The organism is Pseudomonas pisciculturae (genome assembly GCF_015461805.1).
Taxonomy (GTDB): Bacteria; Pseudomonadota; Gammaproteobacteria; order Pseudomonadales; family Pseudomonadaceae; genus Aquipseudomonas; species Aquipseudomonas pisciculturae.
The window spans coordinates 859,580-915,674 of sequence record NZ_JACVZE010000001.1 but is presented as its reverse complement, the minus strand read 5'-3'; the positions used below and the strand labels follow the sequence as shown (position 1 = coordinate 915,674).

Below are 56,095 nucleotides of genomic sequence, written 5' to 3'. Positions count from 1 at the left end.
TTGCGTTTACTGGGTTTCAAGATCGCCACACGCCAGAGCAAAGCCCTGCCAGAGAGCGCCGGCGAGCTGTTCGAGATGGTCAATGACAGCGCCTGGTTGAACTTCACGTTAAATGCATCGCCTACCTTGCGCGCCGAGGGCTGGGAGTTGCAGATCGATGAAGACTTCGGCTTTGACCTCAGCGCCGTCGATGACTGGTACGCCACCGTCGATGAAGGACCGGAGCGTGATTGGTTTGATCTGGAGCTGGGGATTATCGTCAACGGTGAGCGGCTGAGCTTGCTGCCGATCCTGTTGAACCTTATGCGCTCCCACACCGAGATTCTCAACCCGGAGAAACTTGCGCGGCGTCGCGATGATGAACTGATCCTGGTGAATATTCCGGGCCTGCCCAATGGCCACGGCCCGCTGCAAGTGGCGCTGCCCTACGGCCGCTTGAAACCCGTGCTGGCAACCCTCGGTGAGTTTTACCTACAGGAATCCGGCACCACGACATTGCGCCTCGCCAAGGCCGATGCAATCCGCCTCAACCCGCTGGAAGACCTGCCCCTGCAATGGGAGGGCGGCGAGAAAATCCGCAACTTCGCCCAGCGCCTGCGGGACATCAAGGACTTCACCAGCGTGGCGCCCGAAGGGTTGAACGCGACCTTGCGCCCCTATCAGCTCGAAGGCTTGAGCTGGATGCAGTCGCTGCGCCAACTCGACGTCGGTGGGATTCTTGCCGATGACATGGGCCTGGGCAAAACCCTACAGACCCTAGCGCATATTCTCACCGAGAAAGCCGCCGGGCGCCTGGATCGACCGTGCATGGTGGTAATGCCCACCAGTTTGATTCCCAACTGGCTGGATGAAGCGGCGCACTTCACCCCACAGCTCAAGGTGCTGGCGCTGTATGGTGCTGGTCGCAAGAAACATTTCGCAAACCTGGCGGACTATGACCTGCTGCTGACCACCTATGCCCTGCTGCCCAAGGACATCGAACGGCTCGCCGCCCAGCCTTTGCATGTGCTGATCCTCGATGAAGCCCAGTACATCAAGAACCCGTCCAGCAAGGCCGCCCAAGCAGCGCGCGAGCTAAATGCACGACAACGCCTGTGCCTGAGCGGTACACCACTGGAGAACCACCTGGGCGAGTTATGGTCGCTGTTTCACTTCCTGCTGCCGGGCTGGCTGGGGGACGTGAAGAGTTTTAATCGTGATTACCGTGTGCCTATCGAAAAGCGCGCCAGTGATGTGCGATTGCAGCACCTTAATGGTCGGATCAAACCGTTTCTGCTACGCCGCACCAAAGAGCAAGTGGCTACTGAGCTGCCGCCCAAGACCGAAATCATCCATTGGGTCGACCTCAACGAAGCCCAGCGCGACGTATACGAAACCATGCGCCTGGCGATGGACAAGAAGGTCCGCGACGAAATCACCCGCAAGGGCGTGGCGCGCAGCCAAATCATTATTCTTGAGGCACTGCTCAAACTGCGCCAGGTGTGCTGCGATTTGCGCCTGATCAACGATGCCGCCCTGCCCGCCCGTGGCAGCAGCTCGGGCAAGCTCGACAGCCTGATGGAAATGCTCGATGAGTTGTTTGCCGAGGGACGGCGGATTTTGCTGTTTTCCCAGTTCACCTCGATGTTGAGCCTGATCGAAATCGAGCTGAAAAAACGTGATATTGCCTACGCCCTGCTGACCGGCCAGACCCGCGACCGGCGTACGCCCGTGAAGGACTTCCAGAGCGGCAAGCTACAGATCTTTCTGATTAGCCTGAAGGCTGGTGGCGTGGGCCTGAACCTGACTGAAGCCGATACCGTGATCCACTACGACCCGTGGTGGAACCCAGCCACGGAAAACCAGGCGACTGACCGTGCGTATCGCATAGGGCAAGAGAAGCCGGTGTTCGTTTACAAGATGATTGCCCGAGGCACGGTGGAGGAAAAAATCCAACACCTGCAGAAGGAAAAATCCGACCTGGCGGCGGGTGTATTGGACGGGCGTACGACGGGGGATTGGCAGTTGGGCAATGAAGATATCGAGGCGTTGTTTGCGCCGCTGCCCAACAAGCAAGAGAAGCGCTGACTGTTAGATCGCTATCGCGGGCAAGCCCGCTCCCACATTTGACTGCATTCCAAAGTTGGAACTCGGTCGAATGTGGGAGCTGGCTTGCCTGCGATGGCCGCGGCGCGGTCTTCAGCCGATCAACTGAGCATCACGCAACGCAGTCAGCGCTGCCAACCACCGGGGATCCTGCTTATAGTCCGTCGAAGCAATCGCCTGCCCACGCATCCGCGCAATCCGCGCCGACGGCGTAACCTTCATCCGCTGCGCAGCGCTCAGCGCCAGTTCAGCCGCCGCACGATCGTTGCACACCAGGCCCATGTCGCAACCAGCGGTCAGTGCAGCCTCAATCCGACTGGCCGCATCACCCACCACATGGGCACCGGCCATGGACAGGTCATCGCTGAAAATCACCCCATCGAACTGCAACTCGCCACGCAGGATGTCCTGCAACCAACGGCGCGAAAAACCGGCCGGCTGGGCATCAACCTGCGGGTAAATCACGTGGGCCGGCATCACAGCCGCCAGTTGCTTGCTCAGGCGTGCGAAAGGCACCAGGTCATTGGCACGAATCTGCTCCAGGCTGCGCTCATCATTGGGAATCGCAACGTGGGAATCCGCCTCAGCCCAACCGTGCCCTGGGAAGTGCTTGCCCGTGGCGGCCATGCCAGCGCTGTTCATGCCGCGAATGAAAGCGCCAGCGAGCACAGCAGCACGCTCAGGATCACCTTCGAAGGAACGGGTGCCCACCACGGCGCTGCGCTGGTAGTCCAGATCCAGCACCGGGGCGAAGCTCAGGTCCAGGCCTACGGCCAGCACTTCGGTGGCCATGATCCAGCCGCACTGCTCGGCCAGGTACTCGGCGTTGGGGTTGTCCGCCAGTGCACGCATAGCCGGGAGGCGCACAAAGCCTTGGCGTAGGCGCTGCACACGCCCGCCTTCCTGGTCGACCGCCAACAGCAAGTCCGGACGCACCGCCCGGATCGCGGCGCTCAATTCCCGCACCTGCCGCGGATGCTCGATATTGCGCGCAAAAATGATCAAGCCACCCACTTCAGGCTGGCGCAACAGGTGGCGATCCTCGGCCGTCAGCCAGGTGCCGGCAACGTCGACCATCAAAGAGCCTTGTAGGGCAGCAGTCATAAACCTTCCTTAAATAACGCACGCAACCCGTTGCCCTCACACGACGCAAATGGCGCGATGAGCACAACGGGTTGTGAGTAAATAGCTGAAATGGGCATGGCGGCTAGCTTAGCGGATGCAAGCGGCCGCGCACACCCGGGGCGGTCACACCTTGGCGACAGCCGGAGCGGTTTTACTGCGTGGGCGCAATTGAGCGGCGGCCATGGCCGGGTCGGTCACGCCGGTTTCGGCGCGCATGCCGGCAGCGAGGAAAGGCACCATCAGGCGCATCACCTGTTCAATGGAAGTGTTCACGCCGAAATCGGTCTCGGCAATGGCACGCAACGCCTTGATCCCAGACATGCTGAACGCGGCAGCACCGAGCATGAAGTGCACGCGCCAGAACAGTTCGATCGGCGGAATACGTGGGGCCGCCTCGTTGACCAACAGCATATAACGGCGGAATACCTTGCCGTACATGTCTTCCAGGTAACGTCGTAGGTGACCCTGGCTCTGGCTGAATGCCAGGCCCAGAAGGCGCATAAAGATGGACAGGTCGTTGCCGCTGCGGGGCTGCACCACCAGCGCCTGCTCTACCAGCATTTCCAGCAGGTCTTCCAGGGTTGGCTTGTTGTCGGCCTTGGCCTGGCGACGCTCCAGCTCACGGTCGAGACTGGCGCAGAACGGCCCCAGGAAGCGTGAGAACACTGCCTGGATCAGGGCCTTCTTCGAGCCGAAATGGTAGTTCACTGCCGCGAGGTTAACCCCGGCCTTGCTGGTAATCAGCCGCAATGAAGTTTCAGCAAATCCTTTTTCCGCGAACAATTGCTCGGCAGCATCGAGAATGCGTTCAACGGTTTCCGACTGGGCCATGGCTACTCCGCCTGACAAACACTTGTTTGAAACATACGTTTCAGGTTGTGTCTTGTCAAGCCTGCGGGTTCGCATTCCGGCCGGGCAGTCATGTATTTCATCGCTATTTAATCACATCCACCTCCGTCTGTAGGCCCGCTATCTATGCCCTGTAGGGCGAATGCCTGATGACCGTCCAGCGGAGTCGCTAAAAAGGATGATTGCCAAGCGCAATTCACTGTATATAATCCCAGTCACTGTATAAAAAGACAGAGCGATCAACATGCTAAAACTGACGCCACGCCAAGCTGAGATTCTGGCTTTTATCAAGCGCTGCCTCGATGACAACGGCTACCCGCCGACTCGGGCAGAAATTGCGCTGGAACTGGGGTTCAAGTCCCCCAACGCCGCCGAAGAACACCTCAAGGCCCTCGCTCGCAAAGGCGCGATCGAGATGACCCCCGGTGCTTCCCGCGGCATTCGCATCCCTGGCTTCGAAGCCAAGGCCGACGAATCGACACTGCCCATTATCGGCCGCGTTGCTGCGGGTGCGCCGATCCTGGCACAGCAGCATGTCGAGGAGTCCTGCAACATAAACCCGACCTTCTTCCACCCTCGTGCCGACTATCTGTTGCGGGTACATGGCATGAGCATGAAGGACGTGGGCATCTTCGATGGCGACCTGCTGGCCGTCCACACCACCCGCGAAGCCCGTAATGGCCAGATCGTCGTCGCCCGTATCGGCGATGAAGTCACCGTCAAACGCTTCAAACGCGAAGGCAGCAAGGTCTGGCTCCTGGCCGAGAACCCTGAGTTCGCCCCGATTGAAGTGAACCTGAAAGATCAGGACCTGGTGATCGAAGGCCTGAGCGTCGGCGTTATTCGCCGCTAAAGGAGGCATCATGCAGCTCGTGCACACCCCACAACACACACAACTGTCGCTGTTCGAGGCCTTTATGGCCCAACCCCTTGCGCCCATCCTCAAGGAAACGGTCGAGGCGCCCTGGAGCGCCGAGCCTGAGGCGTTCAGTGAATTGTCGTTGCGCGGTGCTGCTGGCAGCTGCCTAAGCCTGCTGGCGCCGATCCTGCGTGAACTCAGCGAGGAGCAGGACGCTCGTTGGCTGACACTGATCGCCCCACCCGCCAGCCTGACCCAGGCCTGGCTGCGGGACGCCGGCCTCAACCGCGAGCGTATCCTGTTGCTACAGCCACGCGGTGCGCAAAGTGCCCAGCAACTGACCTGCGAAGCGTTGCGACTGGGCCGTAGCCACACGGTGGTGAGTTGGTTGAATCCGTTAAATGCGAGTGCCAAGCAGCAACTGATCAGTGCCGCACGGACGGGCGATGCTCAGAGCTTGAATATTCGATTGGGCTGAAGTGAAAGGCCTACCTGCGGGTGGGTGGGCTTTTTGTGGCGAGCGAGCTTGCTCGCGCTGGGCTGCGAAGCAGCCCCAAAGCAGGCACCGTGGAATGCCTGATGTACCGCATCACTCTATTTGGGGCCGCTACGCAGCCCAGCGCGAGCAAGCTCGCTCGCCACAGAAGCACGCGCAACTACAAAAAATCACGCAACCACAGACCTCAGTGAAGCACCCGCGGCCCCTCATCCTTCTCCGGCTCGCCTTCCGCCAAGCGACCGGCCATTTGTACACCCACGCTCAACATGGCCTTGGCCACCTCTACGTGCTGGCCTTGCAGGAACGCTTTAGCGTCCTCGGAAAAATCCAACGTTACCAGAGAACCCTCGTCCTCAGCCCGGCGCAGCTCGATTCGGCCGTCAGGCAATTCAACAATTTCCAGAAAGGACGTTGGCATAAAAATCTGTTCTCCACGAAAGGCCGGGATTATATCAGTCATCCACCCGGCATCGCTGAGGATCTGAAGAGGTTTCTTTACAGCTTGATGAACGGTGGCTTGTGCTGTGTAACAGAACAATGGGGGTGCCTCAGCACTCGTTCAAGCCTTCGCGAAAGCGTAGCGCCATCTTTTTGAGTTCCTGGCGCCAGCTTTCCAACTCTACTCGACTCAGCGGCTTAGGCTCGTCGTCTTCCAGCGAAACCGCCACGATAAGCGGCTGAGTCACATCACCCTTGGGCACATGGGGAACGCGCGGCGGCTGGAACATATCGGCATGCGCCTTAAGCAAACGCGCCACCCAACTGTCTGGGCTTTGAGCCATTTCGACCAATTCAGCCAGCTCAGGGATCGCCATCGTGTCCAGCACCTCACGATTCATGATCATTTCTGCACGAGGCGAGCCGGCCTGGGGCAAGCGATAGAACCCGGCAATTTCATGACACAGACCCAGCAAAGCACCGTAGAGGTGGAACAACGCCGCTTCACGCCCCGCCTGAACCAGCCCGATGGCATTTATCTCCTTCCCCTCCTCGGCACGGCCAAGGGCTTCCAGGGACAAACCCGAGAAGTAAATTTTCTGATTGGTACGGGTATAGAGTTCGTTGGCCATAACGGCAGTCTCCACAACGAAAAGAGGCGTGATGCTGGCCCAACAGTGTCACGGATCAACCGAGCGCACTGCAAGCGTAAAAAAAGGCCGCCCTTTCAGGCGGCCTTTGCATTTGCAGCTTAGTCGATCAAGCGCCTTGGCGCTTGTCCTCGACCTTCCACTTGCCACCGTCATAGAACGCTTTCCAGCCGGTAGGCTTGCCGTCCACTTCGGTCTGCACGTACTGCTCCTTGGTCTTGCGGCTGTAGCGGATCACGGCTGGGCGACCATCCGGGTCCTTCTTCGGCGCTTCACACAGGAAGTGGTACTTGGGATCAATCTCATCCTTGTGCGGCACGATCTCCAGCACCAAAGGCGCTCGGGTCTCGCGGTTTTTCGGGAACTGGCTGGCGGCCAGGAACAGCCCAGAAGCACCGTCACGCAGGATGTAGGTGTCGTTAACCTTCTCGCACTTAAGCTCAGGCATCTTCACCGGGTCCATCTTCGGCGGCGCCGCATCACCGCTTTTAAGCAGCTTGCGGGTGTTCTTGCACGTCGGGTTGGTGCAACCGAAGAACTTGCCGAAACGGCCAGTCTTGAGCTGCATCTCGCTGCCGCACTTGTCGCACTCCAGGCTCGGGCCTTCATAACCCTTGATGCGATAGGTGCCTTCTTCAATCTCATAGCCGTTGCAATCCGGGTTGTTACCGCAGATGTGCAACTTGTGCTTCTCGTCCAGCAGGTAGGCGTCCATCGCCGTGCTGCAGATCGGGCAACGGTGCTTGCCACGCAGTACCAACGACTCGGATTCACCCTCGTCATCGGCCGCGATTTCATCACCCGGTACCAGGTTAACGGTGGCCTTGCAGCGCTCTTTCGGCGGCAGGCTGTAGCCCGAGCAACCGAGGAACACACCAGTGGATGCAGTACGGATCTGCATCGGCCGGCCACAGGTCTGGCACGGGATGTCGGTCATCACCGGCTGGTTGGCACGCATGCCGTTTTCTGGGCTTTCGGCTACTTCGAGCTTCTTCTTGAAGTCGCCGTAGAACTCGTCCAGCACATTTTTCCAGTCGCGCTCGCCCTGGGCGACGTCATCGAGGTTCTCCTCCATACCGGCGGTGAAGCCGTAGTCCATCAGGTTGGAGAAGCTCTCGGAGAGGCGTTCGGTAACGATGTCGCCCATCTTTTCCGAATAGAAACGACGGTTATGCAGCGCAACGTAGCCACGATCCTGGATGGTCGAGATGATCGCCGCGTAGGTCGACGGACGACCGATACCGCGTTTTTCCATCTCTTTTACCAGGCTGGCTTCCGAATAACGGGCCGGCGGCTTGGTGAAGTGCTGGGACGGGTCGAGCTTGATCAGCTTCAGTGTGTCGCCTTGAGCCATGTCCGGCAGCACGTCGTCATCGCCAGGCTTGGCGATTTGCGGCATGACGCGGGTATAGCCGTCGAACTTGAGGATACGGCCCTTGGCACGCAGCTCGAAGTCGGACGCCGCCACGGTCACAGTGGTGGACAGGTATTGCGCCGGCAGCATCTGGCAGGCCAGGAACTGGCGCCAGATCAGCTCGTAGAGGCGCTCAGCGTCGCGCTCCATGCCAGTCAGCTTGGCTGGCGTGGTGTTGGCGTCGGAAGGACGAATCGCTTCGTGAGCCTCCTGTGCGCCTTCCTTGCTGCTGTAGACGTTAGGCTTCTCCGGCAGGTACTTCTCGCCGAACTCGCCTTCAATATAAGTACGCGCCATCGCCACTGCGTCTTGCGACAGGTTGGTGGAGTCAGTACGCATATACGTGATGTAGCCAGCTTCGTACAGACGCTGAGCCATCATCATGGTTTTCTTCACACCGAAGCCCAGGCGGTTACTCGCGGCCTGTTGCAGGGTGGACGTAATGAACGGTGCCGAAGGCTTGCTGCTGGTCGGCTTGTCTTCGCGCTTGACGATGCTGTAGCTGGAAGATTTGAGCTTCTCCAGCGCAGCCATGGCCTGGGCTTCGTTCAGCGGCTTGAAGGCCTCGCCCTTCTCGCGGGCCACTTCAAAGCGCACGTTGGCGCCCTTGGCAGTGCCGAGATCGGCGTGAACTTCCCAGTACTCTTCAGGGATGAACGCACGGATCTCACGCTCACGCTCCACCACCAGCTTTACCGCAACCGATTGCACACGGCCAGCGGACAAGCCACGGGCGATCTTGGCCCACAGCAGCGGCGAGACCATGTAGCCCACGACGCGATCGAGGAAGCGACGCGCCTGCTGGGCGTTAACGCGGTCAATGTCCAGCTCACCCGGCTTGGAGAAGGCTTCCTGGATGGCTTTCTTGGTAATTTCGTTGAACACCACACGCTTGTAGCGGCTGTCGTCACCGCCGATGGCTTCCCGCAGGTGCCAGGCAATGGCCTCCCCTTCGCGGTCCAAGTCCGTTGCGAGATAGATGGTGTCGGCATCTTTGGCGAGCCGGCGCAGCTCTTCGATGACCTTTTCCTTGCCCGGAAGGATCTCGTACTTGGCCTTCCAGCCATGATCCGGGTCTACACCCATGCGCGAGACCAGCTGCTTGCGCGCTTTCTCTTTAGGGCTGAGCACCGGACCTTCGCCCGCAGCCGCTTTGCCGCGCTTGGCGGCTGGCTCCTTGCTGGCGCTAGCCGAACCGCTGGTGGGCAGGTCTCGGATATGGCCGATACTCGACTTCACCACGTACTCGTTACCCAAGTACTTGTTGATGGTCTTGGCCTTAGCCGGGGATTCCACAATGACCAGCGATTTGCCCATGGATCGGAAAATTCCTGAATTCGAGAAGTGAAAGGCAGTTGGCGCCTGTCGCGGCAACGCTATATATAGTGGCAACAAGGTGAGGTCAAGCGCAGCAGTCTGCGCGGCCTGCCGTTATTGCCCTGAAAAAAGACTGGGTTCGACCTGCACCAAAGCAAAGCGCGGGACCTGCTTGCCGTCAACCTCGACGGTCTCCAGGAACATGCTCAACGGGCGCACCCAAAAGCCGTAATCGCCATACAGTGCTTGGTAGAACACCACTTCTTCTTCGGTCTCGGAGTGCCGCGCCACATTAAAAACGCGGTACTGCGGCCCCTTATAATGTTGATAGAGCCCTGGTTCGACTTGCATGCTCTGGCCCTCTTACAAAATTTGTTAAAAAAAAATTACGAAACTGCCAAAAAACAAAAACCGGGGCACTGGGCCCCGGCTTCCGTCAACTCAACGCTTAGACGCGTTCGAAGACGGTGGAGATGCCTTGGCCGAGACCAATGCACATGGTGGCTACCCCGAGGTTGCCGCCATTTTGCTTCATCACGTTGAGCAAAGTGCCGGAGATACGTGCACCGGAGCAACCGAATGGGTGGCCCAGGGCAATCGCACCGCCGTGCAGGTTAACCTTCTCGTTCATCTTGTCGAGTACTTTCAAATCTTTCAGCACTGGCAGGGCCTGTGCGGCGAAAGCTTCGTTGAGCTCGAAGAAGTCGATGTCGGAGATGGAAAGGCCTGCGCGCTTCAAGGCTTTTTGTGTGGCCGGTACTGGACCATAGCCCATGATCGCCGGGTCCACACCTGCCACTGCCATCGAGCGGATTACCGCGAGCGGCTGGATGCCCAGGTCTTGGGCACGCTGCGCCGACATCACGATCATGCACGAGGCACCATCGGTAATTTGCGACGAAGTGCCCGCTGTCACGGTGCCACCCTTTGGATTGAACGCCGGCTTCAAGGCCGCCAGGCTTTCCAGGGTAGTGTCCGGACGGATGGTTTCGTCGTAGTCGAACAGCTTCAGGAAACCGTTCTCGTCGTAACCGTTCATCGGGATGATTTCATCCTTGAACTTGCCTTCCACGGTCGCCTTGTGGGCGAGTTGGTGGGAGCGCAGGCCGAAGGCGTCCTGAGCTTCACGGGTAATGCCATGCATTTTGCCGAGCATTTCCGCAGTCAGGCCCATCATGCCCGAGGCTTTCGCCGCGTACAGCGACATGTGCGGGTTTGGATCGACGCCGTGCATCATGCTCACGTGGCCCATGTGCTCCACGCCGCCGACCACGAACACATCACCGTTGCCGGTCATGATCGCTTGCGCTGCGGTGTGCAGGGCGCTCATCGACGAGCCACACAGGCGGCTGACGGTCTGGCCGGCAGCCGTGTGCGGGATCTGCGTCATCAAGGAGGCCATGCGCGCGATGTTCCAGCCCTGCTCCAGGGTCTGGTTGACGCAGCCCCAGATCACGTCTTCGACTTCGTTCGGATCAACCTTGACGTTGCGCTCCAGCAGCTTGCTGATCAGGTGCGCCGACATATCTTCGGCACGGGTGTTGCGGTGCATGCCGCCCTTGGAGCGGCCCATTGGCGTGCGACCGAAGTCGACAATCACCACGTCTCTTGGATTCAAGCTCATAAATATTCTCGCTCTATTCGTCTGGGCGCTTAACCGAAGAAGCTCTGGCCATTCTTGGCCATTTCACGCAGCTTCGCGGTCGGGTGGTACAGCGGGCCCAGATCAGCGTATTGATCAGCCAGGGCAACGAATTCGGCCACACCGATCGAGTCGATGTAACGCAGCGCACCGCCACGGAATGGAGGGAAACCAATACCGTATACCAGGCCCATATCGGCTTCGGCGGCGGTTTCCACGATGCCGTCTTCCAGGCAACGCACGGTCTCAAGGCACAGGGCGATCATCATCCAGTTGATGATGTCTTCGTCCGACACCTCACGCTGCTCGTAGATGACCGGCGCAAGCACTTCATGTACCGACGGGTCGGCGACTTTCTTCTGCTTGCCCTTCTTGTCGGCCTCGTAGGCGTAGAAGCCTTTGCCATTCTTCTGGCCCAGGCGCTTGGCTTCGTAGAGCGCGTCGATCGCCGAGCGGCGGTCGTCTTTCATGCGGTCCGGGAAGCCTTCAGCCATAACGTCGCGACCGTGGTGGCCGGTGTCGATACCGACCACGTCCATCAGGTACGCCGGGCCCATTGGCCAGCCGAATTTTTCCATCACTTTGTCGATACGCACGAAGTCCACACCCGCGCTGACCAACTTGGCGAAACCGCCAAAGTACGGGAACAGCACGCGGTTGACCAAAAAGCCCGGGCAATCATTGACCACGATCGGGTTCTTGCCCATTTTCTTGGCGTAGGCAACGGTGGTGGCAACAGCCAACTCGCTGGACTTCTCGCCACGGATCACTTCCACCAGCGGCATCATGTGCACTGGGTTGAAGAAGTGCATGCCGACGAAGTTTTCCGGACGCTTGAGGGCTTTGGCCAGCAGCGAGATGGAAATGGTCGAGGTGTTCGAGGCCAGGATGGTGTCGTCTTTGACATGGCCTTCAACTTCAGCCAGTACCGCCTGCTTGACCTTCGGGTTCTCGACAACCGCTTCGACCACCAGGTCGACGTGGCCGAAATCGCCGTAGGACAGCGTAGGACGAATACCGTTAAGCACTTCAGCCATTTTCGCAGCGGTCATGCGACCTTTATCAACGCGACCGACCAGCAGCTTGGCGGCTTCGGCCAGACCTTGCTCGATACCGTGCTCGTTGATGTCTTTCATCAGGATCGGCGTGCCTTTAGACGCCGACTGATAGGCGATACCGCCACCCATGATGCCGGCGCCGAGTACGGCAGCCTGCTTCACGTCACGGGCGATCTCGTCGTAGGCCTTGGCCTTTTTCTTCAGTTCCTGATCGTTCAGGAACAAGCCGATCAGGCTTTGTGCAGCCGAGGTTTTCGCCAGTTTGACGAAGCCAGCGGCTTCAATTTCCAGGGCTTTGTCGCGACCGAAGTTCGCCGCTTTCTGGATAGTCTTGATCGCTTCGACCGGCGCCGGGTAGTTCGGGCCAGCCTGGCCAGCAACGAAACCTTTGGCAGTTTCGAACGACATCATTTGTTCGATGGCGTTGAGCTTGAGTTTTTCGAGCTTCGGCTGACGCTTGGCCTTGTAGTCAAATTCGCCGCTGATGGCGCCCTTGATCAGGTTCAGTGCGGCTTCGGCCAGTTTATCCGGTGCAACCACAGCGTCGACGGCACCGACTTTCAGGGCGTCTTCAGCACGGTTTTCTTTACCGGCGGCGATCCACTCAATAGCGTTGTCGGCACCGATCAGGCGCGGCAGGCGCACGGTGCCGCCAAACCCTGGGTAGATGCCCAGTTTGACTTCTGGCAGGCCGATTTTTGCGGTCGCGGCCATGACACGGAAGTCTGCCGCCAGGCACATTTCCAAGCCACCGCCCAACGCGATGCCATTGATCGCGGCAACGGTCGGTACGTTGAGGTCTTCAAAATCGCTGAAAATCTTGTTGGCTTCGAGGTTGCCAGCCACCAGCTCGGCATCGGGCAGCTTGAAGTTGTCGACGAATTCGGTGATGTCAGCGCCGACGATAAACACGTCCTTGCCGCTGGAAACGATCACGCCCTTGATCGAAGCATCTGCTTTGATGGTGTCTACAGCCTGACGCAATTCATTCAGGGTTAGACGGTTGAACTTGTTGACGGACTCACCCTTGAGGTCGAACTTCAGTTCGACGATGCCACTTTCAAGAGCCTTAACCGTGATGGCTTTACCTTCGTAAATCATCAACTGATCTCCACGATATGGAAGCTGAACAGTACACATTGGACGCTGGCCCAGGGTTGGACATTGATGATTGAGTCAATGTTCACGCCCTTTTGCCAGGCACACCCGCCAATGCGCTAGTCGGGATTCTGTATGAGCCGTCTGACAGACAAACGCTCAATTCATACGCCCGTTTGATTTGGGTACGCCACCTTCATCCAATTCCGGGCAATTGTCAATCGCTCCAAAGGCTAGTAAAAACGCGACTTTCCAGTCATTTCAGAACCCCGACCATAGGCCTTCGCTCCGTCAATATTCAAATATTCACGAAATCAATAATGGAAAATATGCGGAAAAAGGCTGTACACAACGGGATATACGGCTAGGCTAGCCGCAACTGTAAGGCGCCTGGATGAACATCCGACGCGAGTAACACGAAATTACCGGCCTGCCTGGCCAACTCCAGCCCGATGATGATGTCGGGCTTTTTATTGCTCTGCGTTTATCAAGCCAGCGCCCTGAGTAACGTATCGATGGCTTTCAATACGCTCATCTCGCCCTTTTCACCCCAATACAGCGCAATCATCTGCTTGTCGGCCTCAACTTTGTAGACGTTGTCCGGCAGCGTCGCAAAATGCGGCAACAACTTCTCATCGACGCACACTTCGCGCCACTGATTGACCCACACCCCGGGCTCCAGCTGCCAATAACTCCAGAGGGCTGGCGTGCTGCCACGCCGTGGCCGGCAGTACTGCGCGCAAGGGCTCGGCGGCTCCTGCTTGAGCCAATGCGGCCATTCCTGGGGGGCCAGTTGCATGGCCAAGCCGATGCGGCGCGCCTCCATGCGCAGGGCCATGCGCCCGCTCTGATGGCGCGACGGGCGCAGCCACGCAAGGGGGCTCAGAACCACCACAAGGATTGACACCACTATCCAGACCGTCATATGTGTACTCCCGAATTTCTAGATGAGCGGATTTGACCTGACGCAACCCCATCCGCTTGAAAGCAGCCATACTGAATTTATTGCAGTCCCTTGGAGGAACGCCTCATGCCCTACGTACATATTCTGGTCGCCGTAGACCTGACCGAAGAGTGCGATCCAGTGATCAAGCGCGCACAAGAATCTGCATTGGCCAATGGCGCCATACTGTCGCTGGTGCATATCGTCGAGCCCATGGCCATGGCCTTTGGCGGTGACGTGCCGATGGATCTTTCCCAGTTGCAGCAACAACAATTTGACCAGGCCAAGGAGCGCCTGGACCGCTTGATTCTCAAGTACCCGCACCTGAAAAAGGAAGACTGCCACCTGACTTACGGCCAGCCGCGCCAGGAAATCCACCACCTGGCCAAAGAAAAGGCTTGTGACCTGATCGTGGTCGGTAGCCATGGTCGACATGGTTTGGCGTTGTTGCTGGGTTCGACTGCCAATGATGTGCTGCACGGTGCGCCGTGCGATGTGCTGGCCGTCAAGCTGGTCAAAGCCCCTTAAGCCCTACCGAGATCAACATGTGGGAGCGGGCTTGCCCGCGATAGCGATCTGTCAGTCGATGCACTCGGCGACTGATACACCGCTATCGCAGGCAAGCCAGCTCCCACATTTTTTTGATCGCATTTCATATAAAAAGCCCGGCGTTCATACGAATGAACGCCGGGCTTTTTTAATGCGCCGAGATCACTCAGGCATCCAACTCAGCCCAACGCTCCACCAGCACTTCCAACTCCTGGTTCAACGTTTCCAGCGAAGCAATGACCTTGGCAGTTTCTACCGCCGGACGCAGGTAAAAACCTGCGTCAGCCATTTCCGCTTCAACCGCGGCGATCTGCTGTTCCTTGGCGTCGATATCACCCGGCAAGGCTTCCAGCTCGCGTTGCAGCTTGTAGCTCAGTTTTTTCTTGGCAGCCGGTGCAGCGTCTTGAACCGGCTCAGCAGCAGCGGCCACTGGAGTCACCACTGCCGAATTCAAGTCGGCCTTGCCAGACTTGCTCTCGGTCACGCCCAGCAAGCGCGGCGAGCCGCCCTGGCGCAACCAGTCCTGATAACCACCGACGTACTCGCGCACCTTGCCCTCACCTTCGAAGACCAGGGTGCTGGTGACCACGTTGTCGAGGAATGCCCGGTCGTGACTGACCATCAGTACGGTGCCGTTGAAGGTCAGCAGCACTTCTTCCAGCAATTCGAGGGTTTCTACGTCCAGGTCGTTGGTCGGTTCGTCGAGCACCAGCAGGTTCGCCGGTTTACTGAACAACTTGGCCAGCAGCAGGCGCGCACGCTCACCACCGGACAAGGCTTTGACCGGCGTACGTGCACGCTGCGGGCTGAACAGGAAGTCGCCCAAGTAGCTGAGCACGTGGCGGCTCTGGCCGTCGATGTCGATAAAGTCGCGACCTTCGGCCACGTTGTCGATCACGGTCTTTTCCAGGTCCAACTGGTGGCGCAATTGGTCGAAGTACGCCACGTCTATGCGTGTGCCCTCTTCCACGGTGCCGCTGGTCGGTTGCAGACCGTTGAGCATCAGCTTGAGCAACGTGGTCTTGCCGGTACCGTTGGCGCCCAGCAAACCAATACGGTCGCCGCGCTGCAAGACCATGGAGAAGTCCTTGATCAGGAACGGGCCGTCCGGGTGGTGGAAGCTGACGTTCTCCAGCACCATCACTTGCTTGCCCGACTTGTCGGCGGTATCCAGTTGGATATTGGCCTTACCGGTGCGCTCGCGACGCTCGCTGCGCTCAACACGCAGGGCTTTCAAGGCACGCACACGGCCTTCGTTACGGGTACGGCGCGCCTTGATGCCCTGGCGAATCCAGACTTCTTCCTGGGCCAGTTTCTTGTCGAACAGCGCGTTGGCGGTTTCTTCGGCGGCCAGGGTGGCTTCCTTGTGCACCAGGAAGCTGGCGTAATCGCCGTTCCAGTCGATCAGGCCGCCACGGTCCAGCTCAAGGATGCGGGTCGCCAGGTTTTGCAGGAAGGAACGGTCGTGCGTGATAAACAGCACGGCGCCCTGGAAATCCTTGAGGGCTTCTTCCAGCCAGGCGATCGCTCCGATGTCCAGGTGGTTGGTTGGCTCATCGAGCAGCAGCAGGTCCGGCTCGGACACCAAGGCCTGGGCCAGCAACACGCGACGACGCCAGCCGCCGGACAACTCGGCGAGGGTCTTGTCGGCCGGCAGTTGCAGGCGGCTCAGGGTGCTGTCGACCAATTGCTGCAAGCGCCAGCCGTCACGGGCTTCGAGGTCTTGCTGGACATGCATCAGCTTGTCCAGGTCTTCCTCGGTGACGCAGTTTTGCGCCAGGTGGTGGTACTGGGCCAGCAACTCGCCGACGCCGTCGAGGCCTTCGGCAACCACGTCGAACACCGTCCGTCCGTCGGCCACCGGCAATTCTTGCGGCAATTCGCCAATCTTGAGGCCCGGGGCGCGCCACACGGAGCCGTCATCAGGCTTCTGATCGCCCTTGACCAGCTTCATCATGCTGGACTTGCCGGTGCCGTTGCGGCCGATGATGCACACCCGCTCACCACGGGCGATCTGCCAGGACACCTTGTCCAACAACGGCATGGCGCCGAAAGCAAGGGACACATCGCTGAATTTGAGCAGGGTCATACGCTTCTCCAAAAACTGGGCGCGCATTCTACCTGAGTTAGGGGTGGGATGCGGCCGGCATTTTCATTGCTGGTACGTTCTGTAGGACATTTCTCGCCAACCCATGCGAACCGGCCAGCAAAGCTTTCGCCGGCCGCTGGCAAAAGGCTAAGCTAGGGGCAATCAGTGTCGGCAATGCCGGTGCTAGTCGTGATTTCTCTGCACGGACGTCTCATGCGCAGTCGCCTTTTCAACTTTTTATCTTGTCTGCTTCTTTCCGCCACCGCCGTTCAATCCGCCCAGGCCGTGGACCTCACCACCCAACGCCAGTATTACGATGAAGCCAAACGCGCCCTGGCCAAGGGCGATAGCGGCCCGTATATGCAATACAGCCAGGCCCTGGCCGACTATCCGTTGACGCCCTACCTGGCCTACGACGAACTGACCGCGCGCCTGAAAACCGCCAGCAACGAGGAAATTGAACAATTCCTCGCCAAGAACGGCGATCTGCCCCAGGCCAACTGGATGAAACTGCGCTGGTTGCGCTGGCTGGCCGACCGTGGCGACTGGCAGACCTTTGAAAAGTACTACGACCCCAAGCTTAATTTCGTCGAGCTGGACTGCCTGCATGGCCAATACCAACTCACCCACAATCTAAAGGCCGAAGGTTACAAGACCACCGAAAAGCTGTGGATGACGGGTAAATCCCAACCAGCTGCCTGCGATGTCACCTTCGGGCAATGGGCGGCTGCCGGCCAACTCACCGAACAAAAAATCTGGGACCGCGCCAAAATGGCCGCCGAAGCGCGCAACTACGCGCTGGCCAACAGCCTGGTGAAAACCCTGCCCACCCTCGGCGCCCAAGGCCGCTTGATGGTGGACGTGGCACAAAAGCCAGACATGCTCAGCGACCCATCACGCTTTCAGCCGGCCAACGAAGCCATGTCGGACGCCGTGGGCCTCGGTCTGCGTCGCCTGGCGCGCCAAGACCCCGACAAGGCCATGGCCCTGCTCGACGGCTACGCCAGCAGCATGCGCTTCTCCCGTGACGAAAAAGTGGCCATTGCCCGCGAGATCGGCCTGACCCTGGCCAAGCGCTACGACCCGCGTGCCCTTGAGGTGATGACCAAGTACGACCCTGAACTGCGTGACAACACGGTATCGGAGTGGCGCCTGCGCTTGCTGTTGCGTCTGGCCCGCTGGGAAGATGCCTACCAGTTGACCCGTAAACTCCCACAAGACCTGGCGACCTCAAACCGCTGGCGTTACTGGCAAGCCCGCAGCCTGGAGCTCGCCGAGCCAAAAAACCCGCAAACCCTGGTCCTGTACAAACACCTGGCGCAAGAACGCGACTTTTACGGCTTTCTCGCCGCCGACCGCTCCAAGGCTCCCTACCAGTTGAAAAACAAACCCTTGGTGATGAGTCAGGCGCTGGTCAGCAAAGTGCGCAACACCCCCGGTGTACGTCGCGCCCTGGAGTTCTACGCCCGCGGCCAGATTGTCGATGGCCGTCGCGAGTGGTACCACGTCAGCCGTCACTTCAACCGCGATGAAATGGTCGCCCAGGCCAAGCTGGCCTACGACATGAAGTGGTACTTCCCGGCGATCCGCACCATTAGCCAAGCGCAGTATTGGGACGATTTGGACATCCGCTTCCCGATGGCCCACCGCGACACCCTGGTGCGCGAAGCCAAGGTACGTGGCCTGCATTCGAGCTGGGTGTTCGCCATCACCCGCCAGGAAAGCGCCTTCATGGACGACGCCCGCTCCGGCGTCGGCGCCAGCGGCCTGATGCAACTGATGCCCGGCACCGCCAAAGAGACTGCGCGCAAATTCAGCATCCCCCTGGCCTCCCCGGCCCAAGTGCTGGACCCGGACAAAAACATCCAGCTAGGCGCGGCTTACCTGAGCCAGGTGCACAGCCAGTTCAATGGCAACCGCGTGCTCGCCTCCGCCGCCTATAACGCCGGCCCTGGCCGCGTGCGCCAATGGCTACGCGGCGCCGATCACCTGAGCTTTGACGTGTGGGTAGAGAGCATTCCGTTCGACGAAACCCGTCAATATGTGCAGAACGTGTTGTCTTATTCGGTGATCTACGGGCAGAAGCTCAACTCGCCACAGCCGTTGGTGGATTGGCATGAGCGCTATTTTGATGATCAATGACACGTATCCCCTGTGGCGAGCGAGCTTGCTCGCTCGCCACAAAAGCCTCAATGACGCCTGATCAGTCTTGAACCTGCTCCATCCCATCACTGAACTGCAACGCCGCCAACCGCGCATACAGCGCATTACTCGCAATCAACTGCTGATGCGTGCCCACGGCCACAAGCTTGCCCAGGTCCATCACGGCAATGCGGTCGGCATTCTTCACCGTCGCCAATCGATGGGCGATCACCAGCGTGGTGCGCCCCTGCATCAGTTGCGGCAGGGCTTGCTGGATCAAATGCTCGCTCTGCGCATCCAGGGCGCTGGTGGCTTCGTCCAACAGCAGTATCGGCGCATCCACCAACAACGCACGGGCGATGGCCAGGCGTTGGCGTTGGCCGCCAGAGAGGCCCATGCCGCCGTCGCCGAGGTGCGTCTGGTAGCCGTCGGGCATTTGCAGGATGAAGTCGTGGGCATGGGCGATACGGGCGGCGGCTTCGACCTGCTCGAAGGTCGCGGCCGGGTTGCCGTAGCGGATGTTTTCTTCGACGCTGCCGTAAAACAGCGCCGGGCTTTGGGACACGAGGGCGAAGTGACGGCGCAGGTCCATCGGGTCGAGTTCAGTCAGCGGGTGACCGTCGAGCAGGATGCGGCCGTGCTGCGGGTCGTAGAAGCGCAGCAGCAGGTCGAAGATCGTCGATTTGCCGGCGCCTGACGGGCCAACCAAGGCCAGGGTTTCGCCGGGATTGATGGTCAGGTTCAGGCCGTCGATGGCGTAGCTGTCAGGCCGTGACGGGTAGGAAAAGCGCAGGTCCTGCAACGCCATGCTACCGCTGACACGCTGGGGCAATTGCACCGTGCCAGTGACTGGCGCCTGGATTTCATTGCTCGACTGCAACAATTCGCCGATGCGCTCGGCAGCACCGGCGGCGCGCTGTAACTCGCCGAGCACTTCACTCAGGGTGCCGACGGCGCTGCCGACGATCAGGCTGTAAAACACAAACGCTGCCAGCTCACCGCCAGAAATGCGCCCGCCGATCACGTCCATACCGCCGACCCACAGCATCACGCCCACGGCGCCCAGTACCAACATGATCACCAGGGTAATCAGCCAGGCGCGCTGCACGATGCGTTTGCGCGCGGTGGTGAAGGCCTCTTCCACCGTCACGGCGAAGCGCTGCTCGTCCTGTACCTGATGGTTATAGGCCTGCACGGTCTTGATCTGGCCGAGGGTCTCGGACACGTAGCTGCCCACATCGGCGATACGGTCCTGGCTTTGGCGTGACAGGCTGCGCACGCGGCGGCCGAAGATCAGGATCGGCGCCAGCACCAACGGCAGCGCCACCACCACGATGCTGGTGAGCTTGGGGTTGGTGACAAACAGCAGCACGATGCCGCCGATGACCATCAGGGCATTGCGTAGAAACAGCGACAGCGACGAGCCGATCACCGATTGCAGCAAGGTGGTGTCGGTGGTCAGCCGCGACTGTATTTCCGAGCTGCGGTTGTTCTCATAGAAACCGGGGTGCAGGTAGATCAAATGGTTGAACACCTGCCGCCGAATGTCCGCGACCACCCGCTCACCGATCCACGACACCAGGTAAAACCGCGCAAAGGTGCCCACGGCCAGGCCCAGCACCAGCAACATAAACAAGCCGATGGACTGGTTGAGCAGGTGCGGTGACTGGGTCATGAAACCCTGGTCTACCAGCAGCCGAATGCCCTGCCCCATGGATAAGGTGATGCCTGCGGTGACGATAAGCGCCACCAAAGCGCCCAGCGCTTGCCAGCGATAAGGCGCAATAAAACGGCTGGCCAAGCGAATTGCACGACGTTGACGGGCTGAGAACATGGAGGGCATCACCGATGAGGAACCAGTACCTCTACATGGGGGGAACTTGGGCCAATAGCAATGAGTCAGGTTAATTATGCCCGCCGATAAGGGCTCCTAGAGACTATCGGTCTAATGCGTGGCTGGAAATCCGTAGTGGTTTCTGGTGGACTGGGTGTTCGAACCGCTGATCATGTATGGAGTTGTAACAGCCCGGTCACGCGGGGGTATTAGAGTCGGTACACAACCTGATGAGGAGACAGGCCATGACCTTGCAAACCAGCAGCGATGCCAAGATTGAAGTGATCCGCCAGCCGCAGCAGTTGCCGTGCACGTACATCGATGCCAGCGGCCGCGAAGTGCAGATTACCGAAGAGATGATCCAGCAAGCGTGCAGCGAGCTGGAACAGCGACTGGTCAAACCTGCCCAGCGAGGCTGAAGCGCCCACGCTCTTTTAAACCCGGCCCTGGTGGCCGGGTTTTTTATGGCCGCTTAGATGGCCTCGGCGCCGAGTGCCAAGACTATCTGCGACAGCGCCGCGGACTCACCATTGATGTGCACCTTCAGTCCATCGATCTCGCGGCGCGCGGGGTAATGCTTGCGCAGCAGGTCGAAAGCCGTGCGTTGCTCTTCAACGGTTCCTACAAGGCTGCGACGAAAATCCGCATCGTCCCGGCGCGGGTCGTACACGCTGCGGCACAGGGTGGCCAGCGCCCAGGCCGGGTCCGTCTCAGCATTGAGGTGCACTTGCGCCAGCCACAGCGGCGGCAATAAATCACTCAGTTGAATGCTCGGCTCCTGCCCCAGATGAGCACAGAACGCCTGATAGATCTGCGCCGTGCCACGCTGGCGGCCTTCGAGGCTATAACCGGCGATATGCGGGGTGGCCAGCACGCACAGGTCGGCCAGGTCGACGTCCACTTGCGGCTCGCCTTCCCATACGTCCAGCACGGCTTGCAGGTCTTCGCGCTCCAACAGCACTTCGCGCAGCGCTGCGTTATCCACCACCGGGCCACGACTGGCGTTGATCAGCCAGGTGCCGGGCTTGAGCTGGTTGAGGCGCTGGCGGTCGAACAGGTGCCAGGTCGAGCCATTACCGGACTTGGTCAGTGGGGTATGCAGGCTGATCACATCGCACTGCTCGATGATCTGCGCCAGGCTGACATAATCACCGTCTTCGGCGATCTGGCGCGGCGGGTCGCACACCAGCACGTTCCAGCCCAGCCCCTTGAGCACCTTGACCAACCGGCCACCGACCTCCCCTGCGCCGACCACGCCGTAGGTGCGTTGGTTGAGGTCGACGCCTTCGATCTCGGCCAGGGTCTGCAGGCTACCCAGCACGTAGTCCACTACTCCACGGGCGTTACAGCCTGGGGCGCTGGACCACTGGATGCCGGCCTGCTTGAAGTAGTCGAGGTCCAGATGGTCGGTGCCGATGGTGCAGGTGCCGACAAAGCGCACCTTCGAGCCTTCCAGCAGCCCGCGATTGACGTTGGTCACCGAGCGCACCAACAACACATCGGCCTGCTCGACGGTGGCGCGGTCAATGGAACGGCCGGGCACCCGGCGAATCTCGCCAAACCCTTGGAAGAAAGCGTCGAGCAGCGGAATATTTTCGTCGGCAACAATCAGCATGGCAGGCTCCTTTGGCGGAGGGGCAGTGTACACAGATGCGCTTCGTGTAACAGCTCAGATCCCCTGTGGGAGGGGGCTTGCTCCCGATAGTAGTGGGCCAGTCAATATAGCCAGTGACTGATCCAATGCTATCGGGAGCAAGCCCCCTCCCACAGGGGATTTTCGGTGTTTGGAAGGGCGCTTACAAATCCCCAACACAGGTTTTTTCCTGACCATTGCGTCAAGGCGTAGAATCCGCCGGCCTTGCGTCTCCCTTATTCCTGGACACCCGTACGTGAACACTGCCATCGCCCCCCTCACCCGCCCCGCCCGCATCAGCCGGGAAGTGCGCGACCTGCTGACGCTGGCCTTGCCGATCATGATCGGCCAATTGGCCACCACCGCCATGAGCTTTGTCGATGCAGTAATGGCCGGGCGCGTCAGCCCCCAAGACCTGGCGGCAGTGGGCCTGGGTAATTCGATTTGGATTCCTGTGTACCTGCTGATGAGCGGCACCCTGTTGGCGACCACGCCAAAAGTCGCCCAACGCTACGGCGCCGGGCAGTTCAACGAGATCGGGCCGTTGGTGCGCCAATCGCTGTGGCTGGCCGTCGTGGTGGGGGTCATGGGTGCGCTCTTGCTGCTGTGCGCCGAACCGATCCTGCATGCGATGAAGGTTGAGCCCGACCTGATCAACCCGTCCATGGGCTACCTGCACGGCATCGCCGCCGGCATGCCAGCCATTGCGCTGTACTACGTGCTGCGCTGTTTCAGCGAGGGCCTGGGCCGCACCCGACCAAGCATGGTCATGGGCCTGTTTGGCCTGGCGCTGAATATTCCGCTCAACTACATCTTCATCTACGGTCACCTGGGCGTGCCGGCCATGGGCGGCGTGGGCTGCGGCTGGGCCACGGCCATTTCGATGTGGGCGATGCTGCTCGGGCTGGCCGTGTGGACACGCTATGGGGCGGCGTATCAAAGCAGCGAATTGTTCAAGCGTTTCGACTGGCCACAATGGGCAGTGATCAAGCGCGTACTGGGCATAGGCTTGCCCATCGGCATCGCGATCTTTGCCGAGTCGAGCATTTTCGCCGTGATCGCCCTGCTGATCGGCAGCCTGGGTGCCACGGTGGTCTCCGGGCATCAGATCGCTTTGAACGTCAGCTCCCTGGTGTTCATGATCCCCTACTCCCTGAGCATGGCCATCACCGTTCGCGTCGGCCAGGCCCTGGGCCGTGGCCAGCCACGTGAGGCGCGCTTCGCCGCCGGGGTAGGCATGGGCACGGCGCTGGCGTACGCCTGCCTGTCGTGCGGTCTGATGCTGGTGTTCCGCGAGCAGATTGCGGCGATCTACACCCCGGACCCGATCGTGATCCACCTGGCTTCGACGCTGATTGTGTTTTCTGCGCTGTTCCAGTTCTCCGACTCGATCCAGGTCACGGCCGCGGGTGCATTGCGTGGCTTCCAAGACACCCGGGTGACCATGGTGCTGACGCTGTTTGCCTATTGGGGCGTGGGGCTGCCGGTGGGTTACGCGCTGGGGCTGACCCATTGGCTCGGCGAACCCAGCGGCCCAAGCGGCTTGTGGCAAGGGCTGATCGTGGGCCTGAGTTGTGCGGCGGGGATGTTGGTGGTGCGCCTGACGCGCAGTGCACGCCGACGCATTCGCGCGGTTGAAGCCCAGGGTTAAACGGACTTCTTGCGAATCCAGTACAGGTAAGTGCCGGCCTGCTCTTGCTGATCCACCAGTTCGTGGTCCAGGAACACGCAGAACTTGGGAATGTCGCGGCGGGTGGACGGGTCGGTGGCGATCACCTTGAGCAGGCCGCCCGGCGCCAGGTCGCGGATGTGCTGGTGCAGCATCATCACGGGCTCGGGGCAGTTGAGGCCGGTGGCGTCCAAGGTGCCGTCGACGGGTAGATCCTGGGGTTGGCTCATCTCTCACTCCTTAAACCGGCCCGCTCTTGTGTGGGAGCGGGCTTGCCCGCGATGACCGGGGCACATTCAACATAGGTGTCGATAGTTATACCGCTATCGCAGGCAAGCCAGCTCCCACATTTTGAGCGGTGCTGGGCTTTCGATCAGCGGTTCTTGGGTTTCTTCGGGGTTTCCAGGCGACGCAAGTGGCACGTCACTTCCTCACGGTCGTGATACAGCTGCTTGCAGCCAATCTCAACCCGAATGCCTCGCGCCTTGAAGCCTTCCTCGATACGTTCGAGCAAACGCTTCACCTCGGCATACCGCTGCTTCATCGGCAACTTCAAGTTCACCACCGCCTCGCGGCAATGCCCTTCGCCAATCCAGGTTTCCAGCAGGGCTGCGTTGCGCGCCGGTTTCTCGACGATATCGCAGACCATCCAGTCCACCGGCTGCTTGGGCACGAAGGTGAAGCCGTCGGCCATCAAGTGTTGCACCAGGCCGGTGTCCATCAGGCTTTCGGCCATGGGGCCGTTGTCGATGGCGGTGACCAGCATGCCACGGTTGACCAGTTGCCAGGTCCAGCCGCCGGGGGCGGCGCCCAGGTCTACGCCGGTCATGTCGCCGTGCAGGCGCTCGTCCCACTGGTCACGGGGGATGAAGTGGTGCCAGGCCTCTTCCAGCTTGAGGGTCGAACGGCTTGGCGCGTCACGCGGGAACTTCAGGCGCGGGATGCCCATGGGCCACATCGCCGAGTTGTTCGACTCGGCCAGGCCCATGAACACCTCGCGGCCACTCTTGAAGGTCAGCAGCAGGCGCGGCTTGCTTGGGTCGTCCACCAGCTTGCCGGCGTTGAGCAGGGCTTTGCGCAGGTGCACTTCGAATTTCTTGCAGAAGTTCGACAGCTCTTTACCGTCATTGGTGTCGACCATTTCCAGCCACAGGCTGCCGCACACCGGGAATTCGCGCAGATGGGCAAGGATCACGCTGATGCGGTCGGTCTCTGGCAGGTCGATGAACACACCGCGCGCCCACTGCCTTGGGAAGATCAGCTCGGCAAACCGCTGGCCGTGCATCAGGCGCTGGGCGCCGTCTTCTTCGGTGCAGACAAATTCGGCGCAGGCGCTGCCGGTCTTGGCCTTGGCGTAGCCGGAAACGTTCAGGCGCGCGGCGAGGTCCGCGATCTCGGAACAGACTTCGCCTTCAAAACCCGGGCGGCAGTGCATAAAAAGGGTGTTCATCAACTCTCCTGGTGACTCAACCGGCATTGCGCTATCGCAATGTCTGTCATGAAAACGCGCGCATGATAGCCGAGTTCGGAACCTTGGACTTAACCATAGAGTCCAGTTATTAGCCTGCTAATGAAAACAGGGCTAAGTTGATAGCTCTGTTCGTCCCGTCAGGTCCGTAGCCGTGCGGACCATAAGGAGTCGTGTCATGTCATCGCTTGATAGCCTGAGAACCCTTAAGACCCTTGAAATAGACAGCAAAACCTACCACTACTTCAGCCTGCCCGAAGCCGCCAAGAGCCTGGGTGACCTGAGCAAGCTGCCGATGTCCCTCAAGGTGCTGCTGGAAAACCTGCTGCGCTGGGAAGACAGCAAGACAGTCACCGGCGCCGACCTCAAGGCCATTGCCGACTGGCTCAAAGAGCGCCAATCCGACCGCGAGATCCAATACCGCCCTGCCCGCGTGCTGATGCAGGACTTTACCGGCGTACCCGCCGTGGTCGACCTGGCCGCCATGCGTGCCGCCGTGGCCAAGGCCGGTGGCGACCCGCAGCGCATCAACCCGCTGTCGCCGGTAGACCTGGTGATCGACCACTCGGTGATGGTCGACAAGTTCGGCAACGCCGACGCCTTTGAGCAAAACGTCGATATCGAAATGCAGCGCAACGGCGAACGCTACGCCTTCCTGCGCTGGGGCCAGAGCGCCTTCGACAACTTCAGCGTAGTGCCACCGGGCACCGGCATCTGCCACCAGGTCAACCTCGAATACCTGGGCCGCACCGTGTGGACCAAGGATGAAGACGGCCGCACCTACGCTTTCCCGGACACGTTAGTGGGCACCGACTCCCACACCACCATGATCAATGGCCTGGGCGTACTCGGCTGGGGCGTGGGCGGTATCGAAGCCGAAGCGGCCATGCTCGGCCAACCGGTGTCGATGCTGATCCCGGAAGTGATCGGCTTCAAGCTCACCGGCAAGTTGAAGGAAGGCATCACCGCTACCGACTTGGTACTGACGGTCACCCAGATGCTGCGCAAAAAAGGCGTGGTGGGTAAATTCGTCGAATTCTACGGCGATGGCCTCGCCGACCTGCCCCTGGCCGACCGAGCCACCATTGCCAACATGGCCCCGGAATACGGCGCCACCTGCGGCTTCTTCCCGGTGGATGAGGTGACGCTGGACTACCTGCGCTTGTCGGGCCGCCCGTCAGAAACCGTGAAATTGGTAGAGGCCTACACCAAAGCCCAGGGCCTGTGGCGCATCGCAGGCCAAGAGCCGGTGTTCACCGACAGCCTGGCCCTGGACATGGGCAGCGTCGAAGCCAGCCTCGCCGGGCCGAAACGCCCGCAAGACCGCGTATCGCTGCCGAATGTGGCCCAGGCGTTCAGCGATTTTCTCGACCTGCAATTCAAACCCGCCAACAAAGAAGAAGGCCGCCTGGAAAGCGAAGGCGGTGGTGGCGTGGCCGTTGGCAATGCCGACCTGGTGGGAGAAGCCGATTACGAATACGAAGGTCAGACTTATCGCCTGAAAAACGGCGCCGTGGTCATCGCAGCGATCACCTCGTGCACCAATACCTCCAACCCCAGCGTGATGATGGCGGCCGGCCTGGTGGCCAAAAAGGCCGTGGAAAAGGGCCTGACCCGCAAGCCTTGGGTCAAGACTTCCCTGGCCCCGGGCTCCAAAGTGGTCACTGACTACTACAAGGCGGCAGGCCTCACCCAGTATCTGGACACACTCGGCTTCGACCTGGTGGGTTACGGCTGCACCACCTGCATCGGCAACTCCGGCCCCTTGCCCGAGCCGATTGAAAAAGCCATCCAAAAGGCCGACCTTGCCGTGGCCTCGGTGCTCTCCGGCAACCGCAACTTCGAAGGCCGTGTGCACCCGCTGGTGAAAACCAACTGGCTGGCCTCACCACCACTGGTGGTCGCCTATGCGTTGGCCGGCACCGTGCGTATCGATATCAGCAGCGAGCCGCTAGGTAACGATAAGAACGGCAAACCGGTGTACCTCAAGGACATCTGGCCCACCAGCCAGGAAATCGCCGACGCGGTGGCCCAGGTCAGCACCGGCATGTTTCACAAGGAATACGCCGAGGTGTTTGCCGGCGATGCGCAGTGGCAGGCCATTGAAGTACCGCAGGCCGCAACCTACGTGTGGCAGTCGGACTCTACCTACATTCAGCACCCGCCATTCTTCGACGACATTGCCGGGCCTTTGCCGGTGATCAAGGATGTGCAGGGCGCCAATGTACTGGCCCTGCTGGGCGACTCGGTGACCACCGACCACATCTCCCCCGCCGGCAATATCAAAACCGACAGCCCCGCCGGCCGCTACCTGCGCGAACAAGGCGTGGAACCGCGCGACTTCAACTCCTACGGCTCACGCCGCGGCAACCATGAAGTGATGATGCGCGGCACGTTTGCCAATATCCGTATCCGCAATGAAATGCTGGGTGGCGAGGAAGGCGGCAACACGCTGTATATCCCCACTGGCGAGAAAATGGCGATCTACGACGCGTCGATGAAATACCAGGCGTCGGGTACGCCGCTGGTGGTGATCGCCGGGCAGGAATACGGTACGGGCTCAAGCCGCGACTGGGCGGCCAAGGGCACGAACCTGCTGGGGGTGAAGGCGGTGATCGCTGAGAGCTTCGAACGGATTCACCGTTCCAACCTGGTGGGCATGGGCGTGCTGCCGTTGCAGTTCAAGCTGGACCAGAACCGCAAAAGCCTCAAGCTCAGTGGCAAGGAGAAGATCGATATCCTGGGGCTGACGGACGTGGAGATCGTGCCGCGCATGAACCTGACTTTGGTGATTACGCGGGAGGATGGGAGTACAGAGAAGGTCGATGTGTTGTGTCGGATTGATACGCTTAATGAAGTGGAGTACTTCAAGGCGGGGGGCATCTTGCACTACGTACTGCGCCAGCTGATCGCCAGCTAACCAACAGACAAAGAAGATCAAATGTGGGAGGGGGCTTGCCCCCGATGGCGGTGGATCAGGTACAGATGTCTAACCTGACACACCGCTATCGGGGGCAAGCCCCCTCCCACATGTTGACTGTATTGACAGCTTTAGATCAGCCGAACAGCCATTTCCACAGCAGCAGCAAAACCACCACCGCCAAAATCGGCCGCGCAACGCGGTAAGCCTTCGGATGCTTACGCTTCCACTGCTTCACCACCCCGCTGAACTTGTCGCTGAATGTCTTGCTCCAGGCATACGCCTGGTTGATCCCGCCCACACGCTCGTCATCCAGGTTCTGCGGCGCGGTAGCGCGGCCCAATTGCTTGCTGACCCAACGGTTGACGCGGGTCATGAAGCCGTTGCTCAGCGGCCGTTCGATGTCGCAGAACAGGATCACGCGGGTGGTTTCAGTCTCGTTCTTCACCCAGTGCACGTAAGTTTCATCGAACATCACGTCATCACCGTCGCGCCAGGCGTACTCCTCGCCATCGACAAAGATACGGCAGGCATCAGAGTTCGGCGTGGACAACCCCAAGTGATAACGCAGCGAGCCGGCAAACGGGTCGCGGTGCGGGTTGAGGTGGCTGCCACCCGGCAACAGCGCAAACATCGCGCCTTTGACGTTGGGAATGCTGCTCACCAGCGCCACGGTCTTCGGGCACAGGGCCTCGGCCGAGGGCAGCGGTTTGTCGTACCACTTGAGGTAGAAGCGCTTCCAGCCTTTCTTGAAGAACGAACCAAAACCGGCGTCGTTATTCTTTTCGGCCGCGCGAATGTAACCCTCGTCGAACAGGTGCATGGCCTCTTCGCGGATCACTTCCCAGTTGTCCTTGAGTACGTCCAGTTCGGGGAATTTGCTGCGGTCCAGGTAGGGCTTGGACGGCACCGCCGAAAACAGGTACATCAAGGCGTTATAGGGGGCGAACAGCGCCGAATGGTTGACGAACTGGCGCAACACCGGTAAGCGGGCCTTGCCGCGCAGGTGCACGTAAAGCGTGCTGCCGATAAACACCAGCAGCACCGACAGCTTGGCGGCCAAAGAAAAGGTCATGCAGCAACTCCTGAAAAAATGCGCCGGGCATCATAAACACTTGGGCCAGTATGCAGAAGGCCCAAGGTATCGGTGCTGACACACATCAAGCCTGGTTTTCCTGCTCGGTAAACAGATCGCTGAACAGCATGCTCGACAGGTAGCGCTCGCCGGAGTCCGGCAGAATCACCACAATAGTCTTGCCTTGCATCTCCGGCTTCTGCGCCAGGCGCACGGCCACGGCCATCGCCGCGCCACAGGAAATACCGCACAAAATCCCCTCCTCCTGCATCAGGCGCAGAGCCATAGCCTTGGACTCTTCATCGCTGGCCAACTCCACACGGTCAACCATCGACAGATCGAGGTTCTTCGGCACGAAACCGGCGCCGATACCCTGGATCTTATGGGGGCTGGGCTTGATCTCTTCACCGGCCAGGGCCTGGGTGATCACCGGCGACACGATAGGCTCCACGGCCACCGACAGAATCTGCTTGCCCGCGATGTTCTTGATGTAACGCGACACGCCCGTGATGGTGCCGCCTGTGCCCACGCCCGCCACCAGCACGTCCACGGCGCCATCGGTGTCGTTCCAAATCTCGGGGCCGGTGGTTTTCTCGTGGATCGCCGGGTTGGCCGGGTTTTCGAACTGGCCCGGCATAAAGTACTGGGCCGGGTCGCTGGCGACGATTTCAGCGGCTTTCTCAATGGCGCCCTTCATGCCCTTGGCCGGCTCAGTCAGCACCAGTTCAGCGCCCAGAGCCTTGAGGACCTTGCGCCGCTCGATGCTCATCGACGCCGGCATGGTCAGCAGCAGCTTGTAGCCACGGGCGGCGGCGACAAACGCCAGGCCGATGCCGGTATTGCCCGAAGTCGGTTCGACAATGGTCATGCCCGGTTTGAGTTTGCCGGTGCTTTCGGCGTCCCAGATCATGTTTGCGCCAATGCGGCACTTCACCGAATAACCGGGGTTACGCCCTTCGATTTTGGCCAGGATGGTCACGCCGCGTGGGGCGATGCGGTTGATCTGTACCAGGGGCGTGTTACCGATGGAGTGCGCGTTGTCTGCAAAAATGCGGCTCATGGCGGGTCCTATTTGGCGGTTTCAGGAAGCTCACAAGGGTATGCCTAGAGGTGCGAAGCGTCCAGTCAGAGGAACGTTGCGCGCCCGACGAGGGTCAACCACCTACTTGTAAGGAGAACGCCCCATGAAACGTCGCTTCAGTTGGCCAATCTGGACGGTCGCCGCGCTTGTAGTGGTGCTGGTCGCCCTGGATCTCGCCCTGCCCTACCTTGTGCGTAACTACTTGAATGACAAGCTTGCCGACATGGGTGACTACCGTGGCCGCATCAGCGACGTGGACCTGGCCCTGTGGCGCGGCGCGTACAAGATCAATGGCCTGGAGATCATCAAGGTCGATGGCAAGGTGCCAGTACCTTTCGTCAAGGTACCGTTGATCGACCTGTCGGTGAGTTGGCAGTCATTGATCAACGACCATGCCGTCGTCGCCAAGGTGCGCTTTATCAACCCTGAGGTGAACTTCGTCGATGGCGGCGCCAACAAGCAGGCGTCCCAGACCGGTAAAGGCACCGACTGGCGCGAGCAGTTAAGCAAGTTGGCGCCCATTACCCTCGATGAAGTACGCATCGAAGACGGCAAGATCACCTTTCGCAACTTCAACTCCAAACCGCCGGTGAACATCAACGCCACCGATGTGAATGCCAGCTTCTACAACCTGACCAACGTGGTCGACGTCCAAGGCAAGCGCGATGCACGCTTCGACGGCAAGGCCCTGCTGCAAGGCCAGGCCCCGCTTGAAGCCACCGCCACCTTTGACCCGCTGAGCAATTTCGAAAACTTCGAGTTCCGCTTTCGCGCCAAAGACCTGCAACTCAAGCGCATGAATGACTTTGCTTCAGCCTACGGCAAGTTCGACTTCAAGGCCGGCACCGGCGATGTGGTAATCGAGGCCCAAGCGGAAAAGGGCCAACTCACCGGCTATATCAAGCCGCTGCTGCGGGATGTGGAAGTGTTCGACTGGAAGCAGGACGTGGAAAACAAAGACAAGAACATCTTCCGTTCGATCTGGGAGGCGGTAGTCGGCGCTAGCGAGACCGTACTGAAAAACCAGCAAAAGAACCAATTCGCCACCCGGGTGGAGCTGAGTGGCAGCGTGCATCAGCAGGATGTCAGCGCGTTCTCGGCGTTTTTGGCGATTTTGCGTAATGGTTTCATTCAGGCCTTCAATGCACGCTACGAACAACCCAAGCCCAGCACGGACTAAACTGCGATAGCAGTGTGTCAGTCAACAAATCAATAACTGAACCACCGCTATCGGGGGCACGCCCCCTCCCACATTTTCCGGCGTACACCTTCAGATTGTGGCGTGACCGCCCATTCAGAGACTGAATAACCCGTCTGCGTTCACAGTCGCCGGGGCTGCGCGGTATAGTCCGGGCATTGATGAATGCGAGGAAACACCGATGAAGTTCGAAGGCACCCAGGCCTATGTGGCTACCGATGACCTGAAACTGGCCGTCAACGCCGCCATCACCCTGGAACGGCCATTGCTGGTCAAGGGCGAGCCCGGCACTGGCAAGACCATGCTCGCCGAGCAACTGGCCGAGTCCTTCGGCGCCAAGTTGATCACCTGGCACATCAAGTCCACCACTAAAGCCCACCAGGGTCTGTATGAGTACGACGCAGTGAGCCGCCTGCGCGACTCGCAGCTGGGCGTAGATAAGGTTCACGACGTACGCAACTACCTGAAAAAGGGCAAGCTTTGGGAAGCGTTCGAGTCCGAAGAGCGGGTGATTTTGCTGATCGATGAAATCGACAAGGCCGACATCGAGTTCCCCAACGACCTGCTGCAAGAACTCGACAAGATGGAGTTCTACGTCTACGAAATCGACGAGACCATCAAGGCCAAGAAGCGCCCGATCATCATCATTACCTCCAACAACGAAAAAGAACTGCCGGACGCCTTCCTGCGCCGCTGTTTCTTCCACTACATCGCCTTCCCCGACCGCACCACCCTGCAAAAAATCGTCGACGTGCACTACCCCGACATCAAGAAAGACCTGGTCAGCGAAGCACTGGACGTGTTCTTCGACGTGCGCAAAGTGCCAGGCCTGAAGAAAAAACCCTCTACCTCCGAACTGGTGGACTGGCTCAAGCTGCTGATGGCCGACAATATCGGCGAAGCCGTTTTGCGCGAGCGCGACCCCACCAAGGCCATCCCGCCTTTGGCCGGTGCCCTGGTGAAGAACGAGCAAGACGTGCAGTTGCTGGAGCGTCTGGCGTTCATGAGCCGTCGCGGTAATCGCTGATGCTGCTCAACCTGTTCAATGAGATGCGCGCCGCCAAGGTGCCGGTGTCGGTGCGCGAGCTGCTCGACCTGATCAACGCGCTGAAAATGCGCGTGACCTTCGCCGACATGGACGAGTTCTACTACTTGGCCCGGGCGATTCTGGTCAAGGACGAGCGGCATTTCGACAAGTTCGACCGGGCCTTCGGTGCGTATTTCAACGGCCTGGAAAAACTCGACGACCACCTGCAGGCGCTGATCCCCGAAGACTGGCTGCGCAAGGAGTTCGAACGTTCGCTGAGCGATGAAGAACGCGCGCAGATCCAATCCCTGGGCGGCCTCGACAAGTTGATCGAGGAATTCAAGAAGCGCCTGGAAGAACAGAAAGAACGCCACGCCGGCGGTAACAAATGGATCGGCACTGGTGGCACCAGCCCGTTCGGCTCCGGCGGCTACAACCCCGAAGGCATTCGGGTGGGTGACGCGGGCAAGCGCCAGGGTAAGGCCGTTAAAGTCTGGGACCAGCGCGAGTACAAGAACCTCGATGATCAGGTAGAGCTGGGAACGCGCAATATCAAAATCGCCCTGCGCCGCCTGCGCAAGTTTGCACGCCAGGGCGCGGCCGAAGAGCTGGATATCGACGGCACCATCGACCACACCGCCCGTGATGCCGGCTTGCTGAATATCCAGATGCGCCCCGAGCGCCGTAACACCATCAAGCTGCTGTTGCTGTTCGATATCGGCGGCTCGATGGACGCCCACGTCAAAATCTGCGAAGAGCTGTTCTCGGCCTGCAAGACCGAGTTCAAGCACCTGGAGTACTTTTACTTCCACAACTTCGTGTACGAGTCGGTGTGGAAGAACAACGCGCGCCGCACCTCGGAGCGCACGTCGACCCAAGACCTGCTGCACAGGTACGGCGCTGACTACAAAGTGATCTTTATCGGCGATGCGTCGATGGCACCGTATGAGATCACCCAGGCTGGCGGCAGCGTCGAGCATTGGAATGAAGAGCCGGGGTATGTGTGGATGCAGCGCTTCATGGCCAAGTACAAGAAGCTGATCTGGATTAACCCGTATCCGAAGGACACCTGGGGCTATACGGCATCGACGGGGATTGTGCGGGAGTTGGTAGAAGACCAGATGTACCCGCTGACACTGCGTGGTCTTGAGGAAGGGATGCGCTTTTTGTCAAAGTAACCAGCAACCTGTAGCCGCGTGCTGCGGCTACAGGCTTTTCATCAGCAGTTCGGGGCGTCAATCCAGCCGAACTTCAGGAACAACGCAGAGAACTGTTTAACCAGTTGGGCGTCCCGACTGTCGACCTTGCCGTCATTGTTGACGTCCTGGTTGATCGAAACCCCACCAAGGCCATTGCCATCCGCATAGATCGCCGCGGTGTAGGCAATGCTTTCATCGGTCGGTGCCCCCTCGCCTTGATGAAAATGCAGCCGCACCGTGTCTGGCACGCCATTACCATCAAAATCCCGGGCAAATACTTTCAAGTACTTATCGAAAGGCTCGTCGAGGCTGAACCAGTTGAACGCAAGAAACAGCTGGGCGAGTTCAATCGCCTGAGCACGATCAACTGCATCGATGACACCGTCCTGGTTCACATCATCGGCGATCACCCAGTCAAGTTTCCCGTCATCGGTGATATCGAAGGTCGTGGCTTGATGAACCAGCGTCGGCGTGCGGGTAGCGTCGTGAAACTCCAGATAGACCACATCCGGCACATCGTTTTCGAATACGTCGTGTGCGTAAATCTTCAAGTAGCGCATGGTAAAGCCTTAATGGGGAATGACCCGACCAAGGCTTTCATGGCGACCGCCAGGAAACAAAGACGACAAATAGGGCTACGTCGTAGGACTTATCCTTAAGCGCCCTTACGCCCTAAACCTGCGCAAATACTCCACCTGCTGCCGATGCGCCGTCTCCTGCACCACGGGCGCCAGCCGAACCGTTTCCCCCGGCAGGCATTGCGCCAGCCTCGCCAACGCCAACGGCGTCAGCGCACCCAGTCGCGGGTAACCGCCAATTGTCTGTCGATCATTAAGCAACACAATCGGCTGCCCATCCGGCGGCACCTGGATTGCCCCCAACGGTATCCCTTCGGAAATCAACGACGGCCCCTGATACTGCAACGGTGTGCCCAGCAGGCGCACGCCCATGCGGTCGGCGCGGCTGTCGAGGGCCCATTCAGTGTTAAAGGCATCGAACAGGCTTTGCCCGCTGAATTGGCCGATTTGGGCGCCGACAATCACGTCCAACGGTTTGCCAGATTGCACATCCGGCGCACTCAACACCTTCATCGCGCCGCCTGTACCGGAGTAGGCCAAGTGCCCGCCTTCGGCCAATGCCTTGCCGAAGCCGTCCACGCCACCTAATTCCTCACGCACAACCGTGGCGCAACTGCCGAGCACAGCGGGCGCATCAAACCCGCCAGGCGCCGCCAGGTAAGCCCGCGCGCCGTTGAACGGCTGGGTGAAACGCAAGCGTTGGCCCTTTTGCAGGATAAAACTGCGACCAGGGCTGATGGCACGTTCGTCGATATAGGCGCCCAAGTCCGCACCGGCCAAGGCCAGCAAGCAATACTCTTCAGCCAGCACGGTAAAACCGCCCAGGGTGATTTCCACCACCGGTGCATCCAGCGTATTGCCCAGCAGCCAGTTGGCCCAAGACATCGACACCCAATCCAGCGCTCCGCCCTGAGTTACGCCCAAATGCCTTACACCAAAACGGCCAGCGTCCTGCAACAGGCACAGCGGCGTGCTGGCCTCGATTAACAAGCGGCTCATGCCTGCGCCTCCAACGGCGTGTCATCGCCACCCAGTTTGATAAATTCGGCGTGATCGACGGGCTCAAAGCGCACCGTGTCGCCGGGCTGCATCAAGCTGTAGCCGTCACGCTCGCGGTCGAACAGTTTGGCCGGGGTGCGGCCGATCAGGTTCCAGCCGCCTGGCGAGACCACTGGGTAAGCGGCGGTTTGTCGTTCGGCGATGCCGACGCTGCCTGCCGCCACGCGCTTTCGCGGGGTGTTTAGGCGTGGCGTGGCAAGGACTTCATCCACCAACCCCATAAAGGCGAACCCTGGCGCAAAGCCGAGGGCGAACACTTGGTATTCGTGGGCGCTGTGGCAACGAATCACTTCGTCCACCGACAGGCCACTGCGCCGGCTGAGCAAAGTCAGCTCGGGGCCGACGCTCAGGTCGTACCACACCGGCAGCACATGGCATTGGCCACTGCCCTGGGCCTGGGGTTGCAGATCGGTGAGGGCGGTGTCGATCAATGCACGCGCCTGGGCCGGGCACAACGCGGTGAGGTCGTAATGCACCATCAAGGTGGTGTACGACGGCACCAGGTCTACCAATGCGGCGCCAAAACCTTCGCGTAAACGCCCCGTGGCGGCGAGCATCCACGGCATATTGGTTTCGGCGATTGCATCAAACAGACGCACCATCAGGCAGTCGATGGCGACTACTTCAATCCGTGGCTTCATGCGGGCTTCAACGCCTCGCGGATGCGCTGTACGGCGGCGATGGAGCTGGCGTTATCGCCGTGCACGCACAGGGTGTTGGCCTGCAATACCAGCGGGCTGCCATCGCTGGCGGTCAGCGCGTCGCCACGGGAAAGGGTCAGGGCTTGTTGGAGGATGGTCTCGGCATCGTGATGCACGGCGCCCGGCAGTTGGCGCGACACCAAGTGGCCCTTGTTGTCATAGGCGCGATCGGCGAAGGCTTCAAACCACAGGGTCACGCCGAACTCATCACCCAGCGCTTGGGCGGCGCTGTTGTCGCGGGTGGCCAGCAGCATCAGCGGCAGGTCGCCGTAGGCCGCAATAGCCTGAATCACGGCACGTAATTGCACCGGGTTGGCCATCATGTCGTTGTACATCGCACCGTGAGGTTTGACATAGCTGACGCGCGTGCCTTGAGCGCGGCAGATGCCGTCGAGCGCGCCAATCTGGTAGTGCAACAGGTCCTGGATTTCCTGCGGCGTGTAGGCCATGGAGCGGCGGCCGAAGCCTTGCAAGTCCTGGTAGGCGGGGTGCGCACCAATTTGCACGCCATGCTTGAGCGCCAGGCTGACCGTCTTGCGCATGATGCTCGGGTCGCCGGCATGGAAGCCGCAGGCCACGTTGGCGCAATCGATAAACGGCATGACCTCGGCGTCCAGACCCATGGTCCAGTTGCCAAAGCTTTCGCCAATATCGCAATTGAGTAGCAAACGGCTCACGGTTGGGGCGCTCCTGTAGGCTTTGTTTTTTTGTAGTGTGGGATTTTTAACGCAGAACTCGCAACTTGTCCTGAGCCCCCTACGACGCTTATCGTGGAATAACTCGATTTTTGGCGCCGGCACCCTGCGGCGTCCAACTAATAAAAACCGATCCATGCATAAGAAAAAGTTGATCCCATGAATTTGAAGTTCCTCGAAACCTTCGTCTGGGTGGCCAAGCTCAAGAGCTTTCGCCTGACCGCCGAGAAGTTGTTCACCACCCAGGCCTCGATTTCCAGCCGTATCGCGGTGCTGGAAAGCGAGTTGGGGGTGAAGCTGTTTCTGCGCGACTCGCGCGGCGTGAGCCTGACACCCGAAGGCTTGAAGGTGCTCGATTATGCCGAGCAGATGATGGTGACGATGCAGGGCTTGAAGCAGTCCCTGGAGACCACCAGCAGCAAGGTCGGGCGCATCCGCATCGGCGCCATGGATACAGTGATCCACACTTGGCTCAGCCCGTTGGTGGCCGAGCTGATGGACCATTTCCCCTTGGTAGAAATCGAGCTAGTCGCCGATACGGCACTGAACCTCAGCGATCAGCTGCAAAAAGGTTTCCTCGACCTGATCCTGCAAACCGACCTGCTGCGCCTCGAAACCGTGCGCAGCCTCGAATTGTGCAGCCACCCCATGGCCTGGATCGTCGCCAGCCAGTCGATTTACCACCGCGACTACGCCTCCCTCGCCGAACTGGCCCAGGAGCGCATCATCACTTACTCGAAAAACTCCCACCCGCACCAGGACGTACTCAGCCTGATGCAAGCCAACGGCGTGGCCGCGCCACGCATGAACTGTGTGAACTCGGTGTCGGCGATTACCCGGTTGCTGCGTGATGGGTTCGGGGTGGGCGCGCTGCCGCCGGTACTGGTGATGGAGGAACTGGCGCGGGGCGAGTTGGTGATGTTGCCGATGGAACAGCGTTTGCCGAATTTGCAGGTGGTGGTGTCGTGGCGGGTGGGGGTGGAATTGGTGGAGGAAATTGTGGGGTTGTGCCAGAAGGTGGTGGCGCGGTATGCGGTAGAAGTCGGCGAAGACAGAATGACCCTGACGAAACCCGATTAAACCTGTGGGAGCTGGCTTGCCTGCGATAGCGGTGGATCAGTAACAGATTTGCTGGCTGACCCACCGCTATCGCAGGCAAGCCAGCTCCCACATTTTACCGAGTTGGGCTTTAGAGACCTTTCAGGTCACGCTCTTCAATCGGCCGACTCTGGCGCAGGCGCTTGCCGCCCAACACCACCCAGTCGATCAGCCGGAACAGGCATTCCAGCCCAAACGACAACAACATCGCCCCGCCCAAGCCCCAGCCCATGGCCTCCGGCGTCAGCAAAATCTGATAGCTATAGCCGTTCCAGGTCTCCTGGCGAATATCCGGGTCTGCCGCCACCGCCACTTGCAGCACGCGGATGTACCACGGCCCTTGCATCGCCTGGAATTGCTTGTCCAACGCCACCTGGCGATCGAGCATCGCGCCCAGGCTGCTGGCATCGCTCTGGAACACCGGGTCGTCGCTGGCGCGGTAATGCGCCACCAGCGCCTGCATATCACCCTTGAAGAACTGCTGCGCGGTGGTCTCAAACCCGCGCAGGCCAGTCTGGGCCTCGATCAGGTGCGCTTCAACGCGCTTGGCGTAGTCGCTGATAAACCCCGGCACCTGCACACCGACCAACAACCCAATGGCAAACAACACCAACCGCAAGTAGCTCAGCAACATGGTCGATATCCTTACTCGGTAATGCCCTGGCTGACGCATTCACCGCGTCGCCACAGGCTCCATTGGCCCGGTTCGTAGCGGGTCCAGTTTTCGTTGTCGGTCAACGGCTCGGTGGCGATCACCGTGACCACGTCATTGGGCGTGGTTTCGGCCTGAAAATCGACGATCACGTCGACATCTTTCAAGCGCGCCGGGCCAAAGGGAGCGCGACGAGTGATCTGCGCCAATTTGGTCGAGCAATAGCAGAACAACCAATCACCATCGCTGAGCAGGCAGTTGAACACGCCTTTGCTGCGGTATTCGGCGCAGGCGGCGATCAGGTCCGGCAGCATCTGCTCGATGTCCACCGGCTCCGGGAAGGCTTCGCGTACACGGTTGAGCAGGTCACAGAACGCCGCTTCGCTGTCGGTATCGCCTACGGGTCGATAGAACGTGGCACGCGGGTTGAAGTCCGCCAGTTGGCCGTTGTGGGCGAAGCACCAGTTGCGGCCCCACAATTCGCGCACGAACGGGTGCGTGTTGGACAGGCACACCTTGCCCACATTGGCCTGGCGGATATGGCCGATCACCACTTCACTCTTGATGGGGTAACGCTGCACCAGCAGTGCAACTTCCGACTCGCTGCTGGCGGCCGGGTCCTGGAACAGGCGCAGGCCACGGCCTTCGTAGAAAGCGATGCCCCAACCGTCACGGTGGGGGCCGGTGCGCCCACCGCGCTGCATCAACCCGGTAAAGCTGAACACGATGTCGGTGGGGACGTTGGCACTCATGCCCAATAATTCACACATGCCAGGGCTCTCGCTGCAACGTTAAAGGCGCGGTTCGACGCGCATACCGCCCACAGGCGCCGGGCGGCGGAAAGGTTCGTCGTCTTCTGTTGGCTCTGCCGCCAGGGCCGCATCAGCAGCGGCCTTGCGCTCACGGCGGGCGTTGGCGGCGCGCTCGATGGGCCAGCGAATCAACACAATCACGATGTACACCGCAAAGGCGATCATCGCGTACATGAACAAATCGGAAATGGCCCGCCAGGCGTTATTGCCGACCTTGAGCAACAGGTCCAGGGCAGTGATGGCCACGGCCGGTGCGAACTGGGTCTTGACCGGGTCGACAATGGTCGGGCTGAACAGCAACACCGCCATCAACAATTGCAGCGGCTCGCGCAACCAACGCCAGATCCAGCGGGTCATGCGCCACCACACCAACAGGCAGCCCAAAGCGGCGAAGGCGTAGAGGCCCCAAGCGGTCAGATAGTCGTTCTCGGTCATGGTGTCCATGGCAAGGCTGGCAAAGAGGCGGCTATGATAACGGCTTTTGCGTGTCGCGGCTGCAAAGCCTGCCACCGTCCGCCAGTCAGAGAGTGATCCATGCCTATATCCACCGCCCCGATCGCCCGCAAAGCCCCAGGCCAAGACCCGTATGCCTGGCTGCAAGAGCGTGACACGCCCGAGGTGCTCGACTACCTCAAGGCTGAAAATGCCTGGCAGGAGGCGCAGCTCGCTGACCAACAGGCACTGCGCGAAACCCTGTTCGAAGAGATCAAGGGGCGCATCCTCGAAACCGACCTGTCCCTGCCCTCCCCATGGGGCCCGTACCTGTACTACACGCGCACCACCGCCGGCGACGAGTACGCCCGTCACTACCGCTGCCACCGCCCGGCCGATGACAGCAACCTGGTCGACGATAGCAGCGAAGAACTGCTGCTGGACCCGAACGTATTGGCCAATGGCGGCTTCTTCTCCCTGGGCGCGTTCAGCATCAGCCCCGACCACCAGCGCCTGGCCTACAGCCTCGATACCAGTGGTGAAGAGATCTACACCCTGTACGTGAAGGAATTAGCCAGCGGCAAAGTCAGCGAGCTGGAGTTCCAGGACTGCGACGGCAGCATGACCTGGGCCAATGACAGCCTGACCCTGTTTTTCGGCGAGCTGGACGACACCCACCGCCCGCACAAGCTGTACCGCTATCGCCTGGACGGCACGGCGGCGCAGCAAGTGTTCCACGAGCCCGACGGCCGTTTCTTCCTGCACTGCTACCGTTCCAGCTCGGAGCGCCAGTTGCTGCTGGCCCTGGGCAGCAAAACCACCAGCGAAATCTGGGCACTGGACGCCGACCAGCCACAGCTGGATTTCACCTGCCTGGCGCCGCGTGTCGAAGACCATGAATACGATGTCGACCATGGCCAACTCAATGGCGCGTGGACATGGTTTATCCGCAGCAACCGTGATGGCATCAACTACGCCCTGTTCACTGCCACCGACATTGGCGACGTGCCGACCGAGGATGAGTGGCAGAACCTGATCCCCCACAGCGACGAAGTGATGCTCGACGGCGTCAGCCTCAACACTGGCGCCATGACCCTGAGCCTGCGTATCGGCGGCTTGCCGGTAATCGAAGTGCACCCGCAGGGCGTGCCGGCGTATCGCGTGGAATTGCCCGACGCCGCCTATAGCCTCTACGTACAAAACAGCCTGGAATTTACCAGCGACAAAATCCGTCTGCGCTACGAAGCCCTGAACCGCCCAGCCCAGGTGCGTCAGTTGGACCTGGCCAGCGGCGCACAACAGGTGCTCAAGGAAACCCCGGTGCTCGGCACGTTTAACGCCGACGATTATGTGAGCCAGCGGCTGTGGGCGACGTCTGCCGATGGTACCCAGGTGCCCATCAGTCTGGTGGTCAAGCGCGACCAGCTCGGCAAGCCCACACCGCTGTACCTGTACGGCTACGGCGCCTACGGTTCGAGCCTCGACCCATGGTTCTCCCATGCACGCCTGAGCCTGCTGGACCGGGGCGTGGCGTTTGCCATCGCCCACGTGCGCGGCGGCGGTGAACTGGGCGAAGCCTGGTACCGCAATGGCAAGCAGGAGCACAAGCAGAACACCTTCAGCGACTTTATCGCCTGCGCCGAGCACTTGATCGCCGAGGGTTTGACCACCTCCCAGCAACTGGCGATCAGCGGCGGCAGTGCCGGCGGCCTGTTGATCGGCGCCGTGCTCAACCAGCGCCCGGAGCTGTTTCAGGCAGCGATTGCCGAAGTGCCGTTCGTCGATGTACTCAACACCATGCTCGACCCGGAGCTGCCGCTGACCATCACTGAGTACGACGAGTGGGGCAACCCCGAAGAGCCCGAGGTGTACGAACGCATCAAGGCCTACGCGCCGTACGAAAACGTGAGCGCCCAGGCTTATCCACACCTGCTGGTAATCGCCGGCTACAACGACAGCCGCGTGCAGTACTGGGAAGCGGCCAAGTGGGTAGCCAAATTGCGCGACACCAAGACCGACGACAACCTGCTGTTGCTCAAGACCGAACTGGGCGCCGGCCACGGCGGCATGAGCGGGCGTTACCAGGGATTACGTGACGTAGCGCTCGAATATGCATTTGTGTTCAAGGCACTGGGTTTGATTTAGGAACTTAGCGCGGCGGTTTTGTCTGAACACAAGACCGCCCTACAAGATTGACGGACCAAGATTGCCGCTATGTCAGAACCTACGTTGTTAAACAATGAAATCCGCGACATGCTGATGGACTGCGGCCTGTTCGACCCCTTGCTGCCGGAAGATTTTCACATCGCCGCCGGCTACTTCAATATCAGCAGCATTGCCCGAGACGAGGTGATTTTCCTGGAGGGCGATGCCGGCACCTTTATGTGCATCATCCATAGCGGCCAAGTGGCAGTACAGAAAACCCATCACGACGGCCAGCGCCTGACCATCGCTACCCTGCGCAGTGGCCGGGCGTTTGGTGAAATGGCTGTGCTCGACGGCGAACGGCGCTCCGCCGGTTGCGTAGCCGCCAGTGATTGCGTGTTGTTGAACCTGGGCAAGGACTCCCTGGAAAAGATGCTCAACGAAGCACCTCGCGTCGCAGCCAAAATCATCCGCGCTATTGCTATTGCCCTGTCCAGGCGCCTGCGCATGGTCGACGGGCAATTGCTGTCACAACAATTTTAACTACCGGATGCCTTCGGTTTACTGTCGTTTTGCTGTAGGCCAGGCACAGCCTGGTCCTTCGGCGGGGTCGGTAATACGATGGGCACCAAGGGTGGCGAGCCGTTCGTCTTGGGCACGGCAGGCGGGGTGACTTGCGGGTACAACGTCGGCGTCGGGGTGCCCGGAGCGCCTGGCGTCGGGGCTGGCGCGACCGGTACGGTTTGCAACTCCTGAGCCTGCGCCGCACCCAATGCGAGCGCGCCAAGCACAATGACCGTTAGAATGCTGCACTTCATCGATGGCTCCATGGCCTGACCGGAATGCCACAAGGCTACTCCCAACCGCGCAAGAATGCCCTTCCCAATGAGATTTCCATGAAACGTTTCGTTCTGCTCGACACCACCCCGATCCCCGACAACGGCGGTGCCTTGTGCCTGTTCGAATACGGCGAGGATTTTGTCATCAAGATCCAGGGCGGTGACGGCGGCCAATTGATGAACACGCGCATGCACGGCTCAGAAGATGCGCTGGCCGAAATCCCTTGCCGCAAGGTGGCCGGCCGCCCAGGTTCACGGGTGTTGATCGGGGGCTTGGGCATGGGTTTTACCCTGGCCTCGGCCCTCAAACACCTGGGCAAGAACAGCGAGGTGGTGGTGGCAGAATTGGTGCCGGGCGTCGTGGAATGGAACCGCGGCCCACTGGGGGAAAAATCCGGCCGGCCGCTGCTCGACCCGCGCACCGTGATCCGCATGGAAGACGTGGCCAAGGTGCTGCAAGCCGAGCCCCAGGGCTTCGACGCCATCATGCTCGACGTCGACAACGGCCCCGAAGGCCTCACGCAAAAAGCCAACAGCTGGCTGTACTCCGCCGGTGGCCTGGCCGCCTGCGCCAAGGCCCTGCGCCCCAAAGGCGTGCTGGCGGTGTGGTCGGCCAGCGCCGACAAGCTGTTCAGCGACAAACTGCGCAAGGCCGGTTTCAAGGCTGAAGAAGTGCAGGTGTTTGCCCACGGCAACAAGGGCACGCGGCATACCATCTGGATCGCCGAAAAGCTCAAGGGCTAATTACGCCGTGAACGGCTAGAATCAAGCGTATCCGTGACCACCAAAAGACAGGAGCCATGATGAGCTCGACCAACCCGCCCTCCCACACCGCCAAGCTGGACCGCATCCTCGCCGATGCCCAGCGCGACCGCGAAATGGGCTACCGCGACAAAGCTTTGAAGATGTACCCGCACGTCTGCGGCCGCTGCGCCCGCGAATTTGCTGGCAAACGCCTGAGCGAACTGACCGTGCACCACCGCAACCACAATCATGACGACAACCCCCAGGACGGCTCCAACTGGGAGTTGCTGTGCCTGTACTGCCACGACAACGAACACTCGCGCTACACCGACCAGCAGTACTTCGGTGAAGGCTCTACCAGCAGCCCGACGATTGCCAAAGCCACGCATAACCCGTTTGCGGCGTTGGCGGGGTTGATGAAGAAGGACGACTGATAGTCGTCTGTTGGCTGTACTGGCCTCATCGCAGGCAAGCCAGCTCCCACACTTGAATGCATTCCAACGTTGAAAAGCAGTCAAGTGTGGGAGCTGGCTTGCCTGCGAAGGCGATCTCACAAACACCACACCATCCACAGGCCGTATAATCCGAGTCTTTTCCTCCAAGGCACCCTTCCCCGTGGGCAATAAACGCTACAGCTGCATCGGTCTGTATAACCCCAAATCCCCCGAAAACGTCGGCTCGGTCATGCGCGCCGCCGGTTGCTACGGCGTGGCCTCGGTGTTCTACACCGGCGTGCGTTACGAGCGTGCGCGGGATTTCGTCACCGACACCAAGAAGGTCCACCACGACATTCCGCTGATCGGCATCGATGACCTGAAAAAAATCCTGCCGCTGGGCTGCATCCCTGTCGCCGTGGAGCTGGTGGAAGGTGCGCGCCCCCTGCCCGAGTACACCCACCCCGACCGCGCGCTGTACATCTTTGGCCCCGAAGACGGCTCTCTCGATAAAGAGATCCGCGACTGGTGTGAAGACGTGGTGTACATCCCGACCACCGGCTGCATGAACCTCGCCGCCACCGTCAATGTGGTGCTCTACGACCGCCTGGCCAAGGGCAACAACACCCGTTCGGGCCCCAAGTACTGATTTTTTCGGAACATCCGGCGCCTGTGGGCAGTCAGCTATTTATCACTAGCCTTGTTGGAGACAGATCATGAGCGACAGCAAAACCTTGCGACCTATCATCGAACACACGCCGTTCGAAACCCAACCCACGCAGAACGTGCACGGTTGGGAGCGCATCGGCTCAGTGGCCGGTGGCGTGATGATGGTGGGCAAAGGCCTGCGCCGTGGCGGGATTTTCGGTTTGATCCAAGTGGCGATTGGCGGCGTGGCGCTGGCGCGGGGGTTTACCGGGCATAGCTCGCTGAAGGACAAGTTGGAACAGGGGCGTCAGGAGATGAACAGCGTGCGTACGAAGATCGAGCGGGCCGGTGCGGAGCTGAAAAACCTGAAGACCAAGGCAGAAGTGGCCGCTGAAAAAACCACTGGCTAAAGAAGATCTCCCAAACAATGGAGATCTAAATGTGGGAGCGGGCTTGCTCGCGAAAGCGGTGTGTCAGTTAAAGATGAGCTAACTGACACACCGCTTTCGCGAGCAAGCCCGCTCCCACATTTGGTTTTGTGTATGGCTTTGGATCAGTGCAGCAATTTGCTGTCCAGCACCACCGAGGGTTCGCCGAGGATGCTTTCGGCCAGCTTCACAAACTCCGCCGTCGTAATGCTGTTAGCCCGCATCACTGCCTGGGCCAAATCATCCAGCGAGCGCTTGTTGTGGGTTTTCACCCGAATCTCCCGATCCAACTCCTGTAACACCACCACCGCCCGCGACACCGTGGCGCCGCTGACATGCTCGCCACGCAGGGTGGTCACGTCCTTGCCTTCCTTCGTCAACCGCGCCTGAATCGCCTGATAACGCTCATCGGTAACCCCGCCAGCGCGGCGCACCAACTCAATGGCGTAATACTCGGCGATGCCTTCGCTGATCCAGTCACTGCGCTCATGATCGTTAAAGCGACCGATTGCCTGCACCACTTCGCGAATCAGCGGGCTACTGCCGTTTTCGCTGACCAGCGGCGTGCGGCTGTTGAGGTAGATCGAGTCGCGGGCCGAAAACGCTCCACGGCGCATCGGGTCGCTGGCCCCCACCACCAGCAACTTGGCCGGATGCCGTGGGAACGCCGCCTCGACCTGGGGCCAGACGAAGGTCAACAACGTCAGCACACCCATGCGGCGCATGGCCTGGCCTTTGGGTGACGCGACGGTGACTTCGGTTTCGCCCAGGCGCACCCGGCGGCTGCCCAGGGTGCCTGCAAGCATCCAGCCCGTAGGCCGGTCGAATAGACGCGATACGTTGTCGATGCGAAATTTGTGCTTGCCGATGCGTGGCCAGGCGGTTTCGATGCTTTTCCAGCCGGCGGGCAGCTCAAAGGCCAGCCGCGAAACCAACTCGACGCCATCCTGCTGGTCGAGCCGTGCAGGTGGCACCAGGTCTTCACCGCGAAACAGCGCCCAGCTTGGCGTCATGCGGGCTTCATAGGTGCCGGGGTTGCGTGCATGGGTCAGGCGTACGCGGTAGGTCAGGCTGGCTTTATTGGCGCTGGGCTGCCACAGGCCACGGTGGTCGGTGATGCTCCACTGGCCATCGGCCTTGAAGTCGCTGTAGTCACCGTCGTGGCCCAAATCGAAGTTCAGGCTGCGCACCGCCGAGCCTTGGGACAAGCTCACCCGCACCTCAGCCTGATCGCTCTGGGGCAGTAACTTGACGTGATAATCCAGGTCGACTTTCTTCGCGCACCACGCCGAACTGCTCAACGCCAGCAACATCAGGCTGGCGGCCAGCTCTGTTCCCCACCTCATACACACTCCTCTTTCAGCCTGCGCGGAAAATCAGGTAATCCTCCCAGTCGTCTTCGGGCACGCTGCCTTCGCTGAGCATGCGCCCGGACTGGGAAATGCGTTCATGGTGCACGGCGTCGCGGTCGCCGCAGACCAGGTGGTGCCACAGCGGCAGGTCCTTGCGCTCGCTGACCAAGCGATAACCGCAAGTCGGCGGCAGCCATTTGAACTGGTCGGCCTGGCCTGGGGTGAGTTGGATACAGTCGGGCACCGAGGCGCGGCGGTTGGGGTAGTCGGTGCACTGGCAGGTTTTCAGGTCCAGCAGTTTGCAGGCGATGCGTGTGTAATAGACGCTGTTGTCGTCTTCATCCTCAAGCTTTTGCAGGCAGCACAGGCCACAACCGTCGCACAACGACTCCCACTCCTCCTGGTCGAGGTGTTCAAGGGTTTTGCGTATCCAGAAAGGTTCGACTTTGGCGGCCATGGCTCTACATCAGTATCGGTAGGTGAAAAGGCCGCCAGTCTAGTGCCCAAGCCCCGCGGAACCAAGCGCTTACGACTGGCGGTGTAACAACACTTGTCAGTCTAGTGGCCGCGCAGTAGTTTTGAACGCCGAATTGACCCTCAGGAACTGCTGCCCATGACACGTGTTGCCGATTACCCGATCCACACTCAGTTCACCGAACGCTGGTCGCCCCGAGCCTTTACCGGCGAGAGCATCCCGCAAGAAACCCTGCTGAGCTTCTTCGAAGCCGCTCGCTGGGCACCGTCCGCCTACAACTCGCAGCCTTGGCGTTTTCTCTACGCACGCCGCGACACGCCGGACTGGGAGCGTTTCCTGGGTTTGCTGAATGAATTCAACCGTGGCTGGGCACAGCATGCGTCGGCCCTGGTGATCATCGCCTCGAAAACCGACTTCACCGCCCCCGGCGCCAGCGAAGAAACCCCGGCGCTGTGGCACACCTTCGACACCGGTTCGGCCTGGGGCCATCTGGCGCTGCAAGCGAGTATCAGCGGCTGGCACACCCATGGCATGGCCGGTTTCGATCAGGAATTGACGCGCAAAGAGCTGAAAATCCCGGAAGGCTATGCGCTGCACGCCGCCGTGGCGATTGGCAAGCTGGGGGATAAGTCGACGTTGCCGGAATACCTGCAAGGTCGTGAAGTGCCGAGCCCGCGTCGGCCGTTGAGCGAGTTGGTTTCAGAAGGTGACTTCAGTCTCTAAGACTGATGCATGATGAAATGTGGGAGGGGGCTTGCCCCCGATGACGGTGGGTCAGCAACCGATGTGCTGACTGTTCCACCGCTATCGGGGGCAAGCCCCCTCCCACATTTTTTACTGCGCTGTGTCAGTAGCCGCGCGCGAAATCCACCTCGCCGCGCAGCGCTTGCTTGGCCTGATACGCCCGCACGTTCTGCATGAACAATTCCACCATGAGCTGCGGCGAAGTCGGCGCCGAGCTGTGCCCGGTCAGCAACAGCCCCCAGGCGGTCCAGAACGGATGCCGTTGCGGCAGCGGCTCCTGGCGGCACACATCAATCACCGCGCCCGCCAAGTGCCCTTCCTTCAAGGCTTCGACCAAGTCAGCGTCCACCACGGCAACACCGCGCCCCACGTTGATAAACAACCCGGTCGGCTTGAATTGCTTGAACAGCGCTGCGTCGTACACATCATGCGTGCTCGGCGTGTTGGGCAGCAGGTTGATCACGTAGTCCACCTCCCCCACCAGCCGGCCCAGTTGGTCAAGCCCGGCCACCTCAATGAAGGGGGCTTGCTCGCGCGCAGTGCTGGCGATGCCATACAGCTTCACACCAAACGGCACCAGGAACTGGGCAACGCTCTGGCCGATATCGCCAGTGCCCACGATCAACACCTTGCGCCCCGCCAGGCTCTGGCCCGTGCGGTCGTCCCACTTGCGCTCTACCTGGCTGACCAGCCGCGCCAGCACTTCGCGCTCGTGGCCCAGCATGTAGGTGAGCACAAACTCAGCCATAACTTGGCCATAGATGCCCACAGCGCGGGTTAGACGATAATCGCGACGCAAGCCATCGGCCAGCAACGGGGTGATGCCGGCCCAGGTCGACTGCAACCACTGGGGCTGATGACCCTGGCGCAACAGCGTCGCCAACAGGTCCGGCTGCCCCAGCCATACCGGGCAATCGGCGGCCAGGCGCGACAGTTCGGCCGAGTCGCCGCTGGTGAGCACTTCAAGCTCCGGCGCCACTTCGCCCAGCAACTGGGCGTAGAGCGGGTGATCCTGTTCAGCAATCAGAACACGCATGCTTAAACCTTTCAAAAACAGTGCAGACGGCCGCGCGCATCCTTACGGCCACCGCCCACTAATATGATTCTATTGAAGACGGTGCCCCAGGCAGGGCACCCACCGATCACATCGGGTCGTTGCGGCGCAGCAGTTCTTCGGGCAAGTGTTCGATGTACTCGTCCTCGGGCGGCGGCATTTGCAGGTGATAGCCCTGCTTATCGAGGTTTTCCAGAACCTGGGCGATGTCTTCCTGTTGCAGTTTGCGCTCGGGCGTCAGTACCAGGTTGAACGCATGTACTGGCTTGCCGAACACGGCGAGCAAGCCTTCGGGAACACGTTCCAGCACATCGCTTTTCAGCACGTAAAGGTACATGCCGGCGCGTTTAGGGCTGCGGTAGATGGAGCAAATACGTTTCAAGGCTGTTCTCCGGCGGTGGCCAGACTGTCGAGCAGCGCCTGGCCCATCAACTCGCGGCGCCAGCCACGCAGCGAGTCGGGTAACTTATAAGGCCCATCGGGGTAGCCACTTTTGACCAGGGCTTCGAGGGTTTTCTTGCGCAGCATCAGTTCTGGCGCCATGTCCAGGCGCTCGGCTTCGGCCTGGCCCAGGGCACGCAATTGCTTGATCAGCGTGGCGGCGTCCACCGGCAACGGCTCAGCAACGGCGGGCGGCCATTGGTCGATAGACACACTGCCAGCACGCTTGATCAGGTCCAGCAGGAACTGCCCATCGTGGCGCACGGTACGCGGGTGCATGTCTTCGATCTTGCCCAGCGCAGCGAGGTTATCCGGCTGGGTTTTTGCCAGGGGCCACAGCGAGTGTTCACGGATGATGCGGTTACGCGGCAGGTCACGGGCGCGGGCTTGCTGCTCGCGCCAGGCACATAGCTCGCGCAGCACGGCGAGTTGGGCACGGCTGAGCTTCCAGGCCAGCTTGGCGTCGCGGTACACCTCGTAGGGGTCGACTTCGCGGCGCAGGTTGGCCACCAACTCGGCTCCGTCTTCCAGCACCCAGGCGTACTTGTCGTCAGACAGTTGCGGGCGCAGGCGGATATAGACTTCGGCCAAGTGCAGTGCATCTTCAGCGGCGTAGCTGATCTGCGTCTCGGACAATGGCCGCTGCAGCCAGTCCGAGCGGGTTTCGCCCTTGGGCAGTTCGATATCCAGCACGGCTTGCACCAGGCGCGAATAGCCCATGGAGAAACCGAGATTCAGATAAGCGGCGGCCAACTGGGTATCAAACAGCGGCACCGGCAGGCTACCGGTCAGGCGCAGCAGCACTTCGAGGTCTTCGCTGCAGGCATGCACCACCTTGATCACCGCTGGGTTTTCCAGCAGCGCGGCCAAGGGTTGCCAATTGTCGATGGTCAGGGGATCGATCAGGTAAGCGCGCACGCCATCACCGATCTGGATCAGCCCGGCAATGGGGTAAAAGGTGTCGACCCGCATGAATTCGGTGTCGAGGGCGACGAATGGCAACTGCTGCCATTCGGCGCAATGCTGGCCGAGGCTATCGTTGTCGCAGATCCAGTGAATATCGATGGCCACACGGCTCTCCCTTGAAGAATGGCGCGCAGTATATATCGCGAAAGGGAGTTGCGAGCATCCGCAGTGCACAGCCAACCATGAAAACTCTGATAGGCGCTAAAGAATAGTCCGACAGACGGAAGTTATCCTCTCTTACGCAGCACGTAGACACGCCACAGGTTTGAACCCGGTATGAACTCTTGCTGATGCAGAACCTTGAAGCCCGCCTGGCGGAACTCGTCCTCTACCGCTGTACGAGCATTGACGGAGACAATCACCGTGTCGCGGCTGACCCGATGAAACTCGCGCAACAACGCCATGCGCCCGTCGCTGCTGGGCACATGACGAAACAATTCCAGACAGAAAATGCAATCCACCGCGTTCGCCGAAAGGCCTATGGAAAACGCCGAGCCCTGGAACGTCTTCACCCGTTTGAGCAATGCCGCCGGGTGATGGGTGCAGGCATGGTCGAGCATGGCCTGGGAGTTGTCCGAAGCCAGGATCACGCGGTTGACGTGCTCGGCCAGCACCGGCCAAAAACGCCCCGAGCCGCAGGCCAGGTCCAGGATCAACCCCGGTTCGCCAGCCACTTTCAGGGCCTGGCGCACCAACCATCGGTTGCGCCAGACCTCCAGGCGCTGACGCAACCCCGGCGGGCGCGTGTCACCGCAGACGCGTGCATGCTCACGGTCACAGCGCTCGGCGTATTCGATCTCGATGGAAGAAGGAGTGTGTGGCGACATCACGGGCTCATGTAAGTGAAACGGTAGTGAACGACCTTGATTGGCAGCTTAACCACTGCAACGTGAAAAAAAGGTCGAAACCACCGCAACTCACGCCTGATGCAAATACCAGCGCCAATCCTGCTCACCTACCTCCCCCATGAACTGGCGATATTCGGCGCGTTTCACCGCCAGGTACACGCTGAGGAACTCGCTGCCAAATGCCTCCCGCGCCCAGCTTGAGCCTTCCAGCGCACGCAACGTGGTGAGCCAGTCGGTGGGTAGCAGCTCCTTGGCCTGGGCGTAGCCGTTGCCTTCTACCGGGGCGCCAGGGTCGCGTTGCTCACGGATGCCTCGGTGGATACCGGCCAATATCGCGGCGGCGGCCAGGTAAGGGTTGGCGTCAGCGCCGCAGATGCGGTGCTCGATATGCCGGGAGTTGGCCGGGCCGCCGGGCACGCGCAGGCTGACGGTGCGGTTGTCCACGCCCCAGGTGGCAGCCAACGGCGCGTAGCTATTGGTCTGGAAGCGGCGATAGGAGTTGGCGTTGGGGCAAAACATCAATAACGAATCGAGCAAGGTACTGAGCATGCCGCCCACCGCCTGGCGCAACAGCGGCGTGCCGTCAGCGGCTTCGCTGGCGAACAGGTTATTGCCCTCGGCATCCGCCAGGCTGACGTGCATGTGCATGCCGGTGCCGGCCAAGTCATCGAAGGGCTTGGCCATAAAACAGGCGCTCATCCCATGCTTGTGGGCCACGCCCTTGACCAGGCGTTTGTAACGCACCGCTTCGTCCATGGCTTGCAGGGCGTCGGCGCGATGTTCAAGGGTGATCTCGACCTGGCCCGGCGCGTACTCGGAAATCGCCGTGCGCGCCGGGATGCCTTGCAGTTTGCAGGCGCTATAAAGGTCGGCCAGGAAGGGCTCGATCTGCTCCAGCTCGCGCAGGCCGTAGACCTGGGTCGAGCGTGGGCGGCCGCCGTCCGTGTCCCGCGCAGGTTGAGGGCGGCCATGGCTGTCGGGTTTCTGGTCCAGCAGGTAGAACTCCAGCTCCGCCGCCATTACCGGGTAATAGCCATCAGCCTTGAGCCCGTCGATGACCTTGGCCAGTAAATGCCGAGGGTCGGCCACCGTGGCCGGCAAGCCTTCGGTGGGATGCATGCTGACTTGCACCGCCGCCGTGGGGATCAGACGCCAGGGCATGGGCTGCAAGCTGCCGCTGATCGGGTAGGCGCGGCAGTCGATATCGCCGACGTCCCACACCAGCCCGGAGTTCTCCACATCGTCGCCGTTGATAGTCAGCCCCAGGATGGTGCTGGGCAACGGCCGACCGCTTACGTAAACCGCCAGCAACTCGTCGCGGTGCAACAACTTGCCACGGGGTACGCCGTTGTTGTCGAGAATAAACAACTCGAACATCTCGATATGCGGGTGCTGTTCAAGAAAGGATTGGGCTTCGTGCAGGCTCGCAAAAACACTCATGGGAATACTCATACGTTTGTATCGGGCAGGCGCGCGAATGCGCGTCATCCATTGGGTAGATCAACGTAGGAGCAGGGAATCCGGCGGGCGGGCATGCCGGCAGTGGAACAGCGCCCAGAAGGCCAGCTCGGGGAGCGTATCGGGAGAGACGTCCATGCAGGAGTCACAGTCAGAGAGATGCCCTCAGCCTCACACGCCTGGATAGGCTGTTCAATTCAGGCTTGGCGGAGTTTGGTTGCAACATGGCTAAACATTCTGCCACGTGAACCACAGCCGTCTACGCTCTTGTCACACCAACAAGAACGAGGGACGGGCCATGAAGGCAATGCTCCGAATCACCTGGCTGCTGCTGTTGTGTTTCAGCCAGGCGCACGCGGCCAATACACAAGAAGAAGACGCCACGGCGGCCAAGGCGCTACTGGAAAAAGCCTTGGCGTACTACCAGAGCCATGGCGACAAGGCGTTTGCCGCGTTCAGCCGTCAGGGGGAGTTTGTCGACCATGACCGCTATGTGTTTGTGGTGGATACGCAGGGTGTGCTGCTGGCCAGCGGCGGCCCCTCTTCCGCGTTGATCGGGCGTGATGTCAGCGAAGTGCTGGGGCCGGACTTGCGCCAGTCGTTCAAGGACGCGCTCCAGGTGCCCGAAGGCCAGGGCATCCAGCAAGCCGACTACCGCTGGCAAAACTGGAATGACGGCAAGGTCGAGCGCAAGCATGTGTTTTACCAGCGGGTCGGCGAGCGCATCCTGGCGGTGGGTTACTACCTGCCACGGGCCACTCCGGAACAGGCACGGGCGCTGCGCAACAAGGCGGCGCAAGCGCTGGTCAAGGATGAAGCCGGCACCCTCAAGGCGATCAACTCATTGCAGGGTGGCTTCCTGCAGGATGACCTGTATGTGTTTGTGGTGGACCTCGACACCCAACGCTATGTGGCCCATGGCACCAACCTGCGGCTGATCAATACCGACTTTGCCAAGATTAAAGACCCGGATGGCAAGCCGGTGGGTGAGCCGATCCTCAAGTTGATGGCTGAGCAGGATCAGGGGGAATACAAATACCGGTGGAAGAACCCGGTGACCGACAAGGTTGAGAACAAGCATGCGTATGTGCGCAAGGTTGGGCATTTCATGGTTGCTGTCGGCTACTACAGCCCCTGACCTACCTTGAAATGCAATCAACGGTGGGGCTTGCCTTCAATAGCCATAGGCAACTACACAACGTTGAGCAGTGCGCTGGACCTGTAGTGAGGGAGCTTGCTCCCGTGACGGTCTGTCGGTCGGCTGAGTTTTACCGGGTGTAAACCGGTTCGAGTGTGGGAGCGGGCTTGCTCGCGAAGGCGGCCTGTCATGTGGCCGAGTTTTGTGGGATGTACACCGCGCTAATGTGGGAGCTGGCTTGCCTGCGATAGCTATGTGTCAGACGCTAGAAGGGGTTTTGTCGGAGTACATATCCGTTATTTGGGTGAGGGCTGATATGGGTTCCGCCCTTACGGCGGGTCACTTTTGGAAAGAGCCCAAAAGTAACCAAAAGGCTCTTGCCCCACCACTCGGCACCTCGCTAATGCTCGGTGTGCCCTCACTCCGGCTTGAATCCGTGGGCCGCCGTCATGGGCCATCCTTGGCCCAGGACGGCTAACCCGGCGTCCTGCCGGGTTACCCACGGATTCAAGCCTGCGTTCGGCCAGCGTGGTTAACGGGGCGCCTAAGATCAAGATCAAAAGCCAAATCAAGAGCCAGAGCCAGAGCCAGAGCCAGAGCCAGAGCCAGAGCCAGAGCTTCGGATTTTGTTAGGTCCAGTAGGTGTGTAGATACCTGTGCTGCGAGGGCGGTGTATCAGTAGCAAATGTGTCAACTGACACGCCGCCATCGCAGGCAAGCCAGCTCCCACATTTTGATCTTCATCGTGTCAGCTAGCGTGCCTTGTCTTCACGGCCGCGCAACACCCGGTTTGGCATCGCAATCGCCGCCGCCAACCCCAACAGCGATACCGCCGCACTCACCATCAACAAGTGCCGAAACGTCAACGCCAACTCCCCGCGCAATGCATCTTGCGCAGGGCCAGCGGCGGCGTTGAGGCCGTCGAGCAATACGTTGCCCGAGCCCCCCTCGCTCACCAACGCGCCACTGGCCATCTGGGCAAAACTGGAATCCTGCAACAGCGCCAACAGTAACGCCGACATGCACGCCACGCCCACCGCCCCGCCCAATGAGCGGAACAGGTTGGTGGTGCTGGTGGCCACGCCGATATCCCGTTGCTCCACCGAGTTTTGCGACCCCACCAACGAGGTGGGGAATTGCAAACCGGCAGCGATCCCGCAGAGCAGCATAAATACGCCCGTCATCAGCACCGCCTGCGGGGCGCTGAACGCCATGCCCAGGATCGCCAATGGGCTCAACAGTGCGCCGCAAAGGATCATGGGTTTATAACGCCCCGTTACCGACGTCATGCGCCCGGCCGAATACGCGCCAATCGGCAAGCCCATGGCCAAGGGCAGCAGGTGCAAGGCGGCACTGTCGGCACCGCCGCCGGTCACTGTCTGGTAACGCAGGGGCATCAGCACCGTCAGGGAAATCGCTTGGAAACTGGTGAAAAACACCGTGCACCAGCACAGTACGGCGCTGCGATTGGCAAACAGGTGCATCGGCAACAACGGCTCCCGCACACGGCGCTCGTGCCAGACGAACAGCGTCAATGCCACCAGCCCACAGGCGAGAAGGCCCAGCACTTCATGGTCACGCCAATGATGGCCCTGGCCAATTTCGGTGATGCCCAACAGCATGGCGGTCAAGCCGATGATCATCAGCACCGTGCCGAGGTAATCGATGATCGGCTTGCGCTGCGGCACGGGCAGGCCCACCAGGGTGCGATGGGCCACGTACCAGGCGCCGGCGCCCAACGGTAGATTGATCAAAAACACCCAGCGCCACGACAGGTACTCAGTCATGTAGCCGCCCAGTACCGGCCCGGCCACGCTGGCCACGGCGTACATGCCGCTGAAATAGCCCTGGTAACGCCCGCGCTCACGGGGTGGGATGATGTCGCCGATGATCGCCTGGCTGACCGAGATCATCCCGCCAGCGCCAATGCCCTGCAGCACACGCGCCAGCACCAATTGCTCCATGCTTTGCGCCATGCCACAGAACAGCGAGGCCACGGTGAACAGGCCCATGCCGATCAGCATCATCGGCCGCCGCCCATACAAGTCGCCGAGCTTGCCGTAGATCGGCACCGCCACGGTCATTGCCACCATGTAGCCAGAGATCACCCAAGCCAACAGGTTCACGTCATGGAACTGCGCAGAAATGGCCGGCATGGACACGGCGACGATGGTCTGGTCCAGCGCACCGAGGAAGATCGCCAGCATCAGCGCAGCGAGGATGCTGCGCACAGCGGGGAGCGCAGGAGCGGGATGTTGAAGCTGGGTCACGATTAAACCTTCGAGCAGAGCCCGCAGGTACAGGTGGCCTGCGGGAATGCTGAGTACGATAGCAGGCTATTCAATAGCTTCGTAAGGAAGTCCGACGTAATTTTCTGCGATGGTCTTGCGGCCCGCTTCGGAGTGAATGAAGTAGTCCAACTCACTCTCGGCGATACGCTGGCTGAAACCGTCCGCCTGCGGGAACTGGTGCAACATCGAGGTCATCCACCAC

Annotated in this window: 53 protein-coding genes (2 of these 53 cut by a window edge); 20 read left to right on the top strand and 33 right to left on the bottom strand. The window is 60.3% G+C overall.

Annotated features, from left to right (window positions below):
* Positions 1-2,067, top strand: partial view of a DEAD/DEAH box helicase gene (locus ICY20_RS04135; RefSeq protein ID WP_194936987.1) — the 3' portion only. 624 nt of this gene lie to the left of the window's left edge; only the last 2,067 of its 2,691 coding nucleotides appear in the window; its start codon lies off the left edge, out of view; the stop codon is at positions 2,065-2,067.
* 111 nt (positions 2,068-2,178) lie between these two features.
* Here ICY20_RS04135 and nagZ read toward each other — a convergent pair whose 3' ends face one another.
* Positions 2,179-3,189, bottom strand: a complete 1,011-nt coding sequence (gene nagZ, locus ICY20_RS04130; RefSeq protein WP_159959408.1) for a beta-N-acetylhexosaminidase — start codon at positions 3,187-3,189, stop codon at positions 2,179-2,181.
* Between the two features lie 144 nt (positions 3,190-3,333).
* Positions 3,334-4,041 carry a TetR/AcrR family transcriptional regulator gene (locus ICY20_RS04125; protein ID WP_194936986.1) on the bottom strand — a complete coding sequence of 236 codons (708 nt, stop codon included), beginning with the start codon at positions 4,039-4,041 and terminating at the stop codon, positions 3,334-3,336.
* Positions 4,042-4,303: 262 nt separating this feature from the next.
* On the opposite strand from ICY20_RS04125, the gene lexA reads away from it, so the two are divergent.
* Positions 4,304-4,912, top strand: a complete 609-nt coding sequence (gene lexA / locus ICY20_RS04120) for a transcriptional repressor LexA (RefSeq protein ID WP_003172575.1) — start codon at positions 4,304-4,306, stop codon at positions 4,910-4,912.
* 10 nt (positions 4,913-4,922) lie between these two features.
* Entirely contained in the window at positions 4,923-5,396 is a 474-nt protein-coding gene (gene sulA / locus ICY20_RS04115; protein ID WP_058425063.1) for an SOS-induced cell division inhibitor SulA, read from the top strand.
* A gap of 205 nt (positions 5,397-5,601) precedes the next feature.
* Here the strand turns inward: sulA and ICY20_RS04110 are convergent, their stop codons facing one another.
* The 7 genes from ICY20_RS04110 to ICY20_RS04080 form a co-directional block, all read right to left on the bottom strand.
* Complete coding sequence (locus ICY20_RS04110) at positions 5,602-5,835, bottom strand: hypothetical protein (RefSeq protein ID WP_159959413.1); 234 nt, start codon at positions 5,833-5,835, stop codon at positions 5,602-5,604.
* Between the two features lie 130 nt (positions 5,836-5,965).
* On the bottom strand, positions 5,966-6,487 hold the full coding sequence (locus tag ICY20_RS04105) for a DUF6586 family protein (RefSeq protein ID WP_194936985.1): 522 nt from the start codon (positions 6,485-6,487) through the stop codon (positions 5,966-5,968).
* A gap of 127 nt (positions 6,488-6,614) precedes the next feature.
* Positions 6,615-9,236 carry a type I DNA topoisomerase gene (topA, locus tag ICY20_RS04100; protein WP_194936984.1) on the bottom strand — a complete coding sequence of 874 codons (2,622 nt, stop codon included), beginning with the start codon at positions 9,234-9,236 and terminating at the stop codon, positions 6,615-6,617.
* Positions 9,237-9,350: 114 nt separating this feature from the next.
* Positions 9,351-9,587, bottom strand: coding sequence for a DUF1653 domain-containing protein (locus ICY20_RS04095; protein WP_159959419.1), 237 nt, complete (start codon positions 9,585-9,587; stop codon positions 9,351-9,353).
* Positions 9,588-9,684: 97 nt separating this feature from the next.
* Positions 9,685-10,860 (bottom strand): acetyl-CoA C-acyltransferase FadA, encoded by a 1,176-nt coding sequence (gene fadA, locus ICY20_RS04090; protein WP_005786153.1) that lies wholly within the window; start codon positions 10,858-10,860, stop codon positions 9,685-9,687.
* 29 nt (positions 10,861-10,889) lie between these two features.
* Positions 10,890-13,037, bottom strand: a complete 2,148-nt coding sequence (gene fadB, locus ICY20_RS04085; RefSeq protein ID WP_194936983.1) for a fatty acid oxidation complex subunit alpha FadB — start codon at positions 13,035-13,037, stop codon at positions 10,890-10,892.
* Between the two features lie 484 nt (positions 13,038-13,521).
* Complete coding sequence (locus tag ICY20_RS04080; RefSeq protein WP_159959423.1) at positions 13,522-13,959, bottom strand: hypothetical protein; 438 nt, start codon at positions 13,957-13,959, stop codon at positions 13,522-13,524.
* Between the two features lie 105 nt (positions 13,960-14,064).
* Here ICY20_RS04080 and ICY20_RS04075 point away from each other — a divergent pair, with 105 nt between their 5' ends.
* The gene (locus ICY20_RS04075) at positions 14,065-14,505 is read left to right on the top strand and encodes a universal stress protein (RefSeq protein ID WP_159959425.1); all 441 of its coding nucleotides are present in this window, start codon (positions 14,065-14,067) and stop codon (positions 14,503-14,505) included.
* Positions 14,506-14,692: 187 nt separating this feature from the next.
* Here ICY20_RS04075 and ICY20_RS04070 read toward each other — a convergent pair whose 3' ends face one another.
* Positions 14,693-16,615, bottom strand: a complete 1,923-nt coding sequence (locus ICY20_RS04070; protein ID WP_194936982.1) for an ATP-binding cassette domain-containing protein — start codon at positions 16,613-16,615, stop codon at positions 14,693-14,695.
* 213 nt (positions 16,616-16,828) lie between these two features.
* Between ICY20_RS04070 and ICY20_RS04065 the strand changes: the two genes are divergently transcribed.
* Entirely contained in the window at positions 16,829-18,757 is a 1,929-nt protein-coding gene (locus ICY20_RS04065; RefSeq protein ID WP_194936981.1) for a transglycosylase SLT domain-containing protein, read from the top strand.
* Between the two features lie 61 nt (positions 18,758-18,818).
* Here the strand turns inward: ICY20_RS04065 and ICY20_RS04060 are convergent, their stop codons facing one another.
* Positions 18,819-20,600: an ABC transporter transmembrane domain-containing protein gene (locus ICY20_RS04060; protein WP_194936980.1), complete on the bottom strand. Its 1,782-nt coding sequence runs from the start codon at positions 20,598-20,600 to the stop codon at positions 18,819-18,821.
* A gap of 236 nt (positions 20,601-20,836) precedes the next feature.
* Here ICY20_RS04060 and ICY20_RS04055 point away from each other — a divergent pair, with 236 nt between their 5' ends.
* Positions 20,837-21,010 (top strand): PA1571 family protein, encoded by a 174-nt coding sequence (locus ICY20_RS04055; RefSeq protein WP_194936979.1) that lies wholly within the window; start codon positions 20,837-20,839, stop codon positions 21,008-21,010.
* Between the two features lie 53 nt (positions 21,011-21,063).
* On the opposite strand, the gene pdxB is transcribed toward ICY20_RS04055, so the two are convergent.
* Positions 21,064-22,206 carry a 4-phosphoerythronate dehydrogenase PdxB gene (pdxB, locus tag ICY20_RS04050; protein ID WP_194936978.1) on the bottom strand — a complete coding sequence of 381 codons (1,143 nt, stop codon included), beginning with the start codon at positions 22,204-22,206 and terminating at the stop codon, positions 21,064-21,066.
* Positions 22,207-22,480: 274 nt separating this feature from the next.
* Here pdxB and ICY20_RS04045 point away from each other — a divergent pair, with 274 nt between their 5' ends.
* Positions 22,481-23,875, top strand: coding sequence for an MATE family efflux transporter (locus ICY20_RS04045; RefSeq protein ID WP_159959435.1), 1,395 nt, complete (start codon positions 22,481-22,483; stop codon positions 23,873-23,875).
* Here the strand turns inward: ICY20_RS04045 and tusA are convergent.
* Positions 23,872-24,123, bottom strand: coding sequence for a sulfurtransferase TusA (gene tusA, locus ICY20_RS04040; RefSeq protein ID WP_159959437.1), 252 nt, complete (start codon positions 24,121-24,123; stop codon positions 23,872-23,874). The genes ICY20_RS04045 and tusA overlap by 4 nt on opposite strands.
* A gap of 143 nt (positions 24,124-24,266) precedes the next feature.
* Positions 24,267-25,343, bottom strand: a complete 1,077-nt coding sequence (gene rlmM / locus ICY20_RS04035) for a 23S rRNA (cytidine(2498)-2'-O)-methyltransferase RlmM (protein WP_159959439.1) — start codon at positions 25,341-25,343, stop codon at positions 24,267-24,269.
* Positions 25,344-25,539: 196 nt separating this feature from the next.
* Between rlmM and acnA the strand changes: the two genes are divergently transcribed.
* Positions 25,540-28,281: an aconitate hydratase AcnA gene (acnA, locus tag ICY20_RS04030; protein ID WP_194936977.1), complete on the top strand. Its 2,742-nt coding sequence runs from the start codon at positions 25,540-25,542 to the stop codon at positions 28,279-28,281.
* A gap of 136 nt (positions 28,282-28,417) precedes the next feature.
* Here acnA and ICY20_RS04025 read toward each other — a convergent pair whose 3' ends face one another.
* Both ICY20_RS04025 and cysK read right to left on the bottom strand, forming a co-directional pair.
* Positions 28,418-29,356 carry an aspartyl/asparaginyl beta-hydroxylase domain-containing protein gene (locus tag ICY20_RS04025; protein WP_194936976.1) on the bottom strand — a complete coding sequence of 313 codons (939 nt, stop codon included), beginning with the start codon at positions 29,354-29,356 and terminating at the stop codon, positions 28,418-28,420.
* Positions 29,357-29,441: 85 nt separating this feature from the next.
* On the bottom strand, positions 29,442-30,416 hold the full coding sequence (gene cysK, locus ICY20_RS04020; protein ID WP_194936975.1) for a cysteine synthase A: 975 nt from the start codon (positions 30,414-30,416) through the stop codon (positions 29,442-29,444).
* Positions 30,417-30,540: 124 nt separating this feature from the next.
* On the opposite strand from cysK, the gene ICY20_RS04015 reads away from it, so the two are divergent.
* The 3 genes from ICY20_RS04015 (at position 30,541) to ICY20_RS04005 (ending at position 33,840) form a co-directional block, all read left to right on the top strand.
* The gene (locus ICY20_RS04015; protein ID WP_159963381.1) at positions 30,541-31,617 is read left to right on the top strand and encodes a DUF748 domain-containing protein; all 1,077 of its coding nucleotides are present in this window, start codon (positions 30,541-30,543) and stop codon (positions 31,615-31,617) included.
* Positions 31,618-31,816: 199 nt separating this feature from the next.
* Positions 31,817-32,662, top strand: coding sequence for an AAA family ATPase (locus ICY20_RS04010; RefSeq protein ID WP_003210690.1), 846 nt, complete (start codon positions 31,817-31,819; stop codon positions 32,660-32,662).
* A complete protein-coding gene (locus ICY20_RS04005; protein ID WP_194936974.1) occupies positions 32,662-33,840 on the top strand; it encodes a vWA domain-containing protein in 1,179 nt (392 codons plus the stop codon). Before ICY20_RS04010 ends, ICY20_RS04005 begins: the two co-directional genes overlap by 1 nt.
* Positions 33,841-33,881: 41 nt before the next feature.
* Here ICY20_RS04005 and ICY20_RS04000 read toward each other — a convergent pair whose 3' ends face one another.
* The 4 genes from ICY20_RS04000 to ICY20_RS03985 all read right to left on the bottom strand — a co-directional run bounded on the left by ICY20_RS04000 (position 33,882) and on the right by ICY20_RS03985 (position 36,876).
* Entirely contained in the window at positions 33,882-34,421 is a 540-nt protein-coding gene (locus ICY20_RS04000) for a dockerin type I domain-containing protein (RefSeq protein ID WP_159963383.1), read from the bottom strand.
* 105 nt (positions 34,422-34,526) lie between these two features.
* Positions 34,527-35,438, bottom strand: a complete 912-nt coding sequence (locus tag ICY20_RS03995) for a 5-oxoprolinase subunit C family protein (RefSeq protein WP_194936973.1) — start codon at positions 35,436-35,438, stop codon at positions 34,527-34,529.
* The gene (locus ICY20_RS03990) at positions 35,435-36,139 is read right to left on the bottom strand and encodes a 5-oxoprolinase subunit B family protein (RefSeq protein ID WP_194936972.1); all 705 of its coding nucleotides are present in this window, start codon (positions 36,137-36,139) and stop codon (positions 35,435-35,437) included. Before ICY20_RS03990 ends, ICY20_RS03995 begins: the two co-directional genes overlap by 4 nt.
* Positions 36,136-36,876, bottom strand: a complete 741-nt coding sequence (locus tag ICY20_RS03985; protein WP_159963386.1) for a 5-oxoprolinase subunit PxpA — start codon at positions 36,874-36,876, stop codon at positions 36,136-36,138. The genes ICY20_RS03990 and ICY20_RS03985 overlap by 4 nt, the downstream gene beginning before the upstream one ends.
* Positions 36,877-37,053: 177 nt before the next feature.
* Here ICY20_RS03985 and ICY20_RS03980 point away from each other — a divergent pair, with 177 nt between their 5' ends.
* On the top strand, positions 37,054-37,974 hold the full coding sequence (locus ICY20_RS03980) for a LysR family transcriptional regulator (protein ID WP_159963387.1): 921 nt from the start codon (positions 37,054-37,056) through the stop codon (positions 37,972-37,974).
* 109 nt (positions 37,975-38,083) lie between these two features.
* Here the strand turns inward: ICY20_RS03980 and ICY20_RS03975 are convergent, their stop codons facing one another.
* Genes ICY20_RS03975 through ICY20_RS03965 form a run of 3 tightly spaced genes read right to left on the bottom strand, consistent with a single transcriptional unit; the run spans position 38,084 to position 39,966 of the window.
* Positions 38,084-38,626 (bottom strand): DUF2937 family protein, encoded by a 543-nt coding sequence (locus ICY20_RS03975; RefSeq protein WP_159963418.1) that lies wholly within the window; start codon positions 38,624-38,626, stop codon positions 38,084-38,086.
* Between the two features lie 11 nt (positions 38,627-38,637).
* Complete coding sequence (locus ICY20_RS03970) at positions 38,638-39,414, bottom strand: class II glutamine amidotransferase (protein ID WP_105696746.1); 777 nt, start codon at positions 39,412-39,414, stop codon at positions 38,638-38,640.
* A gap of 21 nt (positions 39,415-39,435) precedes the next feature.
* A complete protein-coding gene (locus ICY20_RS03965) occupies positions 39,436-39,966 on the bottom strand; it encodes an MFS transporter (RefSeq protein WP_159963417.1) in 531 nt (176 codons plus the stop codon).
* 24 nt (positions 39,967-39,990) lie between these two features.
* Between ICY20_RS03965 and ICY20_RS03960 the strand changes: the two genes are divergently transcribed.
* Both ICY20_RS03960 and ICY20_RS03955 read left to right on the top strand, forming a co-directional pair.
* Positions 39,991-42,033: a S9 family peptidase gene (locus ICY20_RS03960; protein WP_194936971.1), complete on the top strand. Its 2,043-nt coding sequence runs from the start codon at positions 39,991-39,993 to the stop codon at positions 42,031-42,033.
* A 69-nt stretch (positions 42,034-42,102) separates the two neighbouring features.
* Entirely contained in the window at positions 42,103-42,576 is a 474-nt protein-coding gene (locus ICY20_RS03955; RefSeq protein WP_159963415.1) for a cyclic nucleotide-binding domain-containing protein, read from the top strand.
* Here the strand turns inward: ICY20_RS03955 and ICY20_RS03950 are convergent.
* Positions 42,573-42,851, bottom strand: coding sequence for a hypothetical protein (locus ICY20_RS03950; protein WP_159963414.1), 279 nt, complete (start codon positions 42,849-42,851; stop codon positions 42,573-42,575). The genes ICY20_RS03955 and ICY20_RS03950 overlap by 4 nt on opposite strands.
* A gap of 78 nt (positions 42,852-42,929) precedes the next feature.
* Between ICY20_RS03950 and ICY20_RS03945 the strand changes: the two genes are divergently transcribed.
* The 4 genes from ICY20_RS03945 (at position 42,930) to ICY20_RS03930 (ending at position 45,108) form a co-directional block, all read left to right on the top strand.
* Entirely contained in the window at positions 42,930-43,616 is a 687-nt protein-coding gene (locus tag ICY20_RS03945) for a spermidine synthase (protein WP_159963413.1), read from the top strand.
* 59 nt (positions 43,617-43,675) lie between these two features.
* Positions 43,676-44,050: a YajD family HNH nuclease gene (locus ICY20_RS03940; RefSeq protein ID WP_003210675.1), complete on the top strand. Its 375-nt coding sequence runs from the start codon at positions 43,676-43,678 to the stop codon at positions 44,048-44,050.
* Between the two features lie 181 nt (positions 44,051-44,231).
* Complete coding sequence (locus ICY20_RS03935; RefSeq protein ID WP_016971385.1) at positions 44,232-44,699, top strand: RNA methyltransferase; 468 nt, start codon at positions 44,232-44,234, stop codon at positions 44,697-44,699.
* Between the two features lie 67 nt (positions 44,700-44,766).
* Entirely contained in the window at positions 44,767-45,108 is a 342-nt protein-coding gene (locus tag ICY20_RS03930; RefSeq protein ID WP_135288387.1) for a YgaP family membrane protein, read from the top strand.
* 143 nt (positions 45,109-45,251) lie between these two features.
* Here the strand turns inward: ICY20_RS03930 and ICY20_RS03925 are convergent, their stop codons facing one another.
* Both ICY20_RS03925 and ICY20_RS03920 read right to left on the bottom strand, forming a co-directional pair.
* The gene (locus tag ICY20_RS03925) at positions 45,252-46,472 is read right to left on the bottom strand and encodes a hypothetical protein (protein ID WP_194936970.1); all 1,221 of its coding nucleotides are present in this window, start codon (positions 46,470-46,472) and stop codon (positions 45,252-45,254) included.
* Positions 46,473-46,485: 13 nt separating this feature from the next.
* Positions 46,486-46,935, bottom strand: coding sequence for a YcgN family cysteine cluster protein (locus tag ICY20_RS03920; protein ID WP_003172524.1), 450 nt, complete (start codon positions 46,933-46,935; stop codon positions 46,486-46,488).
* Positions 46,936-47,091: 156 nt separating this feature from the next.
* Between ICY20_RS03920 and ICY20_RS03915 the strand changes: the two genes are divergently transcribed.
* Positions 47,092-47,676, top strand: a complete 585-nt coding sequence (locus ICY20_RS03915) for a nitroreductase family protein (protein WP_159962111.1) — start codon at positions 47,092-47,094, stop codon at positions 47,674-47,676.
* A 124-nt stretch (positions 47,677-47,800) separates the two neighbouring features.
* Here ICY20_RS03915 and ICY20_RS03910 read toward each other — a convergent pair whose 3' ends face one another.
* The 5 genes from ICY20_RS03910 to ICY20_RS03890 form a co-directional block, all read right to left on the bottom strand.
* Positions 47,801-48,733: a D-2-hydroxyacid dehydrogenase gene (locus ICY20_RS03910; protein ID WP_159962112.1), complete on the bottom strand. Its 933-nt coding sequence runs from the start codon at positions 48,731-48,733 to the stop codon at positions 47,801-47,803.
* A 106-nt stretch (positions 48,734-48,839) separates the two neighbouring features.
* The gene (locus ICY20_RS03905) at positions 48,840-49,133 is read right to left on the bottom strand and encodes a YcgL domain-containing protein (protein ID WP_159962113.1); all 294 of its coding nucleotides are present in this window, start codon (positions 49,131-49,133) and stop codon (positions 48,840-48,842) included.
* Positions 49,130-50,263 carry a ribonuclease D gene (rnd, locus tag ICY20_RS03900; RefSeq protein WP_159962114.1) on the bottom strand — a complete coding sequence of 378 codons (1,134 nt, stop codon included), beginning with the start codon at positions 50,261-50,263 and terminating at the stop codon, positions 49,130-49,132. The genes ICY20_RS03905 and rnd overlap by 4 nt, the downstream gene beginning before the upstream one ends.
* Before the next feature lie 122 nt (positions 50,264-50,385).
* Positions 50,386-50,985 (bottom strand): class I SAM-dependent methyltransferase, encoded by a 600-nt coding sequence (locus ICY20_RS03895; RefSeq protein WP_194936969.1) that lies wholly within the window; start codon positions 50,983-50,985, stop codon positions 50,386-50,388.
* A gap of 90 nt (positions 50,986-51,075) precedes the next feature.
* Positions 51,076-52,446, bottom strand: coding sequence for a glutamine synthetase family protein (locus ICY20_RS03890; RefSeq protein ID WP_194936968.1), 1,371 nt, complete (start codon positions 52,444-52,446; stop codon positions 51,076-51,078).
* A 316-nt stretch (positions 52,447-52,762) separates the two neighbouring features.
* On the opposite strand from ICY20_RS03890, the gene ICY20_RS03885 reads away from it, so the two are divergent.
* The gene (locus ICY20_RS03885) at positions 52,763-53,602 is read left to right on the top strand and encodes a cache domain-containing protein (protein ID WP_159962117.1); all 840 of its coding nucleotides are present in this window, start codon (positions 52,763-52,765) and stop codon (positions 53,600-53,602) included.
* 752 nt (positions 53,603-54,354) lie between these two features.
* On the opposite strand, the gene ICY20_RS03880 is transcribed toward ICY20_RS03885, so the two are convergent.
* Positions 54,355-55,809, bottom strand: coding sequence for an MDR family MFS transporter (locus tag ICY20_RS03880; RefSeq protein WP_228758318.1), 1,455 nt, complete (start codon positions 55,807-55,809; stop codon positions 54,355-54,357).
* 129 nt (positions 55,810-55,938) lie between these two features.
* Positions 55,939-56,095: the final stretch of a 4-hydroxybenzoate 3-monooxygenase gene (pobA, locus tag ICY20_RS03875; RefSeq protein ID WP_194937100.1), read on the bottom strand. 1,028 nt of this gene lie beyond the right edge of the window; the window shows 157 of its 1,185 coding nt (coding positions 1,029-1,185); its start codon lies off the right edge, out of view; it ends in the stop codon at positions 55,939-55,941.

Excerpts from the sequence above, each read along its gene's own strand:
- ICY20_RS04080 (WP_159959423.1), bottom strand. The coding sequence starts at position 13,959 with ATGACGGTCTGGATAGTGGTGTCAATCCTTGTGGTGGTTCTGAGCCCC.
- ICY20_RS04000 (WP_159963383.1), bottom strand. The coding sequence starts at position 34,421 with ATGCGCTACTTGAAGATTTACGCACACGACGTATTCGAAAACGATGTG.
- ICY20_RS04010 (WP_003210690.1), top strand. The coding sequence starts at position 31,817 with ATGAAGTTCGAAGGCACCCAGGCCTATGTGGCTACCGATGACCTGAAA.
- ICY20_RS04125 (WP_194936986.1), bottom strand. The coding sequence starts at position 4,041 with ATGGCCCAGTCGGAAACCGTTGAACGCATTCTCGATGCTGCCGAGCAA.
- ICY20_RS04025 (WP_194936976.1), bottom strand. The coding sequence starts at position 29,356 with ATGACCTTTTCTTTGGCCGCCAAGCTGTCGGTGCTGCTGGTGTTTATC.
- lexA (WP_003172575.1), top strand. The coding sequence starts at position 4,304 with ATGCTAAAACTGACGCCACGCCAAGCTGAGATTCTGGCTTTTATCAAG.
- ICY20_RS03955 (WP_159963415.1), top strand. The coding sequence starts at position 42,103 with ATGTCAGAACCTACGTTGTTAAACAATGAAATCCGCGACATGCTGATG.
- topA (WP_194936984.1), bottom strand. The coding sequence starts at position 9,236 with ATGGGCAAATCGCTGGTCATTGTGGAATCCCCGGCTAAGGCCAAGACC.
- ICY20_RS03910 (WP_159962112.1), bottom strand. The coding sequence starts at position 48,733 with ATGCGTGTTCTGATTGCTGAACAGGATCACCCGCTCTACGCCCAGTTG.
- ICY20_RS04065 (WP_194936981.1), top strand. The coding sequence starts at position 16,829 with ATGCGCAGTCGCCTTTTCAACTTTTTATCTTGTCTGCTTCTTTCCGCC.
- ICY20_RS03970 (WP_105696746.1), bottom strand. The coding sequence starts at position 39,414 with ATGTGTGAATTATTGGGCATGAGTGCCAACGTCCCCACCGACATCGTG.
- rlmM (WP_159959439.1), bottom strand. The coding sequence starts at position 25,343 with ATGAACACCCTTTTTATGCACTGCCGCCCGGGTTTTGAAGGCGAAGTC.
- nagZ (WP_159959408.1), bottom strand. The coding sequence starts at position 3,189 with ATGACTGCTGCCCTACAAGGCTCTTTGATGGTCGACGTTGCCGGCACC.
- ICY20_RS03925 (WP_194936970.1), bottom strand. The coding sequence starts at position 46,472 with ATGAGGTGGGGAACAGAGCTGGCCGCCAGCCTGATGTTGCTGGCGTTG.
- pdxB (WP_194936978.1), bottom strand. The coding sequence starts at position 22,206 with ATGCTGATTGTTGCCGACGAAAATATTCCGCTGCTCGACGCTTTCTTC.
- ICY20_RS04060 (WP_194936980.1), bottom strand. The coding sequence starts at position 20,600 with ATGCCCTCCATGTTCTCAGCCCGTCAACGTCGTGCAATTCGCTTGGCC.
- tusA (WP_159959437.1), bottom strand. The coding sequence starts at position 24,123 with ATGAGCCAACCCCAGGATCTACCCGTCGACGGCACCTTGGACGCCACC.
- ICY20_RS03950 (WP_159963414.1), bottom strand. The coding sequence starts at position 42,851 with ATGAAGTGCAGCATTCTAACGGTCATTGTGCTTGGCGCGCTCGCATTG.
- ICY20_RS04015 (WP_159963381.1), top strand. The coding sequence starts at position 30,541 with ATGAAACGTCGCTTCAGTTGGCCAATCTGGACGGTCGCCGCGCTTGTA.
- ICY20_RS04110 (WP_159959413.1), bottom strand. The coding sequence starts at position 5,835 with ATGCCAACGTCCTTTCTGGAAATTGTTGAATTGCCTGACGGCCGAATC.
- ICY20_RS03940 (WP_003210675.1), top strand. The coding sequence starts at position 43,676 with ATGAGCTCGACCAACCCGCCCTCCCACACCGCCAAGCTGGACCGCATC.
- ICY20_RS03960 (WP_194936971.1), top strand. The coding sequence starts at position 39,991 with ATGCCTATATCCACCGCCCCGATCGCCCGCAAAGCCCCAGGCCAAGAC.
- ICY20_RS03990 (WP_194936972.1), bottom strand. The coding sequence starts at position 36,139 with ATGAAGCCACGGATTGAAGTAGTCGCCATCGACTGCCTGATGGTGCGT.
- fadA (WP_005786153.1), bottom strand. The coding sequence starts at position 10,860 with ATGAGCTTGAATCCAAGAGACGTGGTGATTGTCGACTTCGGTCGCACG.
- ICY20_RS03915 (WP_159962111.1), top strand. The coding sequence starts at position 47,092 with ATGACACGTGTTGCCGATTACCCGATCCACACTCAGTTCACCGAACGC.
- ICY20_RS04055 (WP_194936979.1), top strand. The coding sequence starts at position 20,837 with ATGACCTTGCAAACCAGCAGCGATGCCAAGATTGAAGTGATCCGCCAG.
- ICY20_RS03980 (WP_159963387.1), top strand. The coding sequence starts at position 37,054 with ATGAATTTGAAGTTCCTCGAAACCTTCGTCTGGGTGGCCAAGCTCAAG.
- ICY20_RS04070 (WP_194936982.1), bottom strand. The coding sequence starts at position 16,615 with ATGACCCTGCTCAAATTCAGCGATGTGTCCCTTGCTTTCGGCGCCATG.
- fadB (WP_194936983.1), bottom strand. The coding sequence starts at position 13,037 with ATGATTTACGAAGGTAAAGCCATCACGGTTAAGGCTCTTGAAAGTGGC.
- ICY20_RS03920 (WP_003172524.1), bottom strand. The coding sequence starts at position 46,935 with ATGGCCGCCAAAGTCGAACCTTTCTGGATACGCAAAACCCTTGAACAC.
- ICY20_RS03995 (WP_194936973.1), bottom strand. The coding sequence starts at position 35,438 with ATGAGCCGCTTGTTAATCGAGGCCAGCACGCCGCTGTGCCTGTTGCAG.
- ICY20_RS03975 (WP_159963418.1), bottom strand. The coding sequence starts at position 38,626 with ATGTTGCTGAGCTACTTGCGGTTGGTGTTGTTTGCCATTGGGTTGTTG.
- acnA (WP_194936977.1), top strand. The coding sequence starts at position 25,540 with ATGTCATCGCTTGATAGCCTGAGAACCCTTAAGACCCTTGAAATAGAC.
- ICY20_RS03885 (WP_159962117.1), top strand. The coding sequence starts at position 52,763 with ATGAAGGCAATGCTCCGAATCACCTGGCTGCTGCTGTTGTGTTTCAGC.
- ICY20_RS04095 (WP_159959419.1), bottom strand. The coding sequence starts at position 9,587 with ATGCAAGTCGAACCAGGGCTCTATCAACATTATAAGGGGCCGCAGTAC.
- ICY20_RS04105 (WP_194936985.1), bottom strand. The coding sequence starts at position 6,487 with ATGGCCAACGAACTCTATACCCGTACCAATCAGAAAATTTACTTCTCG.
- ICY20_RS03880 (WP_228758318.1), bottom strand. The coding sequence starts at position 55,809 with ATGCTGGCGATCTTCCTCGGTGCGCTGGACCAGACCATCGTCGCCGTG.
- ICY20_RS04005 (WP_194936974.1), top strand. The coding sequence starts at position 32,662 with ATGCTGCTCAACCTGTTCAATGAGATGCGCGCCGCCAAGGTGCCGGTG.
- ICY20_RS03930 (WP_135288387.1), top strand. The coding sequence starts at position 44,767 with ATGAGCGACAGCAAAACCTTGCGACCTATCATCGAACACACGCCGTTC.
- ICY20_RS03890 (WP_194936968.1), bottom strand. The coding sequence starts at position 52,446 with ATGAGTGTTTTTGCGAGCCTGCACGAAGCCCAATCCTTTCTTGAACAG.
- sulA (WP_058425063.1), top strand. The coding sequence starts at position 4,923 with ATGCAGCTCGTGCACACCCCACAACACACACAACTGTCGCTGTTCGAG.
- ICY20_RS03895 (WP_194936969.1), bottom strand. The coding sequence starts at position 50,985 with ATGTCGCCACACACTCCTTCTTCCATCGAGATCGAATACGCCGAGCGC.
- ICY20_RS04075 (WP_159959425.1), top strand. The coding sequence starts at position 14,065 with ATGCCCTACGTACATATTCTGGTCGCCGTAGACCTGACCGAAGAGTGC.
- ICY20_RS03945 (WP_159963413.1), top strand. The coding sequence starts at position 42,930 with ATGAAACGTTTCGTTCTGCTCGACACCACCCCGATCCCCGACAACGGC.
- cysK (WP_194936975.1), bottom strand. The coding sequence starts at position 30,416 with ATGAGCCGCATTTTTGCAGACAACGCGCACTCCATCGGTAACACGCCC.